General features: G+C 60.4%; 49 protein-coding genes and 2 pseudogenes (1 of these 51 only partly in view). 33 read left to right on the plus strand and 18 right to left on the minus strand.

From position 1 onward, the window contains the following. Positions 1 to 303 precede the first annotated feature (303 nt). The 10 genes from dnaA to ACQVLG_RS06220 all read left to right on the plus strand — a co-directional run bounded on the left by dnaA (position 304) and on the right by ACQVLG_RS06220 (position 12403). Positions 304 to 1698 (plus strand): chromosomal replication initiator protein DnaA, encoded by a 1395-nt coding sequence (gene dnaA, locus ACQVLG_RS06175; protein ID WP_070224767.1) that lies wholly within the window; start codon positions 304 to 306, stop codon positions 1696 to 1698. Positions 1699 to 1972: 274 nt separating this feature from the next. Then, positions 1973 to 3079, plus strand: coding sequence for a DNA polymerase III subunit beta (gene dnaN / locus ACQVLG_RS06180; protein ID WP_034754341.1), 1107 nt, complete (start codon positions 1973 to 1975; stop codon positions 3077 to 3079). A 151-nt stretch (positions 3080 to 3230) separates the two neighbouring features. Then, positions 3231 to 5729 carry a DNA topoisomerase (ATP-hydrolyzing) subunit B gene (gene gyrB, locus ACQVLG_RS06185; protein ID WP_474293435.1) on the plus strand — a complete coding sequence of 833 codons (2499 nt, stop codon included), beginning with the start codon at positions 3231 to 3233 and terminating at the stop codon, positions 5727 to 5729. A 212-nt stretch (positions 5730 to 5941) separates the two neighbouring features. Beyond that, positions 5942 to 6979: a DNA cytosine methyltransferase gene (locus ACQVLG_RS06190; RefSeq protein ID WP_474293437.1), complete on the plus strand. Its 1038-nt coding sequence runs from the start codon at positions 5942 to 5944 to the stop codon at positions 6977 to 6979. Positions 6980 to 6986: 7 nt separating this feature from the next. Further along, positions 6987 to 7262 carry a DNA cytosine methyltransferase gene (locus ACQVLG_RS06195; protein WP_474295552.1) on the plus strand — a complete coding sequence of 92 codons (276 nt, stop codon included), beginning with the start codon at positions 6987 to 6989 and terminating at the stop codon, positions 7260 to 7262. A 16-nt stretch (positions 7263 to 7278) separates the two neighbouring features. After that, positions 7279 to 9594: an ATP-binding protein gene (locus ACQVLG_RS06200; RefSeq protein WP_474293439.1), complete on the plus strand. Its 2316-nt coding sequence runs from the start codon at positions 7279 to 7281 to the stop codon at positions 9592 to 9594. Continuing rightward, complete coding sequence (locus tag ACQVLG_RS06205) at positions 9594 to 9983, plus strand: hypothetical protein (protein ID WP_474293441.1); 390 nt, start codon at positions 9594 to 9596, stop codon at positions 9981 to 9983. The genes ACQVLG_RS06200 and ACQVLG_RS06205 overlap by 1 nt, the downstream gene beginning before the upstream one ends. Before the next feature lie 71 nt (positions 9984 to 10054). Then, the gene (locus ACQVLG_RS06210) at positions 10055 to 10516 is read left to right on the plus strand and encodes a hypothetical protein (RefSeq protein WP_474293443.1); all 462 of its coding nucleotides are present in this window, start codon (positions 10055 to 10057) and stop codon (positions 10514 to 10516) included. A 333-nt stretch (positions 10517 to 10849) separates the two neighbouring features. Further along, complete coding sequence (locus tag ACQVLG_RS06215; RefSeq protein WP_474293445.1) at positions 10850 to 11137, plus strand: GNAT family N-acetyltransferase; 288 nt, start codon at positions 10850 to 10852, stop codon at positions 11135 to 11137. Positions 11138 to 11341: 204 nt separating this feature from the next. Further along, entirely contained in the window at positions 11342 to 12403 is a 1062-nt protein-coding gene (locus ACQVLG_RS06220) for a GGDEF domain-containing protein (protein ID WP_230542089.1), read from the plus strand. Here the strand turns inward: ACQVLG_RS06220 and ACQVLG_RS06225 are convergent. Next, the gene (locus tag ACQVLG_RS06225; protein WP_474293447.1) at positions 12382 to 12750 is read right to left on the minus strand and encodes a hypothetical protein; all 369 of its coding nucleotides are present in this window, start codon (positions 12748 to 12750) and stop codon (positions 12382 to 12384) included. The genes ACQVLG_RS06220 and ACQVLG_RS06225 overlap by 22 nt on opposite strands. Positions 12751 to 12873: 123 nt before the next feature. On the opposite strand from ACQVLG_RS06225, the gene ACQVLG_RS06230 reads away from it, so the two are divergent. From ACQVLG_RS06230 to ACQVLG_RS06240, 3 genes are all read left to right on the plus strand, one after another. Then, positions 12874 to 13338 carry a hypothetical protein gene (locus tag ACQVLG_RS06230; RefSeq protein ID WP_474293449.1) on the plus strand — a complete coding sequence of 155 codons (465 nt, stop codon included), beginning with the start codon at positions 12874 to 12876 and terminating at the stop codon, positions 13336 to 13338. After that, positions 13314 to 13880, plus strand: a complete 567-nt coding sequence (locus ACQVLG_RS06235) for a hypothetical protein (protein ID WP_474293451.1) — start codon at positions 13314 to 13316, stop codon at positions 13878 to 13880. Before ACQVLG_RS06230 ends, ACQVLG_RS06235 begins: the two co-directional genes overlap by 25 nt. A gap of 170 nt (positions 13881 to 14050) precedes the next feature. Next, on the plus strand, positions 14051 to 15205 hold the full coding sequence (locus ACQVLG_RS06240) for an AI-2E family transporter (RefSeq protein ID WP_474293453.1): 1155 nt from the start codon (positions 14051 to 14053) through the stop codon (positions 15203 to 15205). Between the two features lies 1 nt (position 15206). On the opposite strand, the gene ACQVLG_RS06245 is transcribed toward ACQVLG_RS06240, so the two are convergent. The 4 genes from ACQVLG_RS06245 to ACQVLG_RS06260 form a co-directional block, all read right to left on the minus strand. Further along, entirely contained in the window at positions 15207 to 16937 is a 1731-nt protein-coding gene (locus tag ACQVLG_RS06245) for a methyl-accepting chemotaxis protein (protein ID WP_474293455.1), read from the minus strand. A gap of 433 nt (positions 16938 to 17370) precedes the next feature. After that, the gene (locus ACQVLG_RS06250) at positions 17371 to 17943 is read right to left on the minus strand and encodes a toxin-antitoxin system YwqK family antitoxin (RefSeq protein WP_474293457.1); all 573 of its coding nucleotides are present in this window, start codon (positions 17941 to 17943) and stop codon (positions 17371 to 17373) included. Then, a complete protein-coding gene (locus ACQVLG_RS06255) occupies positions 17907 to 18905 on the minus strand; it encodes a toxin-antitoxin system YwqK family antitoxin (protein ID WP_474293459.1) in 999 nt (332 codons plus the stop codon). The genes ACQVLG_RS06250 and ACQVLG_RS06255 overlap by 37 nt, the downstream gene beginning before the upstream one ends. Positions 18906 to 18945: 40 nt before the next feature. Then, positions 18946 to 19863, minus strand: a complete 918-nt coding sequence (locus tag ACQVLG_RS06260) for a DMT family transporter (protein ID WP_474293461.1) — start codon at positions 19861 to 19863, stop codon at positions 18946 to 18948. A gap of 99 nt (positions 19864 to 19962) precedes the next feature. On the opposite strand from ACQVLG_RS06260, the gene ACQVLG_RS06265 reads away from it, so the two are divergent. The 3 genes and pseudogenes from ACQVLG_RS06265 (at position 19963) to ACQVLG_RS06275 (ending at position 22046) form a co-directional block, all read left to right on the plus strand. Continuing rightward, positions 19963 to 20751, plus strand: coding sequence for an AraC family transcriptional regulator (locus ACQVLG_RS06265; RefSeq protein ID WP_474293463.1), 789 nt, complete (start codon positions 19963 to 19965; stop codon positions 20749 to 20751). A 116-nt stretch (positions 20752 to 20867) separates the two neighbouring features. Beyond that, positions 20868 to 21489: pseudogene (locus ACQVLG_RS06270) on the plus strand (MarC family protein). Between the two features lie 11 nt (positions 21490 to 21500). Next, a complete protein-coding gene (locus ACQVLG_RS06275) occupies positions 21501 to 22046 on the plus strand; it encodes a DinB family protein (RefSeq protein ID WP_474293465.1) in 546 nt (181 codons plus the stop codon). On the opposite strand, the gene ACQVLG_RS06280 is transcribed toward ACQVLG_RS06275, so the two are convergent. Both ACQVLG_RS06280 and ACQVLG_RS06285 read right to left on the minus strand, forming a co-directional pair. Further along, complete coding sequence (locus ACQVLG_RS06280) at positions 22011 to 23201, minus strand: MFS transporter (RefSeq protein ID WP_474293466.1); 1191 nt, start codon at positions 23199 to 23201, stop codon at positions 22011 to 22013. The genes ACQVLG_RS06275 and ACQVLG_RS06280 overlap by 36 nt on opposite strands. Beyond that, positions 23198 to 24380 (minus strand): annotated as a pseudogene (locus ACQVLG_RS06285) (serine hydrolase domain-containing protein). Before ACQVLG_RS06285 ends, ACQVLG_RS06280 begins: the two are co-directional and overlap by 4 nt. Positions 24381 to 24500: 120 nt before the next feature. Here ACQVLG_RS06285 and ACQVLG_RS06290 point away from each other — a divergent pair. From ACQVLG_RS06290 to ACQVLG_RS06300, 3 genes are all read left to right on the plus strand, one after another. Then, positions 24501 to 25391, plus strand: coding sequence for a LysR family transcriptional regulator (locus ACQVLG_RS06290; protein ID WP_474293468.1), 891 nt, complete (start codon positions 24501 to 24503; stop codon positions 25389 to 25391). Positions 25392 to 25598: 207 nt separating this feature from the next. Next, positions 25599 to 27305, plus strand: coding sequence for a methyl-accepting chemotaxis protein (locus tag ACQVLG_RS06295; RefSeq protein ID WP_474293470.1), 1707 nt, complete (start codon positions 25599 to 25601; stop codon positions 27303 to 27305). 176 nt (positions 27306 to 27481) lie between these two features. Next, a complete protein-coding gene (locus tag ACQVLG_RS06300; RefSeq protein ID WP_474293472.1) occupies positions 27482 to 30820 on the plus strand; it encodes a DEAD/DEAH box helicase in 3339 nt (1112 codons plus the stop codon). Here the strand turns inward: ACQVLG_RS06300 and ACQVLG_RS06305 are convergent. From ACQVLG_RS06305 to ACQVLG_RS06315, 3 genes are read right to left on the minus strand one after another with little or no spacing between them, the layout of a single operon-like run. Then, a complete protein-coding gene (locus tag ACQVLG_RS06305) occupies positions 30817 to 31956 on the minus strand; it encodes a heavy metal sensor histidine kinase (RefSeq protein ID WP_474293474.1) in 1140 nt (379 codons plus the stop codon). The two genes, ACQVLG_RS06300 and ACQVLG_RS06305, sit on opposite strands and share 4 nt — an antisense overlap. Then, the gene (locus ACQVLG_RS06310) at positions 31923 to 32216 is read right to left on the minus strand and encodes a hypothetical protein (RefSeq protein ID WP_474293476.1); all 294 of its coding nucleotides are present in this window, start codon (positions 32214 to 32216) and stop codon (positions 31923 to 31925) included. The genes ACQVLG_RS06305 and ACQVLG_RS06310 overlap by 34 nt, the downstream gene beginning before the upstream one ends. Then, the gene (locus ACQVLG_RS06315; protein WP_474293478.1) at positions 32213 to 32923 is read right to left on the minus strand and encodes a heavy metal response regulator transcription factor; all 711 of its coding nucleotides are present in this window, start codon (positions 32921 to 32923) and stop codon (positions 32213 to 32215) included. Before ACQVLG_RS06315 ends, ACQVLG_RS06310 begins: the two co-directional genes overlap by 4 nt. A gap of 136 nt (positions 32924 to 33059) precedes the next feature. Between ACQVLG_RS06315 and ACQVLG_RS06320 the strand changes: the two genes are divergently transcribed. Further along, positions 33060 to 33554 (plus strand): GlcG/HbpS family heme-binding protein, encoded by a 495-nt coding sequence (locus tag ACQVLG_RS06320; RefSeq protein WP_230542104.1) that lies wholly within the window; start codon positions 33060 to 33062, stop codon positions 33552 to 33554. An 11-nt stretch (positions 33555 to 33565) separates the two neighbouring features. Next, positions 33566 to 33973, plus strand: coding sequence for a hydroxyisourate hydrolase (gene uraH, locus ACQVLG_RS06325; protein ID WP_474293481.1), 408 nt, complete (start codon positions 33566 to 33568; stop codon positions 33971 to 33973). Positions 33974 to 33985: 12 nt separating this feature from the next. Here uraH and ACQVLG_RS06330 read toward each other — a convergent pair whose 3' ends face one another. Continuing rightward, positions 33986 to 34684, minus strand: a complete 699-nt coding sequence (locus ACQVLG_RS06330) for a glutathione binding-like protein (protein WP_230542106.1) — start codon at positions 34682 to 34684, stop codon at positions 33986 to 33988. Between the two features lie 189 nt (positions 34685 to 34873). Here ACQVLG_RS06330 and ACQVLG_RS06335 point away from each other — a divergent pair, with 189 nt between their 5' ends. Then, entirely contained in the window at positions 34874 to 35299 is a 426-nt protein-coding gene (locus ACQVLG_RS06335; RefSeq protein WP_474293483.1) for a hypothetical protein, read from the plus strand. 4 nt (positions 35300 to 35303) lie between these two features. Here the strand turns inward: ACQVLG_RS06335 and ACQVLG_RS06340 are convergent, their stop codons facing one another. Then, a complete protein-coding gene (locus ACQVLG_RS06340; protein WP_474293485.1) occupies positions 35304 to 36947 on the minus strand; it encodes a methyl-accepting chemotaxis protein in 1644 nt (547 codons plus the stop codon). A gap of 312 nt (positions 36948 to 37259) precedes the next feature. Here ACQVLG_RS06340 and ACQVLG_RS06345 point away from each other — a divergent pair, with 312 nt between their 5' ends. Continuing rightward, positions 37260 to 37625, plus strand: a complete 366-nt coding sequence (locus ACQVLG_RS06345; RefSeq protein WP_046683244.1) for a hypothetical protein — start codon at positions 37260 to 37262, stop codon at positions 37623 to 37625. A 35-nt stretch (positions 37626 to 37660) separates the two neighbouring features. Here ACQVLG_RS06345 and ACQVLG_RS06350 read toward each other — a convergent pair whose 3' ends face one another. Further along, on the minus strand, positions 37661 to 38089 hold the full coding sequence (locus ACQVLG_RS06350; RefSeq protein WP_474293487.1) for a hypothetical protein: 429 nt from the start codon (positions 38087 to 38089) through the stop codon (positions 37661 to 37663). A 193-nt stretch (positions 38090 to 38282) separates the two neighbouring features. On the opposite strand from ACQVLG_RS06350, the gene ACQVLG_RS06355 reads away from it, so the two are divergent. Next, complete coding sequence (locus ACQVLG_RS06355; protein ID WP_474295554.1) at positions 38283 to 39101, plus strand: AraC family transcriptional regulator; 819 nt, start codon at positions 38283 to 38285, stop codon at positions 39099 to 39101. Between the two features lie 45 nt (positions 39102 to 39146). On the opposite strand, the gene folE is transcribed toward ACQVLG_RS06355, so the two are convergent. Beyond that, on the minus strand, positions 39147 to 39713 hold the full coding sequence (gene folE / locus ACQVLG_RS06360; protein WP_035822985.1) for a GTP cyclohydrolase I FolE: 567 nt from the start codon (positions 39711 to 39713) through the stop codon (positions 39147 to 39149). Between the two features lie 81 nt (positions 39714 to 39794). Next, a complete protein-coding gene (gene nudC, locus ACQVLG_RS06365; protein WP_474293489.1) occupies positions 39795 to 40625 on the minus strand; it encodes an NAD(+) diphosphatase in 831 nt (276 codons plus the stop codon). Positions 40626 to 40917: 292 nt separating this feature from the next. Here nudC and ACQVLG_RS06370 point away from each other — a divergent pair, with 292 nt between their 5' ends. The 5 genes from ACQVLG_RS06370 to ACQVLG_RS06390 all read left to right on the plus strand — a co-directional run bounded on the left by ACQVLG_RS06370 (position 40918) and on the right by ACQVLG_RS06390 (position 49410). Then, on the plus strand, positions 40918 to 43254 hold the full coding sequence (locus ACQVLG_RS06370) for a catecholate siderophore receptor Fiu (RefSeq protein ID WP_474293491.1): 2337 nt from the start codon (positions 40918 to 40920) through the stop codon (positions 43252 to 43254). A gap of 374 nt (positions 43255 to 43628) precedes the next feature. Further along, the gene (locus tag ACQVLG_RS06375; RefSeq protein WP_474293493.1) at positions 43629 to 44942 is read left to right on the plus strand and encodes a dicarboxylate/amino acid:cation symporter; all 1314 of its coding nucleotides are present in this window, start codon (positions 43629 to 43631) and stop codon (positions 44940 to 44942) included. 107 nt (positions 44943 to 45049) lie between these two features. Then, positions 45050 to 46042, plus strand: a complete 993-nt coding sequence (locus tag ACQVLG_RS06380; protein ID WP_474293495.1) for a porin — start codon at positions 45050 to 45052, stop codon at positions 46040 to 46042. 121 nt (positions 46043 to 46163) lie between these two features. Next, entirely contained in the window at positions 46164 to 48074 is a 1911-nt protein-coding gene (locus tag ACQVLG_RS06385; RefSeq protein WP_230542115.1) for a sensor histidine kinase, read from the plus strand. Beyond that, complete coding sequence (locus ACQVLG_RS06390) at positions 48067 to 49410, plus strand: sigma-54-dependent transcriptional regulator (RefSeq protein ID WP_230542116.1); 1344 nt, start codon at positions 48067 to 48069, stop codon at positions 49408 to 49410. Before ACQVLG_RS06385 ends, ACQVLG_RS06390 begins: the two co-directional genes overlap by 8 nt. Here ACQVLG_RS06390 and ACQVLG_RS06395 read toward each other — a convergent pair. Continuing rightward, complete coding sequence (locus ACQVLG_RS06395) at positions 49403 to 50149, minus strand: metallophosphoesterase family protein (RefSeq protein WP_474293498.1); 747 nt, start codon at positions 50147 to 50149, stop codon at positions 49403 to 49405. The two genes, ACQVLG_RS06390 and ACQVLG_RS06395, sit on opposite strands and share 8 nt — an antisense overlap. Before the next feature lie 237 nt (positions 50150 to 50386). Between ACQVLG_RS06395 and ACQVLG_RS06400 the strand changes: the two genes are divergently transcribed. After that, positions 50387 to 51235, plus strand: a complete 849-nt coding sequence (locus tag ACQVLG_RS06400; RefSeq protein ID WP_474293500.1) for a porin family protein — start codon at positions 50387 to 50389, stop codon at positions 51233 to 51235. Here ACQVLG_RS06400 and ACQVLG_RS06405 read toward each other — a convergent pair. After that, a complete protein-coding gene (locus ACQVLG_RS06405) occupies positions 51232 to 51744 on the minus strand; it encodes a GNAT family N-acetyltransferase (protein ID WP_230542119.1) in 513 nt (170 codons plus the stop codon). The genes ACQVLG_RS06400 and ACQVLG_RS06405 overlap by 4 nt on opposite strands. A gap of 259 nt (positions 51745 to 52003) precedes the next feature. Here ACQVLG_RS06405 and ACQVLG_RS06410 point away from each other — a divergent pair, with 259 nt between their 5' ends. Beyond that, positions 52004 to 52891: an ABC transporter ATP-binding protein gene (locus ACQVLG_RS06410; protein WP_230542120.1), complete on the plus strand. Its 888-nt coding sequence runs from the start codon at positions 52004 to 52006 to the stop codon at positions 52889 to 52891. Between the two features lie 95 nt (positions 52892 to 52986). Beyond that, a complete protein-coding gene (locus ACQVLG_RS06415) occupies positions 52987 to 56487 on the plus strand; it encodes a M1 family aminopeptidase (RefSeq protein ID WP_474293502.1) in 3501 nt (1166 codons plus the stop codon). 72 nt (positions 56488 to 56559) lie between these two features. On the opposite strand, the gene ACQVLG_RS06420 is transcribed toward ACQVLG_RS06415, so the two are convergent. After that, positions 56560 to 57339: an acetoin reductase gene (locus tag ACQVLG_RS06420; RefSeq protein ID WP_474293504.1), complete on the minus strand. Its 780-nt coding sequence runs from the start codon at positions 57337 to 57339 to the stop codon at positions 56560 to 56562. A gap of 231 nt (positions 57340 to 57570) precedes the next feature. Between ACQVLG_RS06420 and ACQVLG_RS06425 the strand changes: the two genes are divergently transcribed. Continuing rightward, positions 57571 to 57671 carry the 5' end (the start) of a hypothetical protein gene (locus tag ACQVLG_RS06425; RefSeq protein ID WP_474293506.1) on the plus strand. It continues 307 nt past the right edge of the window, so 101 of the gene's 408 nt are visible here — the first part of the coding sequence; it begins with the start codon at positions 57571 to 57573; its stop codon lies beyond the right edge, outside the window.

Below are 57671 nucleotides of genomic sequence, written 5' to 3' on the forward strand. Positions count from 1 at the left end.
TATGCCCCCCTCTTGTCAAGGATTGCCGTGATCGCCTGGAAATTTGCGCGCCGCTCCCCATCTGCCGCCAAGCCCGCGCCAGCACTGCCTGTCACGGGATAACCGGGGGATAAGTCGCCTCTTATGCACATGGCGCCCCACCCCGCCACACAAAAATAAGCGTCGTGCCTGTGGATAACTTTGTCAGTCGGGAGTAGAATAGCGCGTTACGTGTGGCGAGCCCTCGCGCGACGCCGGCCTTGCAACACGGTGAACGCAGGGCAGAATCGATACGCCCTCCCACACCTTTTCACATAGACATACATGGATAATTTCTGGCAGGCCTGTTCCGCGCAGTTGGAACTGGAGCTGACACCGCAACAATTCAGTGCGTGGATCAAACCGCTTATCCCTCTCGATTACGAAGAGGGCAAGCTGCGCATTGCTGCGCCCAATCGCTTCAAGCTCGATTGGGTCAAGACCCAGTTCGCCAGCCGCATTACTGCCCTGGCCATTCAGTACTTCGAAGCGCCCACGGAAGTGCAGTTCGTGCTCGACCCGCGCCTGGCCCTGCCGAAAAAGCCAGTCACCGCCAGCACCCCGGCCAGCGATCCGAATGGCGGCGCGCCCAGCGCGCGCCCGGCGGAGCCGCAGCCGAGCGTGCCGGAACTGAGCATCGGCGCGGCGCCGCGCCGCGAGCAGAGCCGCATCAACACCGACCTGACCTTCGACAGTTTCGTGACCGGCAAGGCCAACCAGCTGGCGCGCGCCGCCGCCATCCAGGTGGCGAACAATCCGGGCGTGTCGTATAACCCGCTGTTCTTCTACGGCGGCGTCGGCCTCGGTAAAACCCACTTGATCCACGCCATCGGCAATCAGGTGATGGCCGACAATCCGGGCGCAAAAATCCGCTACATCCACGCGGAACAGTACGTCCGCGACGTAGTGACCGCTTACCAGCGCAAGGGTTTCGACGACTTCAAGCACTACTATCACTCGCTCGACATGCTGCTGATTGATGATATCCAGTTCTTTGGCGGCAAGAGCCGCACGCAGGAAGAGTTTTTCTATGCGTTCGAGGCATTAATTGCCGCGAAGAAACAGATCATCATCACCTCGGATACCTATCCGAAGGAAATCACGGGCATGGACGACCGCCTGATTTCGCGCTTCGACTCGGGCCTGACGGTGGCCATCGAACCGCCGGAACTGGAAATGCGCGTGGCGATTCTGTTGAAAAAAGCCAAGCAGGAAGGCGTGACCTTCTCCGACGACGTGGCCTTCTTTGTCGCCAAGCACTTGCGCTCGAACGTGCGCGAGCTGGAAGGCGCGCTGCGCAAGATTCTGGCGTATTCGCGCTTCCATGGCAAAGACATCACCATCGATATCGTCAAGGAAGCCCTGAAGGACTTGCTGTCGGTGCAAAACCGCCAGATTTCCGTGGAAAACATCCAGAAAACGGTGGCTGACTTCTTCAATATCAAGGTTGCCGACATGTATTCGAAGCGCCGCCCCGCGAATATCGCCCGGCCGCGCCAGATCGCCATGTACCTGGCCAAGGAATTGACGCAGAAGAGCCTGCCGGAAATCGGCGAGCTGTTCGGCGGCCGCGACCACACCACGGTGCTGCATGCCGTGCGCAAGATCGCGCTGGACCGTACCAAGAATCCGGAATGCAACCATGAATTGCATGTACTGGAACAAACCTTGAAGGGTTAAGAACACCTGACCAAACCTGCTGCGCGTCGCGCTTTGCGGCCTCCGATGCTCACTGTGCTAAAGCACAGCTCCGCGTCTCGGCCACAACTCACTGCCGCTCGCTACGGTTTTGTCAGGCGTTGCAAGCACGACTGGGCAAGGCTGGCTCAAAACGTGCTTTACCCTTATTATCTGGGAGGGCGCCGCAGCCGGTCTGTCGGGGCTCCCTATGGCAAGAATTGTTAAATTAATACGTTAAACGTCGTACTGTTCAACCTATACATTGAGGATAAATATGCAATTGGTCAAAACCACCCGAGATACCCTTCTCCGGCCACTGCAGATCGTGAGCGGTATTGTCGAGCGTCGGCACACTATGCCGATTCTGGCCAATATCCTCATCCGCAAAGACGGTGAAAATGTCTCCTTCCTGTCGACCGACACCGAAGTGCAGATCACCACGCACGCGGAAATCGGTTCCGGCGCGGACGTCACCGGCACCACCGTGGCCGCGCGCAAGCTGCTGGACATTTTGCGCGCCCTGCCCGAATCGGGCGACGTCACGATGACCCTGCTCAACAAGCGCCTGACCGTGCAAACGGGCAAGTCGCGCTTCGCGCTGCAAACCCTGGCGGCGGAAGAGTTTCCAACCGTGCAACAAGCGGAAAGCTACAACGCGTCCGTCACCCTGCCCCAGAAAACCCTGAAGCACCTGTTCAACATGGTGCATTTCTCGATGGCGCAGCAAGACATCCGCTATTACCTGAACGGCTTGCTGCTGGTTCTGGATGGCAATAATGTCATCGCCGTGGCCACCGACGGCCACCGCCTGGCGTTTTGCCAGGTCGCCACCGAGCAGACGTTTGCGCGCCAGGAAGTGATTATTCCGCGCAAGACCATCATCGAACTGCAGCGCCTGCTGGAAGAGAACGATGAGCCGGTGCAGCTGGACATCGCCGCCAACCAGGTGAAACTGACCTTTGCCGACATCGAGCTGATCTCGAAGCTGGTGGAAGGCAAGTTCCCCGACTACACGCGCGTGATTCCTAAAGGCTACAAAAACGACTTCACCATCGGCCGCGATGAACTGCTGCGCTCGCTGCAACGTGCCGCCATCATGACCAGCGACAAGTTCAAGGGCGTGCGCTGCATCATCACCCCGGGCAGCATGAAGATCAGCTCGACCAATGCGGACCAGGAAGAAGCCGTCGAAGAGCTGGAAATCGACTACGGCGGCGACTCCGTCGACATCGGCTTCAACGTGACGTATCTGCTGGACGTGCTGAACAACCTGAAATGCGAATACGTCAACATCGCCCTGGGCGACTCGAACTCGTCCGCCCTGATCTCCATCCCGGACAATGCCGACTTCAAGTATGTCGTCATGCCGATGCGCATTTAAGAACGGGGTCGGACCCTCTGGGTCTGACCCCGGCATTTCGCCGTTGGGTTGAAATGCGATATCAAGCAATCAAGAAACCCAATGAAAAGCTGGGGTCAGACCCGACAGGGTCTGACCCCGGAACAGTACTAGTTAATTGAGAAAGCAGTCCATGTCCGAGAATCCACAAGACACCCCGATCCAGGCCAAAACGGAAGAATACGGCGCCTCCTCCATCCAGATCCTGGAAGGCCTGGAAGCCGTGCGCAAACGCCCGGGCATGTACATTGGCGACACCTCGGACGGCACCGGCTTGCACCATCTGGTATTCGAAGTGCTGGACAACTCCATCGATGAATCGCTGGCCGGTCATTGCACGGAAATCCACGTCACCATCCACAGCGACAATTCGATCTCGATCACCGACAATGGCCGCGGCGTGCCGACCGGCCTGAAAATGGACGACAAGCACGATCCGAAGCGTTCGGCGGCGGAAATCGTCATGACCGAATTGCACGCGGGCGGCAAGTTCGACCAGAACTCCTATAAAGTATCGGGCGGTTTGCACGGCGTGGGTGTGTCCTGCGTCAATGGCCTGTCGAAATTGCTGAAACTGACCATCCGCCGCGACGGCAAGGTCCATTACATGGAATTCGTGCGCGGCGTGCCGCAAGACCGCCAGATCGTCATGGCGGGCGACGTCGCGACGTCGCCGATCAAGGTCATCGGCGAGACGGACAAGCGCGGCACGGAGGTGCACTTCTGGGCCGACGAAGAGATTTTCACGCACGTGGAATTCCACTACGAAATCCTGGCCAAGCGCATCCGCGAACTGTCCTTCCTGAACAACGGCGTCAACATCAAGCTGTCCGACCAGCGCACGGGCAAGGAAGAAGTGTTCGCCTTCGAAGGCGGCACGCGCGGCTTCGTCGAATACATCAACAAGGCCAAGTCCGTCTTGCACCCGACCATTTTCCAGGCCACGGGCGAGCGCATGTCGGACCAGAACACGAACATCTCGGTCGACGTGTCGATGCAGTGGAACGATGCCTACAATGAACAGGTGCTGTGCTTTACGAATAACATCCCGCAACGCGACGGCGGCACCCACCTGACGGGCTTGCGCGCTGCCATGACGCGCGTGATCAACAAATACATCGATGAACACGAGTTCGCCAAGAAGGCGAAAGTGGAAATCAACGGCGACGACATGCGCGAAGGCCTGACCTGCGTCTTGTCCGTGAAAGTGCCGGAACCGAAATTCTCGTCGCAGACGAAAGACAAGCTGGTGTCGTCGGAAGTGCGCGGCCCCGTCGAAGAGATCGTCGCCAAGACCCTGGCAGATTACCTGCAAGAAAAACCAAACGACGCCAAGATCATTTGCGGCAAGATCGTCGAAGCGGCGCGCGCCCGCGAAGCGGCCCGCAAGGCCCGCGACTTGACGCGCCGCAAAGGCATCATGGACGGCCTGGGCCTGTCGGCCAAGCTGGCCGACTGCCAGGAAAAAGACCCCGCCCTGTCCGAACTGTACATCGTCGAGGGTGACTCGGCAGGTGGCTCGGCAAAACAGGGACGCGACCGCAAGTTCCAGGCCATTTTGCCGCTGCGCGGTAAAGTCTTGAACGTGGAAAAAGCCCGTTTCGAGAAAATGCTGTCGTCCGAGCAGATCACCACCCTGATCGCCACCCTCGGCACCTCGATCGGACCGGACGAATTCAACGTCGAGAAACTGCGCTACCACCGCATCATCATCATGACCGATGCGGACGTCGACGGCGCCCACATCCGCACCCTGCTGCTGACCCTGTTCTACCGCCAGATGCCGCAACTGGTCGAGCGCGGCCACATCTACATCGCGCAACCGCCGCTGTACAAGGTAAAAGCGGGCCGCGACGAGCGCTATCTGAAAGATGACGCCGAAGAAGCGAGCTACATGATGACGGTGGCGCTGAACACGGCCGTGCTGGTGCCGCGCGAAGGCGCGGAAGGCATTTCCGGCGAGACATTGGCCGAGCTGGTGCGCAAGTTCAACCTGTCGAACACCATCATGACGCGTTTGACCCGCGTCATCGACCGCGCCGCCCTGACGGCCATCATGACAGGCACGCAGCTGGACCTGTCGACCCTGGAACAGGCGGAAAAATCCGCGCTGGCCCTGCAGACGGCCATCAACGATACCGCCGTGCACGTGCACGTGCGTTCCGACGACCTGTCGGAAAAACACATGCTGCGCATCGAGCGCATGCACCACGGCAACGTCAAAGTCAGCGCCATCGACGCCGACTTCGTGCAAGGTCCGGACTACGCCGTACTGAGCAACGGCGCCGCCACCTTCGAAGGCTTGATCGGCGAAGGCGCGTTCGTGCGCCGCGGCGAAGGCGAGCGCGTCAAGGAAATCGCCGTGGTCGACTTCCACCAGGCCATGCAATGGCTGCGCGACGAAGCCGAACGCACCGTCTCGAAACAGCGCTACAAAGGTCTGGGCGAAATGAACCCGGAGCAGCTGTGGGAAACCACGATGGACCCGACCGTCCGCCGCTTGTTGAAAGTGCAGATCGAAGACGCCATTGCGGCAGATCAAATCTTCACGACCTTGATGGGGGATGACGTGGAACCACGCAGGGCGTTTATTGAAAATAATGCGTTGCGTGCGGGGAATATTGACGTGTAACTAAATAATTTAGCTAAAAACGGCCCCTTGGGCCGTTTTTTTTTACCTATATGGTCAGATAACTTGCTTATTTTCCTGGCAGAATTTATCCTTTAAATAATAATTTACACTTCACTTGTTACTGAGCCACAGTTAAAACTACTCAACGACAATGAAATAAATTACAATTTATTAATTTTATAATTAAAACAACGATTGATGAAAGGTCATCGATGTCAGCCACTAATCGATTTATTGATCTCTTCGCAGGTTGCGGCGGACTGTCGCTTGGACTGATCAAATCTGGCTGGAAGGGCGTTTTCGCTGTAGAAAAGCATCCCGTAGCATTTGAAACATTGCAACGCAACCTTATTAGGGAGCAAAGCACAAACTTTGAATGGCCCGATTGGCTTCCCAAAAAAGCCCACACCTGCGAGGATATTTTAGCGAATTATTCAGATAAGTTAGCACAACTTAGAGGAAAAATAGATCTAATAGTGGGTGGCCCCCCGTGCCAAGGCTTCTCTATGGCTGGAAAGCGGAATCCTGTTGACCCGCGGAACAAAATGAGCGAACAATATCTTGCGCTTGTTGGCATTATTCAACCAAAATTTATAGTCATTGAAAATGTTGCTGGATTTGATATCGAATTTAGTGGAGATGAGGGCGCATCACTTAACATCGGCACAAAAAAGAAAAGCTATGCGAGCTTTATTTCCTCCAGACTGGAAACTATGGGATATTCAGTATCATCCGGAGTCTTAAATTGCTCTGACTTTGGAGTACCTCAAAATAGAAAAAGGTTTTTTATTCTTTGTGAGTTGCAAAAGTTTGAGAAAAATTCAAAACGTAATCTTTTTAAAGATTTCGTATTAACCAGATCGAAGTTCTTAACTGACCATAATTTACCTGTAACCAGACCAGTTACATGCTTTGAAGCCATATCTGATTTAGAAACACATAACAAAACCTTGGTACCTTGCGAAGACTCTGGGAAGAAGGGATATGTTGAAACTGATTACAACAAATCCATTCCAATCGGGGGCTATCAGAGCCTCATGAGAGAAGCTATTGGCAGCGCAAGTGCTAATAGTAGGCGTCTCCCTAATCATAAAGCAACGACCATCGAAGGCTTTAAAAAAATACAGCGTATTTGCCGGCCTGGTATATCAATTTCGACCGAAGAGATGAAGTTAGTAGGAACGAAAAAACATGCCATAACAGTTTTAAATGCAAAGCTACCGTCTCCTACCATAACTACTTTTACCTGACGATATACTGCATTATTCGGAGCCGCGTATTTTAACTGCTCGCGAGAATGCCAGACTTCAATCATTTCCAGATTGGTATAGTTTTTACGGAAACTATACCACCGGTGGAAAGCGAAGGAAATTTGACTGTCCACGTTATACACAGATAGGCAATGCGGTTCCACCGTTAGTATCAGAAGCAATCGGTCTGTATTTGAAAGAAATATCAGTAGAAAATAATCAAAAAAATAATTTTTCAAACTTAATTGCTGATAAAAAAAATGTCAACGAATCCGACGCCTAAATCACTCAATTTCAAAGTGAGCTCGCAGTTAAAATCCGTAATTGGCCGTGACCTCATTACAGATGATTATGTGGCTATTTTTGAGCTAGTAAAAAATTCCTTTGATGCAAAAGCAAAAGGCGTTGTTATTTTCTTTAAAGATGACCATATTTACTTAATCGATGACGGTAAAGGTCTGAGTTATGATGACATCGTAAAAAAATGGCTATTTGTTGCATATTCCGCGAAAAGAGATGGAACCGAAGATAATAGTACATCTGGGCATGATGACTATCGAAATGAAATAAAGGCCACCTCACATTACGCGGGCAGTAAAGGAGTTGGGCGTTTTTCATGCGATCGATTGGGGGAAGAGTTAATCCTGCAATCACGTACATCATCAGAAGGTCTAATTAATACCTTAAATGTAAATTGGAACGATTTTGAAAAATCATTTCAAGATGAATTCATTAACATACCAGTCTTTTATAGCGAGCTCGAAACTTTTCAAGTTCCAGATGGTGTCCCAACTCCCGAAGGAAGTGGCACAGTTATCTCGATATCGGGTTGTAGAGAAATATGGAATAGAGCTAAGCTCATAGAACTGAAGTCATCGTTATCTAAGTTAATAAATCCTTTCGGCTCAGAAGATAATAATTTTTCTATAATTATTTATGCTCCATCTGAGGTGGATGAAGATCGGCGTGTTATTGAAAGATATGGCGACGATGCACCACCGAACTCCGTGGTAAATGGCCCCGTTCAGAATTTTATATTTCAAACTCTTCAAAGTAAAACAACATGGCTGCGCACGTGGATAGACGATTCAAGTGGACGGATTTTAACCGAACTGAGCGATAGAGGAACGATTATTTATCGAGTATCAGAGGAGCTTCCATATCAAGATTTATTAGGCTCTAATTTTGAATGTAATTTATTTTACCTAAATCGTGCCGCCAAGCAAACTTTTACTCGCAGAATGGGAGTATCTTCAATAGACTTTGGGTCTGTATTCTTATTTAAAAATGGTTTTCGTGTTTATCCAATTGGCGAAAGAAAAGATGATTCTTTTGGAATCGATCGACGAAAACAGCAAGGTCACTCGCGTTTTCTCGGAACACGCGATCTAGTTGGCCGCATAGATGTATATGGAGATGATTCTAAATTCAGAGAATCATCAAGTCGAGACAAAGGATTAATATCTACACCCGCCGCACAGCAATTAGATGATTGTTTTTGGCAAAGATGTTTTACTCGACTCGAAAATTACGTTGTCGGAGTAAGCTGGCGACTAAAATTCGATATGGATCTTGACGACGCCTCCTTTTTGAGTGGAGACGAAGCAAAGTCGAAAGTTATAGCAGTTCTCGCGCGTTTAGTTAGTTCACCAGATCTAACGGTTGAATATTATGACAAAGATATATTATCAATTGTCAGCAATAAAGTGGATGAATATGGAAAAACAATTGAGAATCTTGCCGCTCTTGCTTATAGAGTTGGTGATCTCGAATTAGAGCAGAGTGCGAAGGATGCGGCGGTAAAATATGTTGAGATGCAAAAGGCGGAGGCGGAGGCTATCGCATTTGCAGAACGTGAACGTAAGGCTAGGAAACAGGCGGAACTCAAAACTGAGCTAACGGTTGCAAGCCTTGAGGTTGCAAAAAAACAAAATTTATTTTTGACCTCGTTACAAACGCACGATAAGGAAATTCTTGAAAATTTACATCATCAAGTGATGATCATCTATGCAAGCAATGCAGTAAATAATATAGAAGCGAATATCTTGATGCTTAGAAATGGTGTCAAGATGAGTTCCGACGAATTTCAAGTTATTCTTGAGGATTTACTGTTGCTAAATCAGCAGGTAATTGCTGCCTCAAGATTTGCGACATCCGCCAATTTTATGCTCGACTCAAGCTCGATAACTACCGATCTTTCAGCGTATATCGAGCAATATGTTGAACGAATTTGTTCAATCTATGAGAGCAGAATAAGTGTGGAAGTCAACAACGAATCTCCAGAATTCACTTTAACTTTTAAACCCATCGAAATTTCTATTATACTTGACAATCTTATAGACAATGCATATAAGGCTGGTGCCTCGACAATACTTTTGGATTTATCACGCCCTGAAAGCAATGTTCTCAAAATTAATGCTAAAGATAACGGCATGGGCTTGAATAATACGATCACTGATGAGGAAGCCATTTTTGAAAAAGGAATTACTACAACACGTGGATCCGGGCTTGGTCTCTATCATGTTCGACAACTATTATCTAGCATGAAAAGCACAATAAATTTGACTGCCAGCAGTCACACTGGAACCACTTTCACAATTAGGGTATATAAATAATGGACCTCAAATACAGAATATTATGGTTTGATGACCATCCAAAACAAGTTGATGGCGTGGAAAAGTATGTCAGGCAAAGTCTAGCAATGCTGGGCATTATTTTGGAAATAACATGGATTCAAAATTTCGATGACAATACAATTAATCCCATATTACAATCATTGAGTACGTACTCTCCTTACGATATAATTTTGGTTGATTATGATTTGGGAAAAGAACAGCGAGGAAATTCGTTGTTAAAAAAACTTCGTACTCGAACCAATGGGGAGATGATTTTTTACAGCGCTGAAAAAGTAAAGACGCTTCGTACTCTTCTCATAGAAGATAATATCGATGGGATTTATTGCTTGCTCCGGGACGGCAAACTTGGGGGGGCAGTTATGCCATAATCGAAAGCACCCTACGCCGGTTCTATCATCCCAACTACATGCGTGGGGTTGTAGTTGGATCAGTAAGTGAGATGGAAGAGCGCTTTGGTTTAATGATTTTAGATTTGCTAAAACTAAAAAATATGCCAAATCATGATGAGATTAAAGATATAATAATTTCTGCAAATAAATCTTATCTAGAAAGCGAACTTAGCTCTATTAATGACCCAGGCAAACCTGTTCCATTAGATCGGCTAGTAAAAAAAGCTAATCTACGAATAAAAATCACTATTCTCACATCACTGCTTGAGAGAAATGGAGGCAGGGTAGCCTTATCATGCTTAAATGTTTTACAAAATTTCATGGATGAAATAAATGCACCACGTATAGAATTTGCTCACGCGCGAACGCAAGAGCTTAATGGTTTACCTATATTTAAAGAGCGTAGCGGAAAGGTTTGGGACGCAGTACAAATGCAGGCTTTAATGCCAAAAATCCGAAAGCACAAAGATGCTACGACTATGCTTTCCGACATTTCAGATGATGAGGAATAGTTACAAAGGTATTGAGATTTTATTTTTATAGAGATTTATTTTAATATTCACGGTTATGATGATTGAAAATATTCGTAGAGTTTTCAACAAACTTTGATACTCATTAAATTCAATTTTGGCACTTTTCAAAAAATACTTTAAAAAGTAGAAAAGCTATTTATTTTGAAATTGAGTCACAACTTGGGCAAGCGTTTGAAGTTTTAGCGAATGTTAGCGTAGCGCCAGCACTAGGTAAGTTGCACTTCGAGCTATTACATAGCTACTTGGCACATGAGAGCGTCGACGTTGTGGAGATAAAATTTGCTCCACAGCTAGTTTATCGCTTGATAGGCAATGTTCGGTTCCGTCTTCATCGAGCGCCAGGATGAGACGACGGCCAAGCTGCGCCTGTTGTACGTCGATCCCTGCGCGCGCGGTCTGGGCATCGGCAGCCGCCTCGTCGATGAATGCCTGCGCTTCAGCCGCCAGGTCGGCTATACGAAAATGGTGTTGTGGACCAACAGCATTCTCACCGATGCCCGGCGTATCTACGACAAGGCTGGCTTCCAACTGGTCGAGGAGGAGGCGCATCGCAGCTTTGGCAAGGACTTGATCGGCCAGGTACTGGCGCCCGACCTGTAAGCAGGCGCTTGCCGGCGCCGGGAGTGGAAGCGACTGTGGCGGCGACAGAACAGTAGCCGCCGTTTTCCCCGCCCATCTCCCCACTGCCCCCAAGAAACCAGTACACTAGTTCCTGAGCGCAACTAATTTTGTACGCGCGCCATGCCGCCTGCCGTTGCCGGGAGGCGGCCCTGCCGCAAGGCGTGTTGTCTCAGGACAAATGCAATGTTCACTTCGCGCAGCCTGTCGCCTGCCTTCTATTACCTGTTCTTTTCAGGAGAACGGGAGCAGCAGCAGCGCTTTTTCACGGAACTGCGTTTCATTTCGATAGCCATCCTGACGTTTGGCCTGACTTGCTGGCTGGTCACCTTCAGCCTGACCCTGCCGCGCGCCGCGCTCGATCATGCGCAGGCGGCGCTGGGCGTGGCGGGCATGCTGGCCGGGCTGCTGCTGACCGTGTATGCGAGGTCGCTGCAGGCGATTATCGCCAGCGGCACCATCAGCGTGCTGTTCATCGCTTTCAGCTTCCGCGTGCTGATGCTGGGCACGGAAGACCCCGCTTTTTGGGTGTTGCCGCTGGGCGTGATGATCACGCTGACGACGGCGCCCATCTTCAGCGGCATCGCGTATTACCTGGGCGTATCGCTGTGCGTGTGGGCCATCCTGGGACTGGGGCAGTTTCCCGTGCATGCGGGCCAGGCCGACCAGCATTGGCCCGTGCTGGCCGTCACCATCAGCGTGATCATCGGCCTGGCGCTGAACATCTATTTTCTCGTCTTGCGCATCCACAACTACCGCGCCCAGCGCGAGCTGGCGACGATGGCCTACAAGGATGGCTTGACGGGGCTCAACAATCGCCGCATGTTCACGCAAGGCGCGCGCGCCCTGCAGCGCACGGCGCGCACGCCCGCGTATTTCCTGATGATCGACATCGACGACTTCAAGCAGATCAACGACGTGCATGGCCATGACGTGGGCGATGAAGTGCTGAAAAAAACGGCCGAGGTGATCGCCGGGCTGTCGGGCGAGCACCTGTGCGGCCGCCTGGGCGGCGAAGAGTTCGCCGTCATCTACGTGGGTGAAAAGAACGCGGCCTGCGCCTTTGCCGCGCAGCTGGTTGATGCCGTCGAGGCGGCTTTCGTGCCGGAACGCAAGGTATCCGTCAGCATCGGCGTCGCGGAACTGATCAAGGAAGCCGACTTGTCGCACAGCTACCGGCGCGCCGATGAATCCTTGTACCAGGCCAAGAAAAACGGCAAGAACCGCTACGTGCTCAACGCCGCCTGAACGCCGCCGCCCGACGTCGCATCGAGCAGCGCCAGCAGGGCTTGCGGCGCAATCTTCCACGGGTCGCGCTGCCCGGGATCCACCTCGTACCAGCTGTCCTGCGCGCCGATCTTGAGGATGGTCAAGGGAATGTCCTTGCTCTCAAAGAAGGCCAGCATGCGGCGGATCAAACGGCTCACCTTGGCGTGGTCTTCCTGGTACAAAGAACAGGTATAGAAGCAGCCCTTCTCTCCCATGCGCAATTTCCTGGCCACGCCGACACGCGATTGGAGCACGTACTTGTGCAAGAACTCAGTCACGACCTCATCGTCAACGGGAATACTGCAGGAAATGGTGATCTTGGCCATGGCAAGCGGGACAGTGATTCAATAGCCAAGCTTAGCAGAAAGCATTTCATTCCTGAAATGCTAAGATCGCGGCGCGCGCATGCCGGCAAGCGGATCGGCATGGCGTCTCGACAAGGATTACCATTGAACCTACGCCTCATCCTGCCCCTGCTGCCGCTGTGCGCGGCCCTGGGTACGTCACCGTTTGCGCTGGCGCAAACGCCAGCGACTGAAGACGCCCCTTTCGTGGCTGCCACCGTGCCCGTGCCGTCGCCGCCGCTGCGCTTGAGCGAGCATCCGGAAATCCGCGCCGACATCTTCAAGCTGCTCGGCTATGCGCGTGGCAGCTATACGCGTGGGGATAGCCTGATCGCGCGCCAGGTGCTCGACAGCATGCGCTCGCTGTACGATATCCAGCGCACCATGCTGCCCGACGGACGCTCGGTGCTGGCGTCCATCAACCCCGCCGAACGTGGCGCGCAGCGCGCGCCGCCCTGCTGTTCGATCCGCAACGCAAGCTGCTGGCGCTGGGCCTGGTCAACGGCCATTGCCAGGCCGCCATCGGCGACGCCGCGCCCGCCTGCTTGCCCGACACGCATGCCGTGCTGACGGTGTTCCTGCCACCGGGCGTCGAGGACGAGGTGGCCGCGCCATTGCTGGTATGGGCACGGCAGTTGCCGCGCCAGCTCACCTTCGCTGAAGCGGAACAGCGGCAAACCATTGCTGCGGTGGAATACATCACCACGCGCCCCGGCCAGCCCGGCTGGGAGCAGCGCGACGTGCCGCCCGGTTTTCCTCCCAGCTTGCTGCACCTGCTGTTGCCGGCCGCGGAATTGAACAGCAGCTCCAGCGGCGGCAAGCTCATCGAGCCAAAAGTCCTGGCCGGTTTGCCCATGCGCACGCCGACGGAAGCGGCCGAGGCCGGCGACGAGCCCATGCCTGACGCCCACATCACCCTGCACAGCTACGCCGATTTTCACTGGGTGCTCAACACCTATGCCAAACTGGCCAAGGGCGCGCAAGTGAAGGGCCATGACGAGAAGGTCGTGTTCAGCGGCAGCGATACGAGCGGCCGCTACACGGTGACCTTGCGCGAACAGGGCAGGGAGGACGGCGTCTTCATCACTGTGGCCAGCTGGCGGACAAAATAGGAGAAACAGGCGTTCGGACAGGGGAAAGCATTGCCATTACGCACAAGAGCATGGCATTTTGACATTTTGCGGTATGATTTCCGGCCGTGCGGCGCGGCCCGGTCCCTGCCTCGCCCACCCTGCCCATCAAGCCAGCCATGCTTGCGTTGCATCCTGCCCTAAGGAATCATATGTTCGGTTTTAACTTGCGCGTCGCCAAGATGGTGTGGACGGCTTTCCTCATCGCCTTCCTGCTCTTCCTCACCTACAAGGTCTCGTCGACCCTGATCGTGGTGGTCTTTGCCATTTTCTTCAGCTACCTCGTGTATCCGCTGATCGGGCTGCTGGAACGCCATGGCCCGAAGCGCCTGCCGCGCACGGCCAATATCGGCATCGTCTTCCTGGTGGTGATCTTGCTGGTGGCGGTGCTGGGCTCCATCTTCGGCGCGCGCATCGAGGAAGAAGCGATCAAGCTCAGCGATCAATTGCCGACCCTGCTCAAGGGCAACAACTTTGCCGAACGCATACCTTTGCCGGAATTCATGGAACCCTTGCGCGCGCGCCTGCTGTCGTTCTTGCAGACGCAGCTGAGCAGCGGTACGGGCCAAGCCATGCCGCTGGCAAAAGAACTGGGCTTGACCGTCATGCATGCGGCCAGCAACCTGATCTATCTGGTGCTGGTGCCCGTGCTGAGCTTTTTGCTGATCAAGGAAGGCCCGGACATGCGCGACGGCTTGCTGTCCCTGCTGAATCGCCCGAACAAGAAGCTCTGGGGCGCCATCATCGATGACCTCGACATCTTGCTGTCGCGCTATGTGCGCGCCCTGCTGCTGTTGTCGATCGCCACGTTTGTCTCCTACAGCATCGCCTTTTCCCTGATGGGTGTGCCGTACAGCCTGCTGCTGGCCGGCGCCGCCGCCTTGCTGGAATTCATCCCGTTTGCCGGCCCGCTGGCGGCCGCCGTCATCGCCGTGGTCGTGGCCGGTTTCAGCGGCTTCGAGCACGTGTTCTGGCTGATCGGCTTTATCGCCGCCTACCGTTTGTTCCAGGATTACGTGGTCAACCCATATCTGATGAGCGAAGGCGTGGAAGTGAGTCCGCTGATGGTGATCGTCGGTTGCTTGCTGGCCGGCGACCAGCTGGGGGGCGTGGTGGGCATCTTCCTGTCCGTGCCCGTGATGGCGGCCATCAAGATCGTCTTCGTGCGCGCGCGGGCGGCCTTGCAGGCGCGCCACGATGCACTGGAGAAAGCCGAACAGGCGGCGGAAGAAGCGCGCGCCCAGGCCCTGGCCGAGGCGGCGCTACTGCAGGAACAGGGCAGCAAGGTGGCCTTGGAACCCCGCTAGATTAAAACTCTTCCCATTCGCCGCTGTTGTCCGCAGCGGGCTTGGCAGCACGTGGCTGGGCCGGAGCGGCTGCCGAGGCGGTGCGGCCAGGCGCCAGGCGCAAAGCCGGGCGTTTCAGGGCCGTGCTGGCGGCGGCCACGACAGGCTTGCGCAAGGCGGGCTTGGGCGCTGCCGGGCCGCTGTGGGCGGCGTCGAGTTTAAAAATGCTGACCATCTCGGCCAGCGCCGCCGCCTGTTCCTGCATCGATTCCGACGCAGCCGCCGCTTCTTCCACCAGCGCCGCATTTTGTTGCGTCACGGTATCCATTTCCGCCACCGCTTGGTTGATCTGGCCGATGCCCAGTTCCTGCTCGCGGCCGGCGGCGCTGATTTCGCCCATGATGTCCGTCACGCGGCGGATACTGGAAACGATCTCGTCCATCGTCGTGCCCGTCTGGCTGACCAGCGCGCTGCCGGCGCCCACGTTCTGCACCGATGCTTCGATGAGCACCTTGATGTCCTTGGCGGCGGAAGCCGAGCGGTGCGCCAGGTTGCGCACTTCCGTGGCGACGACGGCAAAGCCACGGCCTTGCTCACCGGCACGCGCCGCTTCCACGGCCGCGTTCAGGGCCAAAATATTCGTCTGGAAGGCGATGCCGTCGATCACGCCGATGATGTCGGCGATCTTTTTCGACGATTCGCTGATGGTGCCCATGGTATCGACCACCTGCGCCACCAGTGCGCCACCCTTGACGGCCACGTCCGATGCGGAGACGGCCAGCTGATTCGCCTGGCGCGCATTGTCGGAATTCTGCTTGACGGTCGAGGTCAGCTCTTCCAGCGACGAGGCCGTTTCTTCCAGACTGGACGCCTGCTGTTCCGTGCGGCTGGATAAGTCCAGGTTGCCCGAGGCGATTTCATTGCTGGCCGTGGCGATGGCGCCGCTGCCGTCGCGCACGCCGCGCACGGTGTTCGACAGGCGCTCCTGCATTTTCTGCAAGCCCGTCAGCAAGGCGCCCATCTCGTCGTTGCGCGTGATGACGATGTCGTTGGCCAGGTTGCCGTCGGAAATGGCGCCGAAATGGCGCAGGGCCTGGTCCAGCGGATTAAAGATGGCGCGCAGCAGCAAGAAGCTGGAAATAATCGTCAGCAAGGCGCCGACGATCATGCCGGCGATGGCCATGGCCACCTGGGTGCGGAAGCTGGACTGGCTTTCCGCGTACATCCTGGCGGCCGAAGTGGCCTGGTATTGCGTCAAGGTTTCAGCGGCCTGGTCCAGGGTGCGGTACAGCGGTGACAGACCCGTCATCATCAGCTTGTCCGCCTGCTCGATATTGTTTTCGCGCAAAGCCTTGCCCATGGCCAGCACGCCATTATTGATATAGTCGCTGCGCTTCTTGTCCATGTCGTCGGACAGGCGCTTTTCGTCCGTGCTTTGCGGCAAGGCCAGGTACACCTTCCAGGACTTGTTCGACGCTTCCAGGAATTGTTCCGAGCGCGCCAGGGTATCCTTTGCATCAGGCGCATCCGGGTGCACCATCACGCGGTCCATCGTAAACCGGGCGCGGCCCAGGGCAATTTGCGATTCGCCGATCGCTTGCGTCGACGCCAGCTGGTTGCTGTAGACCTCGTTGAGGCTGTTGTTGGCCGATTTCAGGCTGATGATGCTCATCACGCCCAGCAAGGCGATCAACACGCCCAGCACGCTCATGGTGGCGATCAGGCGCATTTTTATTGTTATATTCGACAGCATGCAGTTTTCCTTGGTAAGGGCGCGACCTTGCCACCGCCTGCCGGATGGGTAGCGGCAAACGCCAGATGGGCGGATCACGTGAATTGTTCAGGGCAGGTCGATACGGCGTGTGCGGCAGCAGGGGGGAAGGCGGCCCGCGCATATCGTCAGGAGTGCAAGACAGGGCAACGAGGTCGAGGTTTCCTGTACTTTTAATTTCCTGACTGCAAGATACAGGGAAAGATTACTAGTAGCAACATCCAGTATGGATTTTCACGATTTGTAACAAGTGGATGATGTTTTTTGCGCAGAACTGGCATTCCGCTGCCGTGCGCGGTCGCGCGGGAATGCCATTTATGCTAGCCAACTAGTTAATACATGGTTTCTTCGATGAGCTGGCCATCGTCGCGGAAATACTGGAAGCGGCCCGTTTTCCTGCCCAGGTTATAGGCGCCTATCTGCTTCGGTTTTCCGTTCTGGAAATTCTCGATGTTGACGCCATGCAGCACACCCTGGTTCCAGTTGCGGTGAAATTGCGGCAGTTCGCCATCGGGTAAAACAGGGTTTCCGCGCCATCGCGCTTGCCGTCGGCAAAGCTGCCCTGGTAGCGCCGCTTGCCATCCGGATAAAAACTTTCCATCGGCCCTTCGAGCTTGCCAAGACGATAATGTTCGACCAGCTGCAGCTGGCCATCGGCCGCGTATTGTTCCAGCTTGCCTTCCGGTTCGCCATTGAGCAAGGTCAACACTTGCCAGCCGCCGTCCGGCGTCGATTTCTTCCATGGCCCCTGTTTGATGTCATCGACATAGTTGCCGCCACCGCCAGGTTCGACCCACTGGCCCTGCTTCTTGCCATTCACATAGTTGCCCTGCCATTGCACCACGCCACCAACGCGGCGTTCGCTGGGGCCGTCCAGGCGGTCTTTCACAAAATGATCGTAACCGGTGAAACTGTGCATGTCCGCTGCGCGCCATTCCTCCACACCCGGACTCACTTCCCAGCGGCCCGTGCGCTGGCCACGCTGCATCTGGCCCGTCGTCGTTTCATCGCCGCTTCATACGTCCATGGTCCCTCCGCCTTGTCGTCGACAAAGGCGCCAAACGAGCGGATGGTATTCGGCTCTTCGTAATGCCATACGCCGGTGCGCTTGCCCTGCGCATACAGGCCGCGGGCATAAACGCTGCCCACGCAGCAATTGACGTCATATTCGATGAATGGCCCGTCCTGACTGGCGGCAAAGCGCTGCGGCTGCGTTTCCCAGGTGATCCACTTGACGTGATAACTGGGCGCGAAGCCCCCTTCCCAGCCCTTGCCCAGCAGATATGTGACGGTCAGATAATGGCCATCCTTTTCCTGGTACGTCTTTTTATAGGCAAACGCGGGGGCGCCGGCCGGTTTGCCTGGCAGTAACTCGCCGTCGATATTGAAATAGCCGGCCAAGGTACCGTGCGCATGCTCGATGGCGTCGAACTCGGCCACGCCCGAGGGCGCGTAGGCGATGCTGTAGTCGATCAGCTGCAAACGGGCCAGCGCGGCGCGCACCCGCGCCTCGTCCATGGTTGTTGCGCCGCGCACAATGGCATCCAGCGCAGGCTGCACGGCCGCCACCTTGAACATCTTGCCGCCGCTGCGCTCGTAGCGGTAGGCGTGCAGGCCAAAGGCTGCGCCACTGTTGGCACTGCGGCTGAGCACGAACGTGGTTTCTCCTTCGCTGTCGAGGTCAAGCTGGAACACGGCCTCGATGCTGGCCTGGCCGTACCTGTCCAGGTTCATGCGCTTTTCGCTATCCCCATTGCACTGGCAGTAGTAGCCGTTGACCTCGCCATTTTCCCGCAGGAAAGCGAGCACCACGCCACCGTCGCGGCGCTCGACGGCGCTGGCGTAGGCCATGGGCGCACCCTCATAAAAACGCGGCGCGGCCTGGGCCGGCGCCAGGGCGCCCCAGGCCAGCGCCATGGCCATCGTGCTCATCCAAAATGTTTGCCGCATGTCAACTCCACTACCGAAAACCGCCATTATGCATGGCCATTCAGGCAATCCCGGACACCTCATGACGGTAGCGGCCAAACAGCGGCCGCTGCACCGTCTGCGCCAGCAGCACGCCCAGCAGCGAGATGCCGCCGCCGACCAGGTGATATATATGCATGCTTTCCTGCAGCCAGACGATGGCCAGCAAGGCCGTCAGCAAGGGCAGCAGGTTGACGTAGATGCTGCAGCGGTTCGGCCCCAGCAGTTTCACGCCTTCGATCCACAGGTAGGACAGCACGATGGACGAGCCGATGCCCGCATAGCCGATCAGGGGCAAGGTGGTGGCGTCCAGCTTGGCGCTGCCGGGCGGCAACAGCAAGAAAAACGGCAGCATGCAGGCCAGGGCCGCCAGCGCCTGGCAATAAATGGCTTGCCAAGCGGGAATCGTTAAACGCCAGCGGCGCAGCAGCACGCCATACAAAGCGAAGATCAGGCAAGCCAGCAGCATCAGCGCATCGCCCGCATGCACGCCCTGCTGCAGCAAGGCCAGCACGTCGCCGCGCCCCACCAGGTACAGCAAGCCGCCGAACGACAGCACGCCGCCGGCCGCCATGCCGACAGTCAATCGCTCGCCCAGCAGCAGCACGCTGAGCAGGGCCGTCATCAGCGGCGCCAGCGCCGTGACGATGGCCATGTTCGTCGCCGTCGTCGATTCGGCGGCGCGGTAGGACAGGCTCTGGAACAGCGCCATCGACATCAGGCCGCACAAGGCCAGCTGCCACCACTGGCGGCGGAGAGCTGCGCGGTTGCGCCACAGCGGGCGGGCGATAAACGGCGTCATCACCAGCAAGACGAGCACCAGGCGGTAAAAAGTGATGGCCGTGGGGGCGATGCTGGATGCGGCCAGCTTGGAGACGACGACGTTGCCGGCCCACAGCAGCATGGCCAGAAAAGGATACAGATAGGCGCGCACAGGCATGCGTAGCTCCAGGAATAGTTGCGGGGAACCATCATGCCGCAGGCGCGCCGCGCCTTCTCGCGCTAAGATGTCCACACCTATCGCAAAACTGACCTTCATATGGATTGTTCCTCGCCCGCCTTTCAGGAATTGCTGCCCGTCACAGCGCGCGCCATGGCGCTGGCCGTCGACTATGCGCATGGCCACGTGATTTCCGTGCACCGCCACACGCATGCGCAATTGCTGTACGCCATCGAGGGCGTGATGACCATCGAGGCGCAGGGCGGGCGCTGGGTGGTGCCGCCCACGCGCGGCGTATGGCTGCAGCCCGGCATCGCGCACCAGGTGCGCATGAGCGGAGCCGTCAAAATGCGCACGGTGTTCGTCAACTGCGCCAATTCTCCATTGCTGCCTGGCCACAGCTGCGTGCTCGACATCAGCCCCCTGCTGCGGCAACTGATCGTGGCGGCCGTCGACATCGCGCCCGATTTTACGGAAGGCAGCCGCGACTGGCATCTGCTGCAATTGCTGTTGCACGAGCTGGGCAGCCTGCCCGTGCTGCCCCTGTATTTACCGTTACCCGTGGATGCGCGCCTGCGCGGCATTTGCGCGCGGCTGATGGCGCAACCGGGCGAGCAACTGACGGTGGCCCACTGGGCGCGGGAACTGGCGATCACCGAACGCAGCCTCCACCGCTTGTTCCAGAAACAGACGGGCATGCGCTTTGGCCAGTGGCGCCAGCAAGCGCGGCTGCTGCGGGCGCTGGAACAACTGGCGCGCGGCGGCAAAGTCATTGACGTGGCCATGGACAATGGCTATACGAGCCAGAGCGCCTTCACCGCCATGTTCAAAAAGCATTTCGGCACCACGCCGACGGCGTTTTACCAGGCCAAAGTCATCGCAGCGTAAAAAAAATGCTGCTATGCATCAATAATCATGGGCGATCGCCGCCGCTCTTGTTATCATCGCAAGCCTTATCGCACCGCGCCCATCCTGGCAGCGGTGTTGACCTCAATCACACCACCATGACACAGAATTTCTTCCAGACATTTATCCTGCTCTTGCTCGTCACCGATCCGTTCGGCAACGTTTCCCTGTTCGTCAATGCCCTGAAACGGGTTACCCATCGAGCGGCGCTGGAAAGTCGTGGTGCGCGAATGCCTGATCGCTTTCGGCATCTTGCTGCTGTTTATGTTCTTCGGCCGCCATTTCCTGAACGCCTTGCAATTGTCGGAAGTGGCGCTGCGCATCGGCGGCGGCGTGATTTTGTTCCTGATCGCCATGCGCATGGTGTTTCCGCAGCCAAACGCGGGCAATAGCGACCACGAAATGGGCGGCGAACCGTTCATCGTGCCGCTGGCCATCCCCGCGCTGGCCGGCCCGTCGGCCCTGGCGACCGTCTTGCTGTTTTCCTCGCATGAAATGAACGAAGTCATCGCCCACGTGGCGGGCTTGACGGCCGTGGCCGTCGTCTGGCTGGCCGTCTTCCTGTGCGCCGAACGCCTGCAGCGGGCGCTCGGTCCAAGGGTCATGACGGCATTCGAACGCCTGATGGGCTTGATCCTGACGGCGATGGCCATTGAAATGTTGCTGGCCGGCATACGCGCGTTTTTGAAGTCCGTTTTAATATTGTCATTCATCCACTGAAGGAGTCCAGCATGAGCCGTTGCGCCCACATTCGCCTGATGGCCGATTACAACCAGTGGATGAATGCCAAGGTCTACGCGGCGGCCGCCAGCCTGCCACCCGGCGAGCTGCAGCGCGAGCGGGGCGCCTTCTTCGGCTCCCTGCTGGCCACCCTGAACCACGTGATGGTGGGCGACACCTTGTGGCTGCAGCGCTATGCGAAACATCCGGCCGGTTTCCCGCTGCTCGACCCCATCCGCGCCATCACGCCGCCCGCGTCGCTGACGCACCCGCTGTTCGCGGCCGACGATTTTGCCGCCATGCAGGCGCACCGGCTGTGGCTGGACCAGCTCATCGTCGACTGGGCCGCCTCGATCCGCGAAGAAGACCTGGACCATTTGCTCGATTACCGCAACAGCAAGGGACCGAACCGGCGCGAGTTTTTCAGCCTGCTCATGCATTTCTTCAACCACCAGACGCACCACCGGGGCCAGGCCAGCACCTTGCTGTCGCAAGCGGGCGTGGACATCGGCGACACGGATTTACTGTTTCGCATCCCCAACCATATCGAGGACTGACGGCAGGCGATAACGCCACGCCTTGATCCCGATCAAGGCCAGCGCCAGCGCCCCCAGCAGCGCGCCGCAAGCCAGCGCCCCCTGCATGCCATAGGACTCGATGGCCAGGCCGCCGGCCAGCGCGCCCAGCGTCACGCCCAGGTTGATGGCGGCGATATACACGCCGATGGCGAACGCGGGCGCCTCGCGCGCTTCGCTGCTGAGCCACACTTGCGTGACGATCAGCCCGCTCGTATGCGCCGCGCCCCAGAACAGCAGCAAGACGGCCAGCGCCGCCCAGCCGATGCTGCCGCCCGCATATTCATACAGCAGCCAGTACGCCAGCCCCAGCAGCACGGGCTGCAGCAGCACCGTGCGCAACACGTGTGTGCCCAGCTGGCGCCCCGCGTACAGATTGCCCGCCACGCCACCGATCCAAAACACCACCAGCGCCAGCCCCGTCTGCCGCGCCGACAAGCCCGCCACCTGCTGCAGATACGCGGCCGCATACGCATACACGGCAAACATGGCGGCAAACACCAGCACGGCGGCGGCAATGGTGAACCACAGGGCAGGTTTGCGCAGCACGGCCAGCTGGCGGCCATACGCCAGCGGCGCTTCGCGCGGCGTGTCGGGCAGAAACAGATACAGCCCCAGCGCCGCCAGCGCATTGACGAGGGCGCAGGCGAGGAACGACGCCTCATAGCCAACTTGCGCGGCGATCCACGTGGTCAGCGGGATGCCCAGCACCATGCCCATGCTGGTGCCCGTGAATGCATGCGCGCCGGCCTTTGCCGCCTCGCGTGGCGGATACAGGGCGGCGGCGGCCACCATGGCAAGCGAGAAATACACGGGGTGGAACAGGGCCGGCACCACGCGCAGCGCCAGCAGCAGCCCGAAGCGCGGTGCATACGCCGAAGCCACGCTGGCCAGCGCGAACACGAGCAGCGAGACGATCAGCACCGGTTTGCGGCGCCAGCGCGTGGCCAGCAGCACGAGGAAGGGGCCGCCCACGGCGATCACCAGCGCGAACAGGCTCACCAGCGAGCCCGCCTGCGCGGCCGTCACGCCATGGCGCTGCATGATCATCGGCAAGATGCCGACCACGCCAAACTCGATGCAATACACGCCGAACAGGCCCAGCGCGAGGAAGACGATGGGGTGCGGGCGCGTCATTGCCCTTGCTCCCCGCCATACACGGCCTGGCACAGCTCCGTCACGAACGGCCCCGCCATGCCCTCCAATGCCGTATTCGTGAACGCCACCACGGACAGTTCTTGCGCAGGATCAACAAACCACGAGTGGCCATACGTGCCGCCCATGCGCCACGTACCCACCGCTTCCGGCGTGGCGGCGGCAAGCGGGTCCGTCAATACCGTAAAACCCAGGCCGAAGCCCCGTCCCGGCCAGAACGGCAAATCACAACCGCCCGTTGGTGGTTTGCTCCCACCTGGCGCGCCAGCGCCGGCGGCAGCAGCGGCGCGCCGCCCAGTCTCAGGGTTTCCAGCAGGCGCATGAAGTCGGGGGGGCGGAGCCGAGCATGCCGGCGCCGCCGGACGGGTACGCGTGCGCATCGAGCGCGCGCGCCGGAGATAAGGCAAACCCTGCCATGCCGTCGAGAAACGGCAGATGGTCGTCCCCCGCGTCCAGCAAACGCCTGGGCCGGGCTTCTCCCGCTGCGCGGTCCGCATAGGCGGCGGCCAGGCGCGCCGCGTCCGTGCTGATAAAACCCGTGTCGCGCATGGCCAGCGGCCCCGTCACCAGCTGTGCCACGGCGTGCGCCAGCGGCAAACCAGTCACCGCTTCGATCACGGCGCCCAGCACGTCGGTGGCGATCGAATACGCCCAGCGTTCGCCCGGTGCATACGCGAGCGGCACCGTGGCCAGGCGGCGCAGATTGTCCTCCAGTGAAATACGGGACGCATCCATGCCGTCGGACACGCCCGCCCGCGCATACGCGCCGCCCGGCGGCTGGAAAAAGCCGTAGTCGAGGCCGGCCGTGTGCGTGAGCAAGTGGCGCACGGTCATCGCCGCCACCGTGCCGTCCGGCTGGCGCGGCGTGAAATACGGCAGCCAGCGCGCCACCGGGTCGTCCAGGCCCAGGCGGTTCTGTCCCACCAGCGCCAGCGCGGCCGTGGAGACGATGGGCTTGCTGACGGACGCCAGGCGGAAGACGGCGTCTTCCACCATGGGCGTGCCCGCTTCGCGGTCCAGGTGGCCGGCGGCGCGGCGATAGATGTCCTGGCCACGCTGGCGCACCAGCACCACGGCGCCCGCCAGGCGCTGCTGTTCCAGCACGGCATCGAGCAATGGATCGATACGGGCGGACAAGGCCGCAGGAGAGAAGTTGTACATCATGGCGTAGCCTTTCAAATGATCAGGCTGCCAAGGTAAGCCAGGCGCGATCAAAGAAAAACAGGCTATAGTTTCAGTCAGTCTGTGCGGACGTTGGCATCCGCAATCAAAAGGAAAACCATGGACAACCTGGCGGGATTCACGGCCTTCGTGCAGGCGGCGGAGCTGCGCAGTTTCGTCGCGGCGGGCCGGGTGCTGGGGATTTCAGCCTCGGCCGTGGGCAAGAGCATCGCGCGGCTGGAAGAGCGGCTGGGAGTACGCCTGTTTCACCGCAGCACGCGCAGCATCGCACTGACCAGCGAAGGCACGGTGTTTCTCGAACGCTGCCGGCGCATCCTGGGAGAAATCGAAGCGGCCGAACTGGAATTATCCAACAGCAAGAGCGCGCCCCAGGGCCGCTTGCGCGTCAGCCTGCCGCTGGTGGGCAGCCTGCTCAACCCCGTGCTGGCCGCGTTCGCGCGCGCCTATCCGCAGGTGGAACTCGACCTCGATTTCAGCGACCGCCGCGTCGACGTCATCGAAGAGGGCTACGACGCCGTCGTGCGCGCGGGCGAAAGCGCCGACAGCCGTTTGATGAGCCGCCAGCTGGGCCAGTTCCAGCTGCAGTTGGTGGCCGCGCCCGCCTATCTGGCGCAGCATGGCACGCCCGCGCTGCCGGCCGACCTGGCCCGCCACACTTGCCTGCTGTACAAGTTTCCCAGCAGCGGCAAGGTCGAGGCCTGGCCTCTGCCCGATTGGCCTGCCCTGCACGCGGCCGGCTTGCCCACTGTGCTCAACTGCAACAATGTCGACACCCTGCTGCATTTTGCCGAAAGCGGCCTGGGCATCGCCGCCCTGCCCGACTTTGCCGTGCGCGCCGCGCTGGCGGCGGGCCGCTTGCAGCCCGTGCTGGACGCGCACCGCCGGCACGACGGCGCCTTCCGCATCCTGTGGCCCAGCAGCCGCCACCTGACGCCAAAACTGCGCGCCTTCATCGATTTCCTGGCCGTCCACGTGTTTGCGGAAAGCTGACGGCGCCTGCGGCATGGCGCTCGTTGTTTCCACACGACAACTTATTTAATTTGCTACCAATTTTTAAACTTTTCGCGGACTTGATACAAGTTTTTGTATTGCAGTGCGGAATTTTGAGGAACAATTACAGGCTGGCCTCCCTTACGTATTAACCCGTAGCCCCGGCCTGTCGACGTTTCCTCACCACACCGCAATACGAAAGCAATCATGTCACTCACACAATTCAAAATCGGCACCCGGCTCGGGATCGGGTTTGCTGTCGTCCTCGGCCTGCTGGTGGCCGTCTTGCTCGTCGGCCTGTATTCCATGGGGCAACTGAGTGCGCGCACCCACGACATCGTGGCCGACAAGAACGTCAAGATGGCGGCGGCCAACACCATGAGCGACAACGTGCGCAACATTACCCTGGCGATCACCAGCGTGGTGGTGGCGCCGACGGAAGCGCTGGTGCAGGCGGAACTGGCAAAGATCGGCGAAGCGCGCAAGAAATACGGCGCCGCCAAGGAAACCTTGCAAAAGAAAATCTCGACGGACAAGGAAACGGCCTTGATGGCCGAACTGGACGCGGCCCTGAAATCGGGCGCGCCACTGAACAACAAGGTCATCGAGCTGCGCAATGCAGGCCAGACGGACGAAGCGATCACCTTTTTGACGCAACAGGCGGCACCGAGCCTGAAGATCGTGCTGGGCGCACTCGACAGCCTGGTCGCGTATGAAGCGCAGCAGGCCGCGCAGGCGGCAACGGACGCCGAAACGCTGAGCGCGAGCGCGCGCGCCTACATGATCATCCTGGGCAGCGTGGCCGTGCTGCTGGGCGCTTTTGTTGCCTGGATCATCACGCGCTCGATCACCCGCCCCATCAATGCGGCAGTGGGCGTGGCCGAAACCGTGGCCTCGGGCGATTTGTCCTCGCACATCGTCGTCGATTCCAGCGATGAAACGGGCCGCCTGCTGGGCGCCCTGAAAGCCATGAACACCAGCCTGCTGGGCGTGGTGGCGCAAGTGCGCCACGGCACGGATGCGATTTCCACGGCATCGAGCGAAATTGCCGCCGGCAACCTCGACCTGTCGTCCCGCACGGAAGAACAAGCCAGCTCGCTGGAAGAAACGGCGTCGGCCATGGAAGAGCTGACCTCGACCGTGAAACAGAACGCGGACAATGCACGCCAGGCGAATCAGCTGGCCAAAAGCGCGTCCGAGGTGGCCGTGCGCGGCGGCAGCATCGTCTCGCAAGTGGTCGACACCATGGGCACCATCAACGAGTCGTCGAAGAAAATCGTCGACATCATCGGCGTCATCGACGGCATCGCTTTCCAGACCAACATTCTTGCCCTGAACGCGGCCGTGGAAGCGGCGCGCGCGGGCGAACAGGGACGCGGCTTCGCCGTGGTGGCCACGGAAGTGCGCAACCTGGCGCACCGCTCGGCCTCGGCCGCCAAGGAAATCAAGGAACTGATCGCCGCCTCGGTCGCCAACGTGGACACGGGTTCGCGCCTCGTCAATGAAGCGGGCCAGACCATGGGCGACATCGTCGACAGCATCGTGCGCGTGACCGACATCATGGGAGAAATCACCTCCGCCACGCACGAACAGACCATCGGCATCGAACAGATCAACATGGCCATTGCCCAGATGGATGAAGTGACGCAGCAAAACGCGGCCCTGGTGGAAGAAGCGGCCGCCGCCTCGCAAAGCATGCAGGAGCAGGCGGGCGAACTGGCGCACGTGGTGGGATTCTTTAAAACCGGCAACCATGTCGCCAGCGCCGCCAAGCCGAGCCCGGTGCGGGCAGCACCGGCCGCGGCAAAAATCGCTCCTCCCGCCGCCCGGCCCGCGCCAGCGCGCAAGGCCGTGGCCGCCGCGCCGGCGCGCCGCAGCAATGCGGCTGCCGAGAGCGAATGGGAAGAGTTTTAACGAATAGCAACGTCCTCCCCACGGGAAAGCCAGGCAGGAAGTTGCTGCCTGGCTTTTTTTCGTCCGCCAATACCACTTTTTTTGCGGCAAAGCCCGCGCAATAGGCAAAAGTGCAAAACGTGCAGCGTGCATACGCTTTACAATCCTCGCTCGCTTTACAAAATATATTGGTCATCATGAATCAGGCAGAACAGCAGCGCCTCCTGGCTATCCTGGAGTATTGGCACAAGATCGAATTCTTTATCCCGTTTGACCTGAATCAAATCACGGACGTTGAAGACCAGTCCACCGTGCGTCTCCTTCAGCGCGAACAGCTGGCGCAATTGCCGCTGCAGTTCGCCACGCAATGGCCAGTGCCTTCCGACCGCGAGATCGACGGCTTCTCCCTCTTCCTCGGCGTGTTCGACAAGGCCGAAATCAACAAGGCTTGCCCGCCGGCCAACGGCCCGGAAAACATTGCCGAAACAGAAAAAACAGAGCTGCTGGGACGCTCGTGCTTTGCCCGCCTGAACCTCAATGCGCTGGGCGAGCCGCAGTTCGATCCTGTCTCCGTGTCAACCTTGCCGTGGGCCCTGGGGCGCGCACGCACGCCGGACTGGTCGGGCCTGAGCCTGGACGCCTTCAGCGACAGCCAGCTGGCGCTGCAAGACAGCCTGCGCAACTTCGCGGCCAGCCGCGTATCGCAGCAAGTAGCGGATGAAGCGGGCAATGTCTCATCGCCCCTGTCCGGCATGGAAATCGCGGCCCTGGCCGACCTGCTCATCGACTGGGCCGGTTTCCGCCCGTCCGCAGGCCAGCCGCTGGCCGTGCTGGAATTGCGTACGCGCAAGAAACGCGCGGCCGTGGCGGCAGGCGACCTGGCTGAGACCAGCCAGAACCGCAGCCTGGACTTCGGCGACGCGGTGGAGCCCAGCATCGATATTCTCAACAGTTTTTACCTCGATGACCTGGAACAGATCATCCGCACCTTGCGTGGCGGCAAGTTGCCCGCCACCGTCGCCGCCTACCTGACGCCGCTGGCGCAGGACGAGCGCATCGACCTGTACAGCCCGGCCGGACGCCAGGCGCTGGCCGCCATGCTCAATCCGGCCAATATGAACCGGGGCCACTGGCTGGAAGACGCCAGCTACGCCATGAGCCTGATGCAGCAATTCGCCATCCACGGCGCGCGCACGGGCTTGAGCGAGCGCGGCATCTTTTCCGTCAACGGCCCACCGGGCACGGGCAAGACGACGTTATTGCGCGAATTGTTCGCCGACAACATCGTGCGCCGCGCGGCCGTGCTGTCCTGCCTGGACCGCGCCGGCGACGCCTTCATCGGCAAGGTGGCCGTGGCCTTCGAAGGCGTGCGCGACCCGATCACGATTGCCCGCTTGCGGCCGGAACTGACGGGCTTTGAAATGGTCGTCGCCTCGTCGAACAATGCGGCGGTGGAAAACATTTCCGGCGACCTCCCAAAACCAAAACAGCTGGGCAAGGAATGGGCGCGCACGCGTTACTTTGAAAGCGTGGCGCGCCGTGTCGTGGCCGACGGCAATGGCGCCAACCGCACCTTGACCGATACGGAAGCGCCGTGGGGCTTGATGTCCTGTGCGCTGGGCAATAGCGCCAACCGCCGCCGCTTCGTCAGCAATTTTTATGACGACGACTGGGATAAAACGACGGCGCGCAAGACGCCGAACGCACAGAATATCCGCCAATGGCTGGCCAGCTACCAGGGCGTCAGCTTCGCCCAGGCGGCGCGCGAGTTCCGCGAGACGGAACACGTGGTGGAAAAGGCCCTGGCCGAGCACGCGCAATATGCTGCCCTGTGGCAAGCCGTGGGCACTTGCACAGAAGCCGATTTCATTGAGGCCAGCCAGCAGGCGCTGATTGCTGCTGAGCAAGAGATGGATGCGGCGAACGGCGCCCTGTCCGGCGCGCTGGCGCAGCAGGACACCCTGCTCGCCAGCAAGAAGGAATTGCTGGAAGAGGAACGCCTGGTGGCGCTGACGCAGCCCGGCTTCTTTGCCCGCCTGTTCCGCACGGCCCCGGCGCGCGCCTACAAGGAGGCCGTCGTCGCCAATGCCGAGGCGCAGCGCCAGGCGGCGCGCGACGTCTCCGCCATCAAGCTGCTCTTGAAGGGCGAACTGGAGCCACGCTGCGAACGCGCCCGCCATGGCCTGCATATCGCCCTGCGCACGGCGCAATCGCGCCAGCGCGAATGGGATGACAGCACGGAATTGCTGCGCCGTGCGCGCATGCGCTTCCCCACCATCATCGCGCCGGCCACGCTGGACGAGCTGGATGGCGACGCCCTGCAAATCGGCGGCCTGTGGCATGAACCAGCGCTGGCGCGCCTGCGCTCGCGCCTGTTCGCCAAGGCCCTGGCCCTGCACGAGGCGTGGCTGGCCGAAGTGGCGAAGAAGGGCGGCCCCGGCTTTGGCGGCAACTTGCTGGCCGTGTCGAAATTGCTCAAAAACAAGCGCGCCTACGATCAGTCGCATATCGCCATGGTGTGGCACAGCCTGTTCATGGTCGTGCCCGTCGTATCGACCACGTTCGCCTCGTTCGCGCGCCAGTTCCAGGGCATGGGTCCCGAATCGCTGGGCTGGCTGTTCATCGATGAAGCGGGCCAGGCCGTGCCCCAAGCGGCGCTGGGCAGCCTGTGGCGCGCCAAACGCGCCGTCGTCGTGGGCGACCCGCTGCAGATCGAACCCGTGTTCACGGTGCCGGGCCGCCTCGTGCAAACCCTGTCCGCCCTGTCGCCGCACACGCAGGATGGCAGTTACGCGCCGACTTCCGTTTCCGTGCAGACACTGGCCGACAAGGCCAACCGCTATGGCGCCGTCGTCGGCGCCGGCAGCGCGCAGCCCTTGTGGATCGGCAGCCCCCTGCGCGTGCACCGCCGCTGCGTGGAACCGATGTTCTCGCTGGCCAACAGCATCGCCTATGAAGACAAGATGGTCTACGGGCTGGCCGACCGCATGCCGCCGGCCGGCGCGCGCGGCCTCACGCGGGGTCCCAGCCGCTGGATCGACGCCGTCGGCCCCGTCAGCTACAAGCAGGTGGTGCCCGTACAGCTCGATTTCGTGCTGGAAGTGTTATTGAAACTGTACCGCCGCGACGGCAAACTGCCGGACATGTATGTGATCACGCCGTTCAAGGCCGTGCGCAACGAATTGCGCTCGCGCATCGTCGACATGGACTGGGACCGCCGCCTCGGCTACGGCAAGGCGCCGACGGCGCGCGAATTGCGCCAGTGGAGCAGCCAGATGGTGGGCACCGTGCACACCTTCCAGGGCAAGGAACAAAGCGTGGTGATGCTGGTCCTCGGTGCCGACGACAGCACGGCCGGCGCCGCGCAATGGGCGGCGGCCACGCCGAACCTGCTCAACGTGGCCCTCACGCGCGCGCAGCACCATGTGTACATCGTCGGCAATCCGCTGCTGTGGGGACAGTTGCCGCACTTTGCGCCAGCGTGTGCGCAGTTGGCGCATACGGGCATGCATGAGTTTTTGGTGGAGATGGGCTAAACGGGGAAGGTCAGGGTAAACGTCGTGGCGGCCGCGTCCGAGGCCACGCTCGCGCTGCCGCCGTGCAACTGCATGATGGCCGTGACGATGGCCAGCCCTAATCCCGTGGAGGCGGCCGAATCGCTGCGGGCCGGGTCGGCGCGGTAAAAGCGTTCGAACAGGTGGGGCAAGTGGCGCGCGGGGATGGCGGGCCCCAGGTTGCTTACGCTCAATTCCACGCCCTCGTTCGTCGCGTGCGAGCGCAATAAAATCGTGCTGCCCGGCGCCGCGTGGCGGATGGCGTTCGACAGCAAATTGCCGAGCGCGCGGCGCAGCAGTTGCGGCTCGGCCGTCACCGTGCCGCTGCCGTGGCAAGCCAGCGCCAGCCCCCGTTCTTCGGCCAGGCCTTCGAAGAAATCGGCCAGGCGCAAAAACTCGTCCTGCACAGGCAAGGCTTGCTTGATCAGGATCATCTCGTCCTGCTGCGCCCGCGCCAGGAACAGCATGCTGTCGATCATGCGCGACAGCCGTTCCAGCTCTTCCACATTCGACGATACCAGCTGTTCATACTCGTGCGCGCTGCGGGGACGCGCCAGCATGACCTGGCTTTGTCCCAGCAGATTGGTGACGGGCGTGCGGAATTCATGCGCCAGATCGGCGGAAAACTGCGACAGCCGCGCGTATCCCTCCTGCAGGCGCGCCAGCATGGCGTTCAAGGCCTGGATCAGGGGCAGCAATTCCGTCGGCGCACCGCGCGCCTCCAGCTGCTGCCCCAGCTTGCCCGGCCGCACCAAGGCCGCGTGGGCGGCGATATTGCGCAGCGGCCGCAATCCCCGCAGCAGCATCACGCTGGCCAGTATCGCCGCCACCAGCGCGCTGACGGCGACGGAAACGACGATCTGCCAGCGGTAGGCGGCGAACATGGCCGTGCGGTCGCCGTAGACCCGGGCGACGGCAATGTCAGCCATCTGCGCGGGATCGCCGATGCGTGCGCTGGCCGCCACGACCCTGGCCGGATAGCCGTCGCGGCTGATCCAGCTGACGATGTCGGCAGCCGTCACGGGTGCATCGACGGCCACGGGAACAGCATGCACGACGTTCTCGCCGTTCGGATTGATATCGATCAAACGCGTGCCATCGGCGCGCACGATGCGCACCAGGGAATTTCCTGTCCGCTCATGGTGTCGCGGAAATACTGGGGCCGCTCGCGGATGATATCGAGGGTGCCCGCATTGCCGAGTAGCTGCTGGATCTGCCGCAATTTGCCCAGCAATAAAATATCGTCGCGGCGCTCGATTTCCGCCACAAATGAACGGTACAGATGCATGCCCAGCCCGGCCGAGACGAGCGCCACGATCAATACGAAGACGAGCGTGACGCGCAGGGTCAGCGAGCGCCGCAGTTCTGCCAGTTTCATTGAACGGCGCCGCTGTCGGGAGCGCTGGGCGCGCGCAATTCGCAGACATAGCCCATGCCCCGCAAGGTGTGGATCAGCTTGGGTTCGAACGGATCGTCGAGCTTGCTGCGCAGGCGGCGGATGGCCGCGTCGATGACGTTGGTGTCGCTCTCGAAATTGATGTCCCACACTTGCGAGGCGATGATGGAGCGCGACAGCACTTCGCCCTGGCGCCGCGCCAATAAATGCAGCAAGCCGAATTCCTTGGCCGTCAGGGCGATGCGCTGGCCTTGCCGGCTGACCTTGCGTTTCATCACATCGATTTCCATGTCGCCGATGCGGATGACGTCGTCTTCTCGGGGCGGCCCGCGCCGCAGCAGGGTGCGGATGCGCGCCACCAGTTCCGCAAAGGCGAACGGCTTCACCAGGTAATCGTCGGCACCCAGCTCCAGGCCTTTCACGCGGTCCTGCACTTCGTCGCGCGCCGTCAGAAAAATCACGGGCACGTCCGCGCCGCCCTCTTGCAGGCGCAGCGCGCGCAAGACTTGCCAGCCATCCATGATGGGCAGCATGACGTCGAGCACGATCAGATCGGGCGCTTCGGTGCCGGCCATGTGCAGGCCGTCGCGGCCATTGCGCGCCAGGCTCACCGTAAAGCCGGACTCGGCCAGGCCGCGCAACAGATAGTCGCCCGTCTTCGGTTCGTCTTCGATTACCAGGATGCGCATGGCCGCTTTCTAAGGAAAATATAAAGCCATTTTACGCCGCGCCGGGCGCCGCGGATGATAAAAATGTCATGCGGCGATCATCTTCTCGTAGGGCAACACTTGCCATACTGGCGCCATTCTTTTCCATGGAGGCCAGATGAAAACCCTGATGTTCGGCAGTGCCCTGCTGTGCCTGCTGGCCAGTCCCGCCCACGCGCAATTGCGCACGGTCAATGACCTGTCGCTGGCGGCGGCCAACAAGCTGGCCGATGCGGCCATGGCCGCGTGCCAGGCGCAAGGGCGGCATATCGTCGTCACTGTGCTGGATCGTGGCGGAAATATTGTCGCCGTGCAGCGCGCCGATGGCGTCGGCCCCCACAACACGGAAGCGAGCCGGCGCAAGGCATACACGGCCTTGTCCACCAAAAGCGACACCTACACGCTGGCCGTGGCAGCGAACGCCAACCCGGACATGCGCAACCTGGCCACCGTGCCGGAACTGTTGCTGCTGGGCGGCGGCCTGCCCTTGCGCGCCAGGGGCGAAGTCGTCGGCGCCATCGGCGTGGCCGGCGGCGGCGGCGCCCTGCCAGACCGGGCCTGCGCCCAGGCCGCCCTGGCAGCCATCCCCGAACTCGATTCCCCCACCCCTTGAAAGCAACAACGATGAGCTATCTGAAAAAAACCGCTGCCGCCCTGGCCTTCGCCAGCCTGTCCGGCATGGCGCTGGCCGCCAATCCCTTGAGCGTGCACATCCTCGACTTGCAGAGCGGCCAGCCGACGGCGGGCGTGACGGTGACGCTGGAGCAGAAAAAAGATGACGCTTGGAAACAATTAAGCAGCGCCGTGACGAATGCGCAGGGGCGCATCGCGGCCATGTATCCGGAAAATCAACCGTTGCAGGCGGGCGACTACCGCATCGTGTTCAAAACGGGCGAACACTATGCGCGGCTGAAACAGGAAACATTCTTCCCGGAAATTCCCGTGCAATTCCACGTGGAAAAGACCGAGCAGCACTATCACATACCGCTGCTGCTCAGCCCTTTCGGTTTCTCCACGTATCGGGGCAACTGAGGGGAACTAAGCTTAGCCGAGCGTCTTCGCCGTCTGCCCGAACAGCACGCTTTTCGCGTCGCCGCTGACGGTCGGCTGCACATTGATCTCGGCCGCCCGCGCATACGCGCGCACGGTGGCGGGACGGGCGGCGATGGCTGCGAACCAGCGCGCCAGGTGCGGGAAATCTTCCAGCTTCTGGCGCTGGCGCGCGTGCGGCACGATCCATGGATAGATCGCCATGTCGGCGATGGAATAGTTGTCGCCGGCAACGAATGCGCGGTCGGCCAAACGCTTGTTCAGTACGCCGTATAGCCGGTTCGTTTCGTTGACATAGCGCGTGATCGCGTAATCGATGGGCTCGGGCGCGTATTGCACGAAATGGTGGTTTTGCCCGGCCATGGGGCCCAATCCCCCCATTTGCCAGAACAGCCATTGCATCACCTCGGCGCGCCCGCGCACATCGTCCGGCAGGAATTGCCCGCTTTTCTCGGCCAGGTATTGCAGAATCGCGCCCGACTCGAACAGCGACAAGGGCGCGCCGCCATCTGCCGGCGCCTGGTCGACGATGGCGGGAATGCGGTTGTTCGGCGCGATGGCGAGAAATTCGGGCTTGAACTGCTCGCCCTTGCCGATATGCACGGGAATGATGTTGTAGGGAATGCCCGCTTCTTCCAGGAACATTGTCACCTTGTGCCCGTTGGGCGTGGTCCAGTAATACAGGTCGATCATCGTCGTCTTTCAGGTCGTTGGCATGGGTGGGCGTAACTATTGTCGCGCCGCAACTGGTGTGCATGGATATAATGCCACGTAAGCGAAAAACAAGACGGCGCGTGCCCCGCTTGCCACGCAAGCAAGCACCCACTCTCGCCGCAAGAATAGAATTCCGCCATTCCCGAGAACCATCAAAGAAAGCAGACCATGCGCAAACTCCTGATCGTCACGCTGTCCGTCCTGCTGTCAGGCTGTGTCCAGGACTTCGCCATCTATATGTTCGATGGGCAAGACCATTACCTGACCGTGCGCCGCCAGCAACGTTATTTTTGGCAAGATACGGTGGAAGTGCAGCTGATGGCGACCAATTTGCCGCAATGCCAGCGCCTGCATACGCTGTCGACGGATGCGCCGGCCGACATCACCGTCGAGCTGTTCGCGGCCGGCGATGGCATATGGAATATCCGCATGGGCAAGCAGCTGTGGCAGGCGGAAACGAATACCTGCAATGAGCTGACGGAAATGGAAAACGACCCGAAAGCCGACCTGGGCCAGCCGATCGGGCAATTCGTGGTCGTCGATGACAAGCTGGAATTCGAGCCGGCGCCGCCAGCGGCGGCACCGGCCCAATAGGAACTTAGCGCGCCGCCAGGCTGCGCAGCGGCTTTTTCGCCACGGCGCGTGGCGCGGCCGAGCTTGGCGCCAGGCGCGGCGCCGCCCCCGGTTCCTGCGCCGACAGTTTGAAGCGCGAGACCAGCTGCGCCAGCACGGCCGCCTGGTCCTGCATGCTCGACGCCGCTGCCGCCGCCTCTTCCACCAAGGCCGCATTTTGCTGCGTCACGCTATCCATCTCCGTGATCGCCTGGTTGACGTGGCCGATGCCCGTGCTTTGCTCGTGCGAGGCGGCCGTGATGTCGGCCATGATGTCGGTCACGCGCGACACGCTGGCCACCACCTGATCCATGGTCGTGCCCGCCTGTGCGACGAGGGTGCTGCCGGCCGCGATGCTGTCGACGGAGGCGCCGATCAGTTCCTTGATTTCCTTCGCCGCGCCGGCGGACCGTTGCGCCAGATTGCGCACTTCGGACGCCACGACGGCAAAGCCGCGTCCCTGCTCGCCCGCGCGCGCCGCTTCCACGGCGGCGTTCAATGCCAGGATATTCGTCTGGAAGGCGATGCCGTCGATGACGCCGATGATGTCGACGATCTTGCGCGACGAAGCGTTGATGGTGTCCATGGTGCCGATCACTTGCGCCACCACGGCGCCGCCCTGGCGCGCCACGGCGGAAGCGGACTGCGCCAGTTCATTTGCCTGCACGGCATTGCCCGCGTTTTGCGTCACGGTCGAGGTCAATTCCTCCATCGATGCCGCCGTTTCTTCCAGGGAGCTAGCTTGCATTTCCGTGCGCGCCGACAAGTCCATATTGCCGCTGGCAATCTCGCTCGACGCCGTGGCGATCGTCTCGGCGCTATGGCGGATTTCGCTGATCGCGTCGACCAGGTTGGTCTGCATGGTCTTCATCGCGTACAGCACGCTGTGACGGTCGTTGGCATGCGTGCGCACGGCGCCGCTCAGGTCGTTATTCGCGATCTGGGCAGCCACGTCGGCCGCATATTCGGGATCGCCGCCCAGCGCATGGCGCAAGCTGCGGTTGATCGCCACGACGACGGCGGCCAGCAAGCCGCACACCAGCAGCAGCACGCCCAGCGAAGTGATCAGCGACTGGCGGAAAGCCGCGTCGATATCGTCCATGTACACGCCCACCACGATGGTCCAGCTCCACGGCTTGTAAGCGACCACGCGGCTCATCTTCGGTTCGGCGTTCTTCTGGCCGGGACGGGGGAAATAATAATGGACGAAACCCTTGCCCGCATCGCTCTTGCCGACGGCAACGATGTCGCGGTACAGATAGGTGCCGTTGGCATCCTTGAAATCCGACATGTTCTTGCCATTGGTTTGCGGCGCGGCAGGATTCATCACGACGACGGCATCGAGGTTGATGATGGACAAATAGCCGGTCTCGCCGAAGCGCATGCTCTTGATGACGGCCGTGGCCTGCTTTTGCGCTTCTTCCTGCGTCAGGGCGCCGCTGGCGGCCAGCTCGCCGAACATCTTGACGGCGCCCAGGCCCAGGTCGGCGGCATTGCTCAGGTCGGCGCTACGCTCTTCGATGCGGATCTTGCGAATTTCCAGGGCGTTATAGACAAAAATAACGGTGATGCACAACAGGCTGCAAATCAGGGGAATCCATAACTTCTGCTGGAACGTCAATTTCTTCATGCTGTGTCTCCAACTCTCTATTGTGCGGCGATGGGGCGTGTCCCGCTTCCAGCGCGGCAGGCCAGGAATGCGGCGGCGACGGTGCTCTGGCGGCACCGTTCAGACGACACCAGCATACGCTCGAACGACCGATATTTACAATGCTGGAAAGCAATGAATTTTGCCCGGTGTTGTTAATGCGTTGCGACAATTGATGAGAATTGATGCTGCATTGCAGTAAAAAAGCACGCAGATAGGCGGTGTCAAGGCAGGCGGGGGTGGCGGGCATGTGTCAAAATGCACGCCGGATAGAATGAATCACGAAAGAACAGCATGACCAAGAATGAAGCCATGAAACGCATCAACGACCGCCTGGGCAAACCCACGCTGACGGACAAGAACACGCATTTTGCCAGCGTCGCCAGCTATGGCACGGACGAAGGCTGGTGGCTGAAGATTCCCTTCCTGACCTTCAAGCAGGAATTGCACTTCATCCTCAACAATGAAAAGACGAAAAGCTTCCAGCACCTGAAAATCGGCGCCAACCAGATCCTCAGCCCGGGCATGAAGTTCCGCAGCACGGGCGGCGCGGCCGACGCCTTCATGTCGGCCTCGGCGCCGAAACGCCTGGTCGACCTGCTCGACGGCGGTAGCAAGTACAACTTCACCAAGCACTTCATTAACGACTATCGCTACTAGTCCCACCTGACCCAACCTGCTGCGCGTTGGTTTGGTCAGGCGTCGTAACGCCTTGTCGGATCATTGTGGGGCGGCAGCCACACCTTGATCAAATGCTGCGCGATGTCGAGCGCGTCGTCGCGGCTGGTGCCGAAATGCAGGGGGTAGCCCCAGAACTGGCCGAACATGACGGCGAAGGCCTTGCCGGCCAGGCGCTTGGCGGCGCTCGGTTCGACCAGCACCATGCCCTGGATATACGCGCGCAGGGCGGCCTTGTGCCGTTTCATCCATAGCACGGCGCGCTTGCGCTCTTCCTGCGGATGGTCATGCCCATCCTCGTCCAGGCCTTCTTCGCTGAGAATCACAAACGCCTGCTGGCGCGCCAGCAAGTCCTCGAACTGGGCGAACAAGGCATCGTCGGGGCTGCTGGCGGCGTTGTCGCGGCGCATCCAGACGAGGGGGAAATCGGTGATATCGAGTTGCATGGGAGACTCCTTCAAGGGGGTTGCCGTTCCTCCTGGCCTTCATCAGAACACGGGCGGCGGCGGTTGCCGTTGAAGCGGGGCGGCGGATAAGCATACGATACCGATGACGGCGCCCGGCGTCATTGCATACAATAGCCACAATATTATTCAATCCAGCCAAAGTCATCCCATGCCCCATCCCCTCTTGCCCAGCATGCTGACGGCCCACCTGGGTCTGGACGATGACGCCTCCATCCTCGATTTCGACGTCGACGGCGTGCTGCGCCCCTTGCTGGCCGTGGGCCTGGCCAGCGTGCCAGAGGATGCGGAGCAGGCGCCGCACCAGCACCGCAAGGGGCAGCTGCTGTACGCCACGCGGGGCGTGATCCATTGCGAGGTGGAAAGCGGCGTGTGGATCGTGCCGCCCCAGTGCGCCGTGTGGATACCGGGCGGCCTGATGCATTCAGCGCAGGGCGTGGGCGAGGCCGAGTGCTACTGCCTGTTTATCGAGCCGGCCATGGCGCCGGCCTTGCCGGCCATCTGCTGCACCGTGGCTGTCTCGCCCCTGTTGCGCGAACTCATCACCAAGGCGGCCGGTTTTCCCACCCTGATCGCGCTGCAGGGCGCGCAGGAACGTTTGGTGGCCACCCTGCTCGACGAACTGGCGGTCGCGCCCGTGGAAGACTTGCATCTGCCGATGCCGCGCGATGCGCGTCTGCGCCGCCTGGCCGCCCTGCTGCTGGCGCAGCCAGCCGATAAAAGCACCCTGGCCGAGTGGGCCAGCCGCATCGGCATGAGCGAGCGCAGCATGACCCGGCTGTCGCTGGAGGAAATGGGTATGAGCGTGGGCGGCTGGCGCCGGCAACTGCACGTGATCCTGGCTTTGCAACGGCTGGCGCAAGGCCACAGCGTGAAAGCGGTGGCGCTGGAACTGGGTTATGAAAATACCAGCGGTTTTGTCACCATGTTCCGCAAGGCCGTGGGCAAGCCGCCGGCGCGCTACCTGGCGGAACGGGAATCCGGACGCGCATGAAAAAAGGCGGCATATGCCGCCTTCGTCACGCATCGTCGCCGAAAATCAGACTTCGCGCGCCAGGGCCAGAAATTCCGTGCGCAGCGCCAGATTCGGCTGCATCTCGCCCAGCATGGCCGAGGTGATGGTTTCTTCGCCCGGCGTGCGGATGCCGCGGCTTTCCATGCACAGGTGGCGGCAGCGCACGACCACGCCCACCGACTTCGGTTCCAGCACTTCCATCAGGGCATTGGCGATCTGCATCGTCATGCGTTCCTGCACTTGCAGGCGCTTGGAGAAGCAATCGACGAGGCGCGTCAGTTTCGACAGGCCGACGATCTTGCCGTTGGGCACGTAACCGATGGTGGCCTTGCCGAAGAACGGCGCCAGGTGGTGTTCGCAATGGCTGTAGACGGGGATGCCGCGCACGACGATCAGCTCGTTGTACTGTTCCGCGCCATCTTCAAAGGCTTTCAGCAAGTCCACCGGATCCTGGCCATAGCCCGACGTCCAGTGCTTCCACGCCTTGGCCACGCGCGCCGGCGTTTCCAGCAAGCCAGGACGCTGCGGATCTTCGCCAAAGCTGCTGATCAGCCGGCGCCAGTCGTTTTCGGAGAATTCTTCTTGAGACATGCTAAACCACCCTAAAATTTTCAATTGCCGCCAGTATATAGAAAATGCGGCAAGCTGCCTGAGCAGCCCCTGCTTTTCCCGCTACGCCTGCGGACGGTGCGCGCCGACCAGCAACGCGGAGATCGACACGCTCGAACTCGCCTCCGGCCACGCATCGCCGGGGCCGAACCAGCGCGCCTCGGCGATCTCGTTCTCGTCGAGGCGAATTTCGCCATCGAGGTAGTCGGCCGTAAACGCGATCATCAGCGAATGGGGAAACGGCCAGGACTGGCTCATGAAGTATTGCAGGTTGTGCACGCGCAAGCCCACCTCTTCCATCACTTCGCGGTGCACGGCTTCCTCGATCGATTCGCCCGCTTCCAGGAAACCGGCCAGCGGGCTGAAACGCTGCGATGGCGAGTTTTTATGCATGGCCAGCAGCACCTGCTCGCCCTTGCGTATCAGCACCATCATGGCCGGCGAAATGCGCGGGTACGCGAGCATGCCGCAGGCGGCGCAGGTAAAGCAGCGTTCGCCGCGCGTGCGCTGCATGGGCGTGGCGCACACGCCGCAATGGCGGTGCGTGCGCGCCCACTCGGCCAGCTGTACGGCGCGGCTGGCCAGGCCCAGAAAGTCATCGTCGACGGCGTTGAACAGCGAGCGCATGCCGTGCCAGGCCAGGCCTGCACCCGGTGGCAACTCTTCGTCGGTCCAGACGGTCTGGCAATAACGGCCTTGCCACAGCCCCACGGGCTGGGCGCGGCTCAGGTCGATATCGAGCGCGGCGGCCTCGGCGGCAGTGGGCAGGGTCAGTTCCGGCGTACGCAACAGCAGGCGCCCGCGGTGAAAGACGAATGTGAGCGTCTGCTCGGCGGCCGGGGCCGGTTCGGGAGGATCGATCAGGGGGACGAAGGCAGCGGGTGTGTGCAGCATGCTTGGCGGAAATTTGTAAAGGTTGCTCATCATACTCCCGCCGCCGGACGCCTGCGCGCATAGCAGCGGGCGGAGCGCAAAGCAAGCATTCATGGGCCGTGACAGTGTTTTTTTTGCGATACGCCTAATTCGTTGTGTAAACGAGACTGATAACGATTCTCATTTACGGATTACTGCCCAATAATTACAATACGGCCTTCCGTCTCCATCGCCAGCCACTTGCCCGCGTGCCAACGCACAGCGGGGCAGAGCCAGCCAGGAACCACTACCCTGACCTTATCGAGAGAGCAAGATGGCAATCAAGAGCCGCAAACACGCCCCAACCCGTTTCAACCAGCACATCGGCGCCGCCCTGGCCGTGATGCTGCTGCCCGTCGCCGCCCAGGCGGCCGACCCGGCCGGCCAAAGCGCCCCGGCATCGCAGCAAACCCTGAACGAAATCAAGGTCGTGGGCTCGAAGGAAAATGATTTCAAGGCCGAAAAAGCCTCGTCGCCGAAGTACACGGAAGAACTGGTCAATACGCCGCAAACCATCGTCGTGATCAAGAAGGAATTGATCGAACAGCAAGGTGCGCTGACCCTGACGGACGCGCTGCGCAACACGCCTGGCGTCGGTACCTTCTTCCTCGGCGAAAACGGCAACACGAACACGGGCGACGCCGTCTACATGCGCGGTTTCGATTCGTCGGGCAGCATCTATGTCGATGGCGTGCGCGACGTGGGTTCCATCTCGCGCGACGTCTTCAACATCGAACAGATCGACGTATTGAAGGGCCCGGCGGGCACGGACAGCGGCCGCGGCTCGCCCACCGGTTCGATCAACCTGGTCAGCAGCAAGACGGCCACCATGGAAAACAAATTCAATTCCCTGCTGACGGCCGGCAGCGGCAAGCAGAAACGCGCCACAGCCGACTGGAACCGCGTTCTCGACAGCGATACCGGCACGGCAATGCGCCTGAACCTGATGACGCAGGACAGCGGCAACCCGGCGCGCGATGAAGTCAAGAACAAGCGCTGGGCCTTCGCGCCCACCGTCACCTTCGGCCTCGGCAAACCGACGCGCATCACGGCCAGCTACCTGCACGTGGACCAGAACAACGTGCCCGACGGCGGCGTGCCGACCATCGGCTTGCCAGGCTACTCGACGCCGGACGTCGCCACGAAGGACCAACCGGTCATCCGCAGCTTCCTGAACGGCGCCGCCAGGGTCGATCCGAAGAATTTCTACGGCTCCACCTCGGACTACGACAAGGTCAAGGCCGACATGGGCACCTTGCGCATCGACCATGATTTCTCGCCCAACGTGCAGATCCAGAACACCACGCGCTACGGCAAGACCCAGCAGGATTACCTGCTGACGGCCTTCATGGGCAGCATGGGCAACCTGAAGACACCGGTCCCCACCGATCCGTCGACCTGGACCCTGGCGCGCTCGCTGCGCACCGTCAAGGACCAGGAAAACACGATCCTGACCAACCAGACCGTCGTCAGCGCGCAATTCGACACGGGCGTGCTGAAGCACTCCGTGGTGGCCGGCGCCGAGTTCACCAGCGAAAAACAGACCAACTACAGCTATGTGCCAGCCAGCCTGGGCACCTTGCCGGCAGCGAACCTGTACCACCCGAATCCGCGCGACACCGTCACCGGCCACAACCCCGTGCGCAGCGGCGCCTTCAGCGAACGCGAAGTCAACACGCAAAGCCTGTATGTGTTCGACACCGTCAAGTTTGGCGACAAGTGGATCTTCAACGGCGGCGTGCGCTTCGACCATTTCAACACCACCAATGACGCCGTCACCCTGCAAGGGGCCGTGACTGCGCCCGCGGTACAGCCATTGCCAGTGGGTACGCCGATTCCGACCCATTTGACCCTGAGCGACACCCTGGCCAACGGCAAGATCTCGGCCATGTACAAGCCGACGCCGGACAGCAGCGTATATGCCTTGCTGGCCACCTCAAAGGCGCCGCCGGGCACTAACAGTGACCTCAGCACCGCCGCCAGCAGCGCGCAAAACCCGAAGTATGACCCACAGGAAACCATCACCAAGGAAATCGGCACCAAGTGGGACTTCCTGAAGCAAAAACTGTCGCTGTCGGCCGCCGTCTACCAGACCACCGTCAAGAATGAAGTGGAGCAAGATCCGGTGATCTCGACCATTTATTACCAGACCGGCAAGAAGCGCGTGCAAGGCCTGGAACTGGGCGTGGTGGGCGAGATCATGCCGAACTGGCTGGTCAGCGCCGGCTATACGCGCATGAATACCAAGGTCGAGTCGAACAAGGTCTTCACGGCCAGCGGCGAGAAGATCCTCACCTACACGCCAAAACAGGCGTTCACCAGCTGGACTTCGTACACCCTGCCGTTTGGCCTGAAGATCGGCGGCGGCGCGCGTTACGTGGGTGAAATGCTGCGCGGCACCGATGGCGCCGTCGGCACGCCGGCCCGCGTGGATGCCTACTGGGTCTTCGACGCCATGGCAACCTATACCGTCAACAAGAACCTCGACTTGCAGTTGAATGCCTACAACCTGGCCGACAAGACCTATGTGGCGGCCATCAACAAATCCGGCTTCCGCTACACCCCGGGCCAGCCTCGTTCGTTCAGCCTGACGGCGAATATCAAGTTCTAAACACGCATTGCGCCACATCAAGCCCCTCTTCGGAGGGGCTTTTTTATTGTCCTGATAATCTTGCCTTTTTGGCGTACCGCCACCCTGCCGTGACTAGCGTATGAAAAGTCATACAGCGATGGCCTGCCGCGTCCAATATTTCGCGCAAGCGTGCAAAGTTGCGACATCTAAGCAACAAAAAAGCTTCCTCAAATCAACAACTTAAGAAGTTAAGTCCCAAATTCCCATTTCAGGCATATCCTTTGCTATGTACAGGTTTTGCTGCAAATAATCGCTGGCACGCAAGGGCTTGTTTTTGAGAAATATTGACTCCAAGCTTGAGTTGCTCGCAATCAATAATCCGCTCACAGCGGCGTTTCACCGGAGGAGTCATAATGAAAAAGAAACGGCCATTAACCCTGTACATCCTGATTGCCATGATCCTCGGCATTGCCGTCGGTTATGGATGCCATTCCGCTTTCCCCGATGCGGACATGAGCAAGCAAATCGCTGGCAATATTTCCATCGTCACCGACGTCTTCTTGCGCCTGATCAAGATGATCATTGCGCTGCTGGTGTTCTCCACCCTGACGGTCGGCATCGCCCACATGGGCGACGGCAAGACGGCCGGCCGCATCGGCCTGAAAGCCATGTGCTGGTTCGTCGTCGCCTCGCTGGTCTCGCTGGCGCTGGGCATGGTGCTGTCGAACCTGATGCAGCTGGGTACCAACCTGGGCTTGCCATTGCCGGACGTACACGCTTCAACGAATCTGAAAACGGCCGCCTTCACCTTGAAAGATTTCTTCACGCACCTGGTGCCGAAGTCGCCGATCGAGGCCATGGCCAACAATGAAATCCTGCAAGTGCTGGTGTTCTCGATCTTCTTCGGCGGCGCACTGGCCGGCCTGGGCGAATCGGGCAAGACCCTGACGGCCGTCGTCGACCAGCTGGCACAAGTCATGCTGCGCATCACCGGCACCATCATGAACCTGGCCCCGCTGGCCGTGTTCGCCGCGATGGCCTCCGTCATCACCACCCACGGCCTGGGCGTGCTGGTCACGTTTGCCAAGTTCATGGGCGGCTTCTACGTGGGCCTGCTGTGCCTGTGGGCACTGCTGATCGGCGCCGGCTTCGTCGTCATCGGCCCGCGCATCTTCAAACTCGTCGGCCTGATCCGCGAACCATTCCTGCTGGCATTTTCGACGGCCAGCTCGGAAGCGGCGTATCCAAAACTGCTGACGGCGCTCGACCAGTTCGGCGTGGACCGCAAGATTTCCAGCTTTGTGTTGCCAATGGGCTACTCCTTCAATCTCGACGGCTCGATGATGTACTGCACCTTTGCCGTGCTGTTCATCGCGCAAGCCTATGGCATCGACCTGTCGATCGGCACGCAGATCACCATGCTGCTGCTGCTGATGCTGACCTCGAAAGGCATGGCCGGCGTGCCGCGCGCCTCGCTGGTGGTGATTGCCGCTACCCTGAACCAGTTCAATATTCCGGAAGCGGGCTTGCTGCTGCTGATGGGCGTCGACCAATTCCTCGACATGGGCCGTTCGGCCACCAACGCGGTCGGCAATGCCGTCGCCACGGCCGTCGTCGCCAAGTGGGAAGGTGGCCTGGCCACCGAGGAAGAAGCGGCCGCGGCCAACGCGGCCAGCCAGAACACGGAAAGCCATTGGGGCGAAGCGGATCACGCTAGCAAAGCCTGATAGCGCCATGGCCGCCACAAGCGGGCCATTTATTTGTTGTCGATGTTGAGTAACAAGCAGTCAGGTAGTGCGATCAGTAGTCATTCCAACTTATTAGAGAGATTTTCATGAAAAAAGTCCTGTTTACCCTGCTGACCCTCGGCGCAGCCTCCACCGGCGCCATGGCCCAATCGAGCGTCACCATGTACGGCGTGGCTGACGCCGGACTGGTGTTCGACAAGGATGCGGCTGGAGACCGCCTGAACCGCGTCGCTTCCGGCGTGGCCTCGGGCTCGCGCATCGGCTTCAAGGGCAAGGAAGACCTCGGTGGTGGCCTGGCCGCCATTTTCGTGCTGGAAAGTGGTTTCAACATCGATACCGGCACCTCGGGCCAGGGAGGCCGGCTGTTCGGCCGCCAGTCGTACGTGGGCCTGACCGGCAGCGCCGGCGCCGTCACCCTGGGCCGCCAATACACGCCGTATTACCTGGCCCTGCGCGATGTGGCCGATCCGTTCGTCATCGGCCTGGCCGGCACGGCGTCGAACATCATGACGCCGAATTACCGCATCGATAATATGGTGCAATACAGCACGCCGACCTGGAGCAAGCTGTCGGCCGACCTGGCGTATGGCTTTGGCGAAGTGGCCGGCGACAATGCGAAAAACCGCAGCATGGGCGGTGCCGTGCATTACATCGACGGCCCGCTGAACGTGACCCTGACGCATCACCGCCAGGAAAATCCGCTGGCGACCCAGCAAAGCCGCAACACCCTGCTGGCCACGCGCTACGACTTTGGCGTGCTGCAAGGCAACTTCGGCTACGCCGACAACCGCGCCATGAACGACAGCAAGAGCAACGACATCCTGGTCGGCTTCAGCGCCCCGTTCGGCGCCACCAAACTGGTTGCGTCGTATATCCGCCATAACGACAAGAGCAGTGCCAACCGTGACGCCCAGCAGTGGGCCATCGGCGCCTTCTATGCGCTGTCCAAGCGCAGCGACCTGTACACAGGTTACGGCCACATCAGCAACAAGAACGGCGCGACCTACAAGGTCGGCAATGCCACCGACGATGGCACCGGCACCAGCGGCTTTAACCTGGGCATGCGCCACACGTTCTAAGGACGTTGAACTGTCCGTGACATAAAAGCGTGAGCCGCCGGATGCATATCCGGCGGCTTTTTCTTTTTACGCAATATTTAAATGCGATACTGTGGGTTCTTGCAAGTTGGCAGCTGATTTTATGAATAGCAGTACTACCAAACCCTCCCTTTCCTGGCGCCAGCGCCTGTCGCAGCGGTCGGGCCGCGAAACGCTGGCCTGGGGCGTGGTGCTGGCCGCCTGCCTGGCCACCGTCTGGCTCGTGTATTTCTGGACCGAACGCATCGCCATCGGCAAGCTGCAGGCCAGCGGCGCGCAGCGCCTCGAAGTGTATGTCAGCAGCCTGGAAAACGCGCTGGAAAAGTATGACTTCCTGCCCAAGACGCTGGAGCTGAACCGCGACGTCATCCGTTTGCTGCAGCACCCGGAAGACCCGGTGCTGGTCGATACGGTCAACCATTACCTGGAGCAGATGAACGCCCAGGCGAAATCCTCGACCATTTTCATCAGCAACCTGGACGGCAACACGCGGGCCGCCAGCAACTGGCAGGGACCGGACAGCTTTATTGGCGACAATATCTCGTTCCGCCCCTACGCCCAGGATGCGCTGCGCGGCACGCCGGGGCGTTTTTATGGCGTCGGCACGACGCGGCTCGAACCCGGCTACTTCTTTGCCCATGGCATCTACCAGAATGGTCACATGCTGGGCCTGGCAACGGTCAAGGTGAACCTGGAAACGCTGGAAAAACGCTGGGTGCAAGGCGCGGACAAGGTGATGCTGGCCGACGAGCACGGCGTGATCTTCCTCAGTTCCATGGCGGACTGGAAGTACAAGACCCTGGCGCCCCTGTCGCCCGCCATCGTCGAAGAACTCAACCGCACGCGCCAGTATTACTCGAAGCAGCTGGAAGCGATTCCTTTTGTTTCCGACCGCCAACTGGGCAATGGCGCCCGCGTGATCAGCGTGCGCGAGCAGGAACACGCCGACACGCCGCCGAAGATCAGCTCCAGCGTGATGACGCAGATCAAGCTCAAGTCGCCGCAAGGCTGGACTTTCATTTACCTGTCCGACCTGGCGCAGGCGAAGGCCAGCGCGCGCGCGGCGGCCGCCTTCTCCTGCGTGCTGCTGGGCTTTTTCATGCTGCTGTTCTTTTACCTGCGCCAGCGCCGCGCGGCCGTGGCGCAAAAGCTGCGCGCCCGCGAAGACCTGCAGCATGCCTACGACAACCTGGAAGCCATGGTCGAGGAACGCACCTCGGAACTCAATGCCATGACGCAAAGCCTGAGCCAGGAAATCGAGGTGCGCAGCAAGGCCGAGCAAAAGCTGCACATCACGCAAAATGAACTGTTTCAAGCCGGCAAGATGGCCGTGCTGGGACAGATGTCGGCCAGCATCACGCATGAACTGAACCAGCCGTTGACGGCGCTGCGCACCATGTCCGACAATGCCGTCATCCTGCTGGAACGGGGACGGCTCGACGATGCGCGGCGCAACCTGGCGAAGATCTCGCAAATTGCGGCCCGGATGGGAACCATTACGGGCCAATTGAAGATCTTTGCGCGCAAATCGACGACCAGCCTGACTTCCGTCTCGATCCCCACGGCGATCAGCAACGCCCTGTTCCTGGTCGAGCGCCGCCTGCAGGTGGAAAATGTGCGTTTTACTTTGCAACTGCCGCCCGACGACATCTTCGCCATGTGCGAAAGCAACCGCCTGGAGCAGGTGCTGGTGAACCTGTACGCGAATGCGCTCGATGCCATGAATGGCAGCGACGTGCGCAGCCTGCGCGTGGCCGTCGAATGCACGCCGGAGCACGTGCTGATCCACGTGGCCGATACGGGCCCCGGCCTGTCGACGGAAGTGTATGAACACCTGTTCGAGCCGTTCTTCACGACCAAACCGCAAGGACTGGGCCTGGGCCTGGGCCTGGCCATCTCCGAACAGATCACGCGCCAGTTCGGCGGCGTGCTGCGCGCCGAAAACGCCCCCGGCGGCGGCGCCGTCTTCACCATCGAACTACAGATTGCAACGCAGGAGGAAAAACATGTTTGACGGCTTGAAGGTCTTGCTGGTCGAGGACGACCCCACCGTACGCGAGGGCAGCGAGCAGGCATTGCAACTGGCCGGCCTGGACGTGCTGGCGTTTCACTCGGCCGAACTGGCCTATAAACTGCTGACGCCGGACTTTCCCGGCATCATCGTCAGCGACGTGCGCCTGCCCGGCATGAGCGGCCTGGAGCTGCTGCAAGCCGTCAAGACGCTGGATCCGCACCTGCCCGTGATCCTCGTTACGGGCCATGGCGACATCACGATGGCCGTGCACGCCATGCGCACGGGCGCCTACGATTTCATCGAAAAGCCGTATTCGTCCGACCAGTTGGTCGACGTCATCCTGCGCGCGCTGGAAACGCGCAGACTCATGCTGGAAGTGCACAGCCTGCGCCGCCAGCTCGAGGACGGCGGCGGCATCGAGGCGCGCCTACTGGGCAATTCCGTGGCGATGCGCGACATACGGCGTTTGATACTCGACGTAGCCGACGAACCGGCCGACGTGCTGATCTATGGCGACACGGGCACGGGCAAGGAAATGGTGGCCCGCTGCCTGCACGACTTCAGCCACCGCCGCAAGCATAACTTCGTCGCCGTCAACTGCGGCGCGATTCCCGAAAGCATCTTCGAGAGCGAAGTCTTCGGCCACGAACCGGGCGCATTCACGGGCGCGGCCAAGCGGCAGGTGGGCAAGATCGAGCATGCGGACCACGGCACGTTTTTCCTCGATGAAATCGAATCGCTGCCCTTGTCGCTGCAAGTCAAATTGCTGCGCGTGCTGCAGGAACGCTATATCGAGCGCCTGGGCTCGAACGTGCCCACCCCCGTCGACGTGCGCGTCATCGCGGCGGCCAAACTGGACCTGGAAGACTTGTCGCAGCAGCAGAAATTCCGCAGCGACCTGTACTACCGCCTGAACCTGATCGTGCTGCATCTGCCGCCGTTGCGCGAACGGCGCGAAGACATTCCCATCCTGTTCGAACACTTCGTGCTGGCCGCCGCCACCCGCTACAACCGCGCCGCGCCCGTGGTCTCCAGCGCGCAGATGCGCAACCTGATGGCCCATTCCTGGCCCGGCAATGTGCGCGAATTGCGCAATATCGCCGACCGCTTCGTGCTCGGTATCGCCGGCGGCGCCTCGAGCCTGCTGGCGGCCGGACTGGCCAGCCCGCTGTCGCTGGCGGAGCAAGTGAACGGCTTCGAACGCGCCCTGATCGAACAGGAACTGCGCACATATTCGGGTAACGTCAGCGAAGTGAGCACGGTGCTCGGTTTGCCGAAGCAAACCTTGTATCACAAGATGCAGAAGTACAACCTGGTCGCCGAAGAGTTCAGGTAAGCACGCCGACCCGGCCCGTGCGCAAGGGCGCGACCCAGTCGGGCCGCCCGTTGGCCAGCGCCAGCCGGGCCGCCGTTTCCCAGTCGTATGCGACGGCGTGAAAGTGCGCCGTCCAGGCGCCGTCCGCGCCCTGTTCCGCGATGGCATAGCGCGCATGCGGCGTGCCGTTTTCCATCACGTGCGGATAACCGTGGTCATCGTCGTACGCCTGCAAGCCCACGCTGCCCGGATTGACGATCAGCCGCCCATCGGCCAGGCGCACCTGGCGCGGCATGTGCGTGTGGCCGCACAGGATCAGGGCCGCGTCCGCCGTCCCGGCCCGTTCTGCCACTTCAGCCGGCGTGGCGGCGCGGCTGCCTTGCGGCGTGACGCTGTCGAGAAAATACACGAGGTCGCTTGTCGGCGTGCCATGCACGAGCAGCACGTCCTTGCGCAAGCGCAAGGTGGCGGGCAACGCGGCTATCCAGTCCAGTTGCTCCGGTAACAGTTGCGCGCGCGCAAAAGCGTCCGACACGCCCATACGGGCCGGGTCGCCGAACAATTGGCGCTCGTGGTTGCCGCGGATCGTGGGCAGGTTCAGCGCCATCAGGCGCGCCGCCGTGGCGCGCGGCTGCAGATGGCCCGAAACGATATCGCCCAGGTTGACGGTCACGTCCACGTTACGCCGGGCGATGTCGGCCAGCACGGCGTCCAGCGCATCCAGGTTGCCGTGGATATCGGAAATGGCGGCGATTCTCATGCGGTGTTTCCTCCTCGTGCGCACCATTTTGCACGCGTGTCCCGTTGCAGGCAATGGCGGCACACCCGCCTGCCTACCGGCTGTTACATACGGTAGGACAAATCCGACGGTAAGTTGCGCCGTGCGGCTACGTAATCCAAAAGTAACAATTGCTACCATTTCCTCATTGCATTGCCGCATGACACCAGCCACCCCGACGTCGCGGCCGTTTTCACTTATATTTTGAGGAGTAGTCCCATGTTTGCCACGCCCGTCCCCGCCCGCCTGTCGCCCCCCCGTTTGCGCCATCTTGCCTTGCGCAGCGCCATGATGCTGGGCGTACTGGGCATTGCGACGGCCGCCGCCGCGGCGCGGGCGGAACCGTCGCCCACCCTGGACCGCGTCAGCATTTCGCTGGGCGCCTTTTCCGCCGATCCGCGCATCAATATCGGCGCCGACACCGAATTTGGCCGCATCGACGCGCCCGAATCGAAGCCAAGCCACACCACCATCCCGCGCGTGAAAGCGGACTTGCTGATCGGCGACCGCCACGGCCTGGCATTCGACTACTACCGCTACGACAAATCCTACACGCCAAGCCTGACGGGCGACACCATCATCAATGGCCAGCCCGTCACGGGCACGGCGACGGCGAATGCCGATCTGAAGCTGGACCTGGCCAAGCTGGCCTACAAATGGTGGCTGGGCAGCGGCAACGACACCTTCGGCATCGGCCTGGGCGCCGCCTACTACCATGCCAGCCTGAACGGCACGGCCACGGGCGTCGTCAATGGCGAGACGGCCACGGCACGCGATTCCATCAGCGAGCACGCGTTCGCGCCGCTGCTGGAGGTGGGCTGGCGCCACGCCTTCACGCCGGACTTGCGCATGTATGCGGAAGCGTCGGGCATCAAGAAAAATGGCGGGCGCATCAACGGCCACATCTACGGCGGCAATATCGGCGTGGAATGGTTTCCATTCAAGAATATCGGTTTCGTGGCCGACTACGGCATCTCGAAAATCAAGCTGCACCGCGACAGCGAACGCGATGCCGACCTGAACATCCGCCTGACGGGACCGTCGGCGTATGTAAAAGTGCGCTTTTAAGCGAGCGCCGCCGGTTTCAGCAAATAGAGCTGAAACTGCGGCAATTCCGGATCGTCATACGCCTCGACCCTGGCAAACGGCAGGCGCGCAAACGCCTGCCGCCAGAACGCATTCGCCTGCGCATCGGCGCGGAACGTCGCCACCAGCCACGTCTGCTCGCCATCGAGCAGCACGCGCCGCACCACTTCCAGCGCCAGCCCCCGGCGCCGGTATTTCTGCAAGATGAACAAGTCGCTGAACTCCCGGACCGGCAGCGCGCCCGCCATGCCGGGTTCCGTGACGAAGAAGCCCGCCAGCGCGCCATCGACCTCGATCCAGACGGCCGTATGTCCGGGCGCATGCACATACTCGGCCAACCCGGCATCGCACACATCGTAGCGGCCGTCGGCCAGCACGTCTTCGCCGCTCCAGGCCGTATTCTCGTAGCAGTACAGCTGGAACAGCCGCGCCAGCGCCCCTGCTTCGCCCGGCGCAACGGCGCGCAATGTCATGTTCTGTGTTTCCGGCATGGTCCCGTCTTTCCGCCGCCTGGCGTCGCTGAAACTGGCGAGTGTAGCACCACGTCGTTCATCCTCCCCTCCCGCATTTCAGCCCCGCATTTCCACCCCTGGTCGCAAAAACATTAATTTTATTCCAATTGGCTATATATTATTGTTTTTGAGTAACATCCGCCATCGCGGTTGTCACAAAACAAGGGTGATCCCCTGACACAGACCGGCAGACAGGAATCTGCCGGCTTTCATACTCAAGCTCTGGAGAGTGCTGCACATGCTATCGATCAAACAGCTGAACAAAACGTATGCCAATGGCGTCAAAGCCATCAACAATGTCAGCCTGGAGATTCCCAACGGAATGTTCGGCTTGCTGGGTCCGAATGGCGCAGGCAAGTCCTCACTCATGCGTACCATTGCCACCTTGCAAGATCCCGATAGCGGCAGCATCCATTTCGATGGCGTCGACGTGCTGCAGGACAAGGCCGGCCTGCGCCGCCAGCTCGGCTATCTGCCGCAGGATTTCGGCGTGTATCCGAAGGTCAGCGCGGAAACCCTGCTCAACCACTTTGCCGTCTTGAAAGGCTTGACGGAGAAGGGCCCGCGCAAGGAAGCCGTGGAAGCCTTGCTGCAGCAAACCAATCTGTGGGAAGCGCGCAAGCGCAACCTGGGCACGTATTCGGGCGGCATGCGCCAGCGCTTCGGCATCGCCCAGGCGCTGCTGGGCGCGCCGCGCCTGGTGATCGTCGATGAACCGACGGCCGGCCTGGATCCGGACGAGCGCAACCGCTTCCTGAACCTGCTGGCGAAGATCGGCGAGCAGGTGGTGGTGATCCTGTCGACCCACATCGTCGACGACGTGACGGACCTGTGCCCGCGCATGGCCATGATCGTCAAGGGGCAAGTGCTGGTGCAGGGCGAACCGCAGGCGGCCATCGACACCCTGCTCGGCAAGGTCTGGCGCCGCAGCGTCAGCATGGACGAGCTGGCGCAGTACCAGCAGTCGCACAATGTGCTGTCGACGCGCCTGGTGGGCGGCAAGCCGCAGATCAATGTGTTTGCCGACAGCCAGCCCGACAGCGGTTTCGTGCAGATCGCGCCGGACCTGGAAGACGTGTACTTCCTGCATGTGCGCAACGCCGCCCGCAGCGGCGTCGCCGCGTAAGGGGCCGCCATGTGGAAGGAATTTTTCAAGTTTGACCTCGGCTACCAGCTGAAACAGCCGCGCTGCTGTGGGTATTTGCCGCCATCCTGGCCCTGATGGCCTTTGGCGCCAGCAGCAGCGATTCGATCCAGATCGGCGGCGCCATCGGCAACATCAACCGCAATGCGCCCACCGTGGTGGCGCAGCTGCTGACGATGTTCAGCCTGCTGTCGATGTTGCTTATCACCATCTTCATCGCGGGCGCCGTGCTGCGCGACAGCGAAGTGGGCATGGCCGACATGCTGTTCGCCACGCCCATGCGCAAGTGGGACTACCTGTTCGGCCGCTTCGCCGCCGGCTTCGTCGCCTGCCTGGTGATCTTTGCCGCCATTGCCCTGGCGCTCATGCTCGGTCCCCTCATGCCCTGGGTCGACCCGCAGCGCGTCGGCGCGTTCTCGCTGCATGCGTATGCGTGGAGCTTCGGCGTGATGGTGATCCCCAACCTGCTCTTCATCGGCGCCCTGCTGATGCTGCTGGCGGCCACCACGCGCTCGATGCTGCTCGTCTACGTGGGCGTACTGGGCTTTTTTTTCGTGCTGTGGGGCATGGCTGGCGCCTTTACGCGCGATATCAACAACGAATGGGTCGCCGTCCTGCTCGACCCCTTCGGCATGCGCGCCCTGGGCCGCATGACGCGCTACTTCACGTCCGCCGAAGCGAACGCGGGCCTGCCGCCCCTGTCCGGCTTCCTGCTGGCCAACCGCCTGCTGTGGCTGGGCATTGCGGCCCTGCTGTTCGCCGCCACCGTGGTTCTGTTCAAGCCGCAGCGCACGGGCACGGGAAAACGCCTGTTCGGCAAGCACAAGGCCGAGGCAGCCGCAGCGGCCGTGACGGCGCCGCTGCACCTGCCGCGCACCCTTCCCACCTTTACCCCGGCGACGGCCTGGCGCCAATGGTGGCAAATCCTGCGCTTCGACGCCGCCGGCGTCTTCAAGAGCGTGCCCTTCCTCGTCATGCTGCTGTTCGGCGTCATCAACCTGCTCGCCAGCTCCAGCATGGCCAAGAACATGTATGGCACGGCCGTGTATCCGATGACCCATTTGATGCTGCAAAGTATCAACAACAGCTTCAGCTTCATGCTGATCATCATCGTGACCTTTTATGCGGGTGAGCTGATCTTCAAGGAGCGCCAGGTGAGGATCGCCGACGTCAGCGACGCCATGCCCGTGCCCGGCTGGGTGCCCCTGCTGGCCAAGTGCACGGCCCTGATCGGCGTCATCGCCGGCTACCTGCTGGTGGGCGTCCTCGCGGCCATCGGTTTTCAGCTCTACAAGGGCGGCGCGCCCGTGGAACTGGCGCTGTACCTGAAAGGCAGCTTGCTCGGTTCCCTCTTCTTCGTGCTGATGGGCTTGTGCGCGCTCACCCTGCAAGTGTTGTCCAACAACAAGTTCATCGGCTACCTGCTGGTGATCCTGCTGATGGTGGCGCAAATGGTGCTGGGCATGCTGCACCTGGAACACAATCTGTATGCCTTCGGCGGCACGCCAGCCATCAAGTATTCGGACATGAATGGCTATGGCCACTTCCTGACAGGCTGGGCCTGGTTTGCCGTGTACTGGAGCCTGTTTACCGTGGCGCTCGTCATGCTGGCCCGCGCGTTCTGGGTGCGCGGCCTGGTCGCCGGCTGGCGTGCGCGCCTGCGCCTGGCCCGCCAGCGCCTGCAAGGCCGCGCCGGCGCCGCGCTGGCCGTGGTGCTGCTGTGCTGGGTGGGCACGGGCGGCTGGATCTTCTACAACACGAATGTGCTGAACCAGTACGAGACGGCGGACATCGGCATGGACAAGCAGGCCCGCTACGAGAAATTGTACAAACAATACAAGGACTTGCCGCAGCTAAAGATCACCGACATCCAGGCCGATGTGGATATTTATCCTGAGCAACGTAAAGTCTTGATCAAGGGCCACTACGTGCTGCAAAACAAGACCACGCAAGCACTCGACACCCTGCGCATCCAGCTTAACCCGGACCTGGAAACACGGTGGTTGAACTTGCCGGCGCACAAGATCGTGCTCGATGACAAGGAGCTCGGCTTCAGCATCCTCAAGCTGGCCCAGCCACTGGCGCCGGGCGCCACCCTGCCGCTGGACTTCACGGTGGCCGTCACGCATGAGGGCTTCACCAACAGCGGCGCGCCGGACCAGGTCAACCTGAACGGCAGCTTCTTCAACAACCAGAGCTTCTTCCCCCACTTCGGCTATGCGCAGCACATGGAGTTGACGGACCGCAATGAGCGCCGCAAGCGTGGCCTGGGCGAACCGCAGCGCATGGCCAAGCTGGAAGACAGCTCCGCGTATGGCAATACGGTGCTGGGCGGCGATGCCGATTGGATCCATTTCGACACCACCGTCTCCACCAGCGGCGAGCAGACCGCCCTGGCGCCTGGCTACCTGCAGGCCAGCTGGGAAAAGGATGGCCGCCGCTATTACCGCTACAAGATGGACCAGCCGATGATGCCGTTCTTTGCCTACCTGTCGGCGCACTGGGAGGTCAAAAAGGGCGACTGGCACGGCGTGCCGATCGAGATTTATGTCGACAAGAAGCACGGCTACAACACGGATCGCATGATTACCTCCGTGCAAAAGTCGCTCGACTATTACACCACCCGCTTCACGCCCTACCAGCACAAGCAGGTGCGCATCCTGGAATTCCCCGGCTACCAGAGCTTTGCGCAGTCGTTTGCCAACACGATCCCGTATTCGGAAGACATCGGTTTCATCGCCGACCTGCGCGACAAGGATGACATCGACTATGTGTTTTACGTCACGGCGCATGAAATGGCGCACCAGTGGTGGGGCCACCAGGTGATCGGCGCGAATGTGCAGGGCGCTACCATGCTGATGGAATCGCTGTCGCAGTACTCGGCCCTGATGGTGATGGAAAAAGAATACGGCCGCGAGAAAATGCGCCGCTTCCTGCGCTATGAGCTGGACCGCTACCTGAGCGGACGCGGCGGCGAGGCCATCGAAGAATTGCCGCTGGCGCGCGTGGAAGGACAGCAATACATCCACTACAACAAGGGCAGCCTGGTGTTCTACCGCCTGCGCGACGAGATCGGCGAGGAAGCGCTGAACCGTGCCCTGAAACGCTATCTGCAGGACAAGGGCTACCAGCAGGCGCCGTTCACCACCACCCTGGAACTGCTGGCCTACATCCGCGCCGAAGCGCCGCAGGACAAGCAGGCGCTGATCACCGACCTGTTCGAGAAGATCGTCTTCTACGACAACCGCGTGACGCAAGCGTCGGCCGTGCAGCGCAAGGATGGCCAGTGGGATGTCACCATGCAGCTGCACCTGGCCAAACTGGAGTCGGACGGCAAGGGCAAGGAAAGCCCGCGCGCCTATGACGAGCCGGTGGAAATCGCCATCTTCGCGCGCCCCGCGGGCGGCAAGGAAAAGGATGAACGAGTCCTGTACACCGCCAGGCGCATGCTGTCGGGCAGCGACCCGGTGCTCACCATCACGGTGAAGGACAAACCGTTCGAAGTGGGCGTCGATCCGTATAACAAAATGATCGACCGGGTCTCGCGCGATAACCGCAAGGAAGTGAGCATCAATTAATCCTTGATGCAACGCAAACAGGCCACGCTGTCACCGACAGCGTGGCCTGTTTTTTTATGCCTGATCAATGCATCAACGGTACACGAGGCCACCATCGATCAAGGGCGCCTGGCCCGTCATGTAATCGGCATCCGGTCCCGCCAGGAAGGAGACGAGTCCCGCCACATCTTCCGGCGTCTCCGCACGTCCCAGCGCGATGCCGTCCACGTACTTCTTGTATGTCGCGCCCAGCTCGGCGCCCGTCACCTCGGCCATGCGCTTGTCGATCTCGACCCACATGTCGGTGCCGACGACGCCGGGGCAATACGCGTTGACGGTGATGCCGTCGGCCGCCAGTTCCCTGGCCGCCGCCTGCGTCAGCGCGCGCACGGCGAACTTGGTGGCCGAGTACACGCCCAGCAAGGCGAAGCCGTCATGCCCGGCGATGGAGCAGGCATTGATGATCTTGCCCTTCTGCTGGCGCCGCTTGAAGGTCTTGGCGGCCGCCTGGATGCCCCAGAGCGTCCCTTGCACATTGATGCGCATGATGCGGTCGACCTCTTCCGGCGTGACGTCGAGCAGCGGCTGCACCTGCGCGATGCCGGCGTTGTTGACGATGATGTCGAAGCCGCCCAGTTCCCGCTCGGCAAACGCCACCGCCTCCGTGACTTGCTGCAATTGCGACACGTCGGCAATGCAGGTGACGGCGCGGCGCCCCAGCGCGCGCACTTCGGCGGCGGCCGCGTCCAGTTTCTCCTGGTTCAGGTCCACCAGCGCGATATCGGCGCCATCCTTGGCCAGGCGCAAGGCGATGGCCTTGCCGATGCCTTGCGCGGCACCCGTGACCAGCGCGACTTTTCCGGAAATACCCATGTTGCTTTCCTTTCAGTACAGGGAGAGGAGCTGCAGCCTACCTGAAATTTTTCATCCGCCGCATCCTGAAACGTGCGTGCCCGTAAAAAGCACACAGGTCAAGAAATGCGGAAAAAATGGCGTTTCAGCATGCCATGCGCGCGCTGCCGTGCAGGCGCCTGGCGCCAGCTGGCGTAAGATGGATGGCATCGCCATTGCCCGGTTGCAATCTACTTTTCAAGGAAAATTCCTATGCCGCATCGCCACTTGCCCATCCGCGCCAGCCTGCTGCTGGCGGCCCTCGTTTTCACGACGCCCGCCTGGAGCGCCGATCCCGTCCACAAGGAAAGCGT

It is taken from the genome of Janthinobacterium sp. TPC_1, assembly GCF_056037845.1.

Excerpts from the sequence above, each read along its gene's own strand:
- dnaA (WP_070224767.1), top strand. The coding sequence starts at position 304 with ATGGATAATTTCTGGCAGGCCTGTTCCGCGCAGTTGGAACTGGAGCTG.
- dnaN (WP_034754341.1), top strand. The coding sequence starts at position 1,973 with ATGCAATTGGTCAAAACCACCCGAGATACCCTTCTCCGGCCACTGCAG.
- gyrB (WP_474293435.1), top strand. The coding sequence starts at position 3,231 with ATGTCCGAGAATCCACAAGACACCCCGATCCAGGCCAAAACGGAAGAA.
- ACQVLG_RS06190 (WP_474293437.1), top strand. The coding sequence starts at position 5,942 with ATGTCAGCCACTAATCGATTTATTGATCTCTTCGCAGGTTGCGGCGGA.
- ACQVLG_RS06205 (WP_474293441.1), top strand. The coding sequence starts at position 9,594 with ATGGACCTCAAATACAGAATATTATGGTTTGATGACCATCCAAAACAA.
- ACQVLG_RS06210 (WP_474293443.1), top strand. The coding sequence starts at position 10,055 with ATGGAAGAGCGCTTTGGTTTAATGATTTTAGATTTGCTAAAACTAAAA.
- ACQVLG_RS06215 (WP_474293445.1), top strand. The coding sequence starts at position 10,850 with ATGTTCGGTTCCGTCTTCATCGAGCGCCAGGATGAGACGACGGCCAAG.
- ACQVLG_RS06220 (WP_230542089.1), top strand. The coding sequence starts at position 11,342 with ATGTTCACTTCGCGCAGCCTGTCGCCTGCCTTCTATTACCTGTTCTTT.
- ACQVLG_RS06225 (WP_474293447.1), bottom strand. The coding sequence starts at position 12,750 with ATGGCCAAGATCACCATTTCCTGCAGTATTCCCGTTGACGATGAGGTC.
- ACQVLG_RS06240 (WP_474293453.1), top strand. The coding sequence starts at position 14,051 with ATGTTCGGTTTTAACTTGCGCGTCGCCAAGATGGTGTGGACGGCTTTC.
- ACQVLG_RS06245 (WP_474293455.1), bottom strand. The coding sequence starts at position 16,937 with ATGCTGTCGAATATAACAATAAAAATGCGCCTGATCGCCACCATGAGC.
- ACQVLG_RS06250 (WP_474293457.1), bottom strand. The coding sequence starts at position 17,943 with ATGCAGCGTGGCCAGCGCACGGGCCGCTGGGAAGTGAGTCCGGGTGTG.
- ACQVLG_RS06255 (WP_474293459.1), bottom strand. The coding sequence starts at position 18,905 with ATGCGGCAAACATTTTGGATGAGCACGATGGCCATGGCGCTGGCCTGG.
- ACQVLG_RS06260 (WP_474293461.1), bottom strand. The coding sequence starts at position 19,863 with ATGCCTGTGCGCGCCTATCTGTATCCTTTTCTGGCCATGCTGCTGTGG.
- ACQVLG_RS06265 (WP_474293463.1), top strand. The coding sequence starts at position 19,963 with ATGGATTGTTCCTCGCCCGCCTTTCAGGAATTGCTGCCCGTCACAGCG.
- ACQVLG_RS06275 (WP_474293465.1), top strand. The coding sequence starts at position 21,501 with ATGAGCCGTTGCGCCCACATTCGCCTGATGGCCGATTACAACCAGTGG.
- ACQVLG_RS06280 (WP_474293466.1), bottom strand. The coding sequence starts at position 23,201 with ATGACGCGCCCGCACCCCATCGTCTTCCTCGCGCTGGGCCTGTTCGGC.
- ACQVLG_RS06290 (WP_474293468.1), top strand. The coding sequence starts at position 24,501 with ATGGACAACCTGGCGGGATTCACGGCCTTCGTGCAGGCGGCGGAGCTG.
- ACQVLG_RS06295 (WP_474293470.1), top strand. The coding sequence starts at position 25,599 with ATGTCACTCACACAATTCAAAATCGGCACCCGGCTCGGGATCGGGTTT.
- ACQVLG_RS06300 (WP_474293472.1), top strand. The coding sequence starts at position 27,482 with ATGAATCAGGCAGAACAGCAGCGCCTCCTGGCTATCCTGGAGTATTGG.
- ACQVLG_RS06310 (WP_474293476.1), bottom strand. The coding sequence starts at position 32,216 with ATGAAACTGGCAGAACTGCGGCGCTCGCTGACCCTGCGCGTCACGCTC.
- ACQVLG_RS06315 (WP_474293478.1), bottom strand. The coding sequence starts at position 32,923 with ATGCGCATCCTGGTAATCGAAGACGAACCGAAGACGGGCGACTATCTG.
- ACQVLG_RS06320 (WP_230542104.1), top strand. The coding sequence starts at position 33,060 with ATGAAAACCCTGATGTTCGGCAGTGCCCTGCTGTGCCTGCTGGCCAGT.
- uraH (WP_474293481.1), top strand. The coding sequence starts at position 33,566 with ATGAGCTATCTGAAAAAAACCGCTGCCGCCCTGGCCTTCGCCAGCCTG.
- ACQVLG_RS06330 (WP_230542106.1), bottom strand. The coding sequence starts at position 34,684 with ATGATCGACCTGTATTACTGGACCACGCCCAACGGGCACAAGGTGACA.
- ACQVLG_RS06335 (WP_474293483.1), top strand. The coding sequence starts at position 34,874 with ATGCGCAAACTCCTGATCGTCACGCTGTCCGTCCTGCTGTCAGGCTGT.
- ACQVLG_RS06340 (WP_474293485.1), bottom strand. The coding sequence starts at position 36,947 with ATGAAGAAATTGACGTTCCAGCAGAAGTTATGGATTCCCCTGATTTGC.
- ACQVLG_RS06345 (WP_046683244.1), top strand. The coding sequence starts at position 37,260 with ATGACCAAGAATGAAGCCATGAAACGCATCAACGACCGCCTGGGCAAA.
- ACQVLG_RS06350 (WP_474293487.1), bottom strand. The coding sequence starts at position 38,089 with ATGCAACTCGATATCACCGATTTCCCCCTCGTCTGGATGCGCCGCGAC.
- ACQVLG_RS06355 (WP_474295554.1), top strand. The coding sequence starts at position 38,283 with ATGCTGACGGCCCACCTGGGTCTGGACGATGACGCCTCCATCCTCGAT.
- folE (WP_035822985.1), bottom strand. The coding sequence starts at position 39,713 with ATGTCTCAAGAAGAATTCTCCGAAAACGACTGGCGCCGGCTGATCAGC.
- nudC (WP_474293489.1), bottom strand. The coding sequence starts at position 40,625 with ATGCTGCACACACCCGCTGCCTTCGTCCCCCTGATCGATCCTCCCGAA.
- ACQVLG_RS06370 (WP_474293491.1), top strand. The coding sequence starts at position 40,918 with ATGGCAATCAAGAGCCGCAAACACGCCCCAACCCGTTTCAACCAGCAC.
- ACQVLG_RS06375 (WP_474293493.1), top strand. The coding sequence starts at position 43,629 with ATGAAAAAGAAACGGCCATTAACCCTGTACATCCTGATTGCCATGATC.
- ACQVLG_RS06380 (WP_474293495.1), top strand. The coding sequence starts at position 45,050 with ATGAAAAAAGTCCTGTTTACCCTGCTGACCCTCGGCGCAGCCTCCACC.
- ACQVLG_RS06385 (WP_230542115.1), top strand. The coding sequence starts at position 46,164 with ATGAATAGCAGTACTACCAAACCCTCCCTTTCCTGGCGCCAGCGCCTG.
- ACQVLG_RS06390 (WP_230542116.1), top strand. The coding sequence starts at position 48,067 with ATGTTTGACGGCTTGAAGGTCTTGCTGGTCGAGGACGACCCCACCGTA.
- ACQVLG_RS06395 (WP_474293498.1), bottom strand. The coding sequence starts at position 50,149 with ATGAGAATCGCCGCCATTTCCGATATCCACGGCAACCTGGATGCGCTG.
- ACQVLG_RS06400 (WP_474293500.1), top strand. The coding sequence starts at position 50,387 with ATGTTTGCCACGCCCGTCCCCGCCCGCCTGTCGCCCCCCCGTTTGCGC.
- ACQVLG_RS06405 (WP_230542119.1), bottom strand. The coding sequence starts at position 51,744 with ATGCCGGAAACACAGAACATGACATTGCGCGCCGTTGCGCCGGGCGAA.
- ACQVLG_RS06410 (WP_230542120.1), top strand. The coding sequence starts at position 52,004 with ATGCTATCGATCAAACAGCTGAACAAAACGTATGCCAATGGCGTCAAA.
- ACQVLG_RS06415 (WP_474293502.1), top strand. The coding sequence starts at position 52,987 with ATGGCCTTTGGCGCCAGCAGCAGCGATTCGATCCAGATCGGCGGCGCC.
- ACQVLG_RS06420 (WP_474293504.1), bottom strand. The coding sequence starts at position 57,339 with ATGGGTATTTCCGGAAAAGTCGCGCTGGTCACGGGTGCCGCGCAAGGC.